Annotated in this window: 44 protein-coding genes, 14 tRNA genes and 1 rRNA gene (2 of these 59 cut by a window edge); 39 read left to right on the forward strand and 20 right to left on the reverse strand. The window is 51.5% G+C overall.

What is annotated here, in order from left to right; genetic code table 11:
- The 26 genes from ACR9FF_RS01080 to ACR9FF_RS01205 form a co-directional block, all read left to right on the forward strand.
- Positions 1–2,572, forward strand: a 23S ribosomal RNA gene (locus ACR9FF_RS01080); it begins 361 nt to the left of the window's first position.
- A 165-nt stretch (positions 2,573–2,737) separates the two neighbouring features.
- Positions 2,738–2,813: transfer RNA gene (locus tag ACR9FF_RS01085), tRNA-Asn, on the forward strand.
- A gap of 3 nt (positions 2,814–2,816) precedes the next feature.
- Positions 2,817–2,907: transfer RNA gene (locus tag ACR9FF_RS01090), tRNA-Ser, on the forward strand.
- Between the two features lie 20 nt (positions 2,908–2,927).
- A tRNA-Glu gene (locus ACR9FF_RS01095) sits at positions 2,928–3,002 on the forward strand.
- 76 nt (positions 3,003–3,078) lie between these two features.
- Positions 3,079–3,154 (forward strand) — tRNA-Val (locus tag ACR9FF_RS01100).
- A gap of 17 nt (positions 3,155–3,171) precedes the next feature.
- Positions 3,172–3,248, forward strand: a tRNA-Met gene (locus ACR9FF_RS01105).
- 36 nt (positions 3,249–3,284) lie between these two features.
- Positions 3,285–3,361, forward strand: a tRNA-Asp gene (locus tag ACR9FF_RS01110).
- Between the two features lie 15 nt (positions 3,362–3,376).
- Positions 3,377–3,452 (forward strand) — tRNA-Phe (locus ACR9FF_RS01115).
- 26 nt (positions 3,453–3,478) lie between these two features.
- Positions 3,479–3,554: transfer RNA gene (locus ACR9FF_RS01120), tRNA-Thr, on the forward strand.
- A 7-nt stretch (positions 3,555–3,561) separates the two neighbouring features.
- Positions 3,562–3,645, forward strand: a tRNA-Tyr gene (locus ACR9FF_RS01125).
- A gap of 12 nt (positions 3,646–3,657) precedes the next feature.
- Positions 3,658–3,730 (forward strand) — tRNA-Lys (locus ACR9FF_RS01130).
- A 16-nt stretch (positions 3,731–3,746) separates the two neighbouring features.
- Positions 3,747–3,831, forward strand: a tRNA-Leu gene (locus ACR9FF_RS01135).
- 316 nt (positions 3,832–4,147) lie between these two features.
- Entirely contained in the window at positions 4,148–5,950 is a 1,803-nt protein-coding gene (locus ACR9FF_RS01140; RefSeq protein WP_435168301.1) for a sensor histidine kinase, read from the forward strand.
- The gene (locus ACR9FF_RS01145) at positions 5,943–7,553 is read left to right on the forward strand and encodes a response regulator transcription factor (RefSeq protein ID WP_435168303.1); all 1,611 of its coding nucleotides are present in this window, start codon (positions 5,943–5,945) and stop codon (positions 7,551–7,553) included. The genes ACR9FF_RS01140 and ACR9FF_RS01145 overlap by 8 nt, the downstream gene beginning before the upstream one ends.
- A 113-nt stretch (positions 7,554–7,666) precedes the next feature.
- Positions 7,667–9,010 carry an ABC transporter substrate-binding protein gene (locus ACR9FF_RS01150; RefSeq protein ID WP_127498366.1) on the forward strand — a complete coding sequence of 448 codons (1,344 nt, stop codon included), beginning with the start codon at positions 7,667–7,669 and terminating at the stop codon, positions 9,008–9,010.
- Positions 9,011–9,078: 68 nt separating this feature from the next.
- Positions 9,079–9,957, forward strand: coding sequence for a carbohydrate ABC transporter permease (locus tag ACR9FF_RS01155; RefSeq protein ID WP_435168306.1), 879 nt, complete (start codon positions 9,079–9,081; stop codon positions 9,955–9,957).
- On the forward strand, positions 9,957–10,775 hold the full coding sequence (locus tag ACR9FF_RS01160; RefSeq protein WP_127498362.1) for a carbohydrate ABC transporter permease: 819 nt from the start codon (positions 9,957–9,959) through the stop codon (positions 10,773–10,775). The genes ACR9FF_RS01155 and ACR9FF_RS01160 overlap by 1 nt, the downstream gene beginning before the upstream one ends.
- 145 nt (positions 10,776–10,920) lie before the next feature.
- Positions 10,921–13,989, forward strand: a complete 3,069-nt coding sequence (locus tag ACR9FF_RS01165) for a discoidin domain-containing protein (protein ID WP_435168308.1) — start codon at positions 10,921–10,923, stop codon at positions 13,987–13,989.
- A 160-nt stretch (positions 13,990–14,149) separates the two neighbouring features.
- Positions 14,150–14,236 (forward strand) — tRNA-Leu (locus ACR9FF_RS01170).
- 3 nt (positions 14,237–14,239) lie between these two features.
- Positions 14,240–14,314, forward strand: a tRNA-Gly gene (locus ACR9FF_RS01175).
- Positions 14,315–14,391, forward strand: a tRNA-Pro gene (locus ACR9FF_RS01180).
- Between the two features lie 179 nt (positions 14,392–14,570).
- Positions 14,571–16,367 carry a sensor histidine kinase gene (locus tag ACR9FF_RS01185; protein WP_435168310.1) on the forward strand — a complete coding sequence of 599 codons (1,797 nt, stop codon included), beginning with the start codon at positions 14,571–14,573 and terminating at the stop codon, positions 16,365–16,367.
- The gene (locus ACR9FF_RS01190) at positions 16,364–17,455 is read left to right on the forward strand and encodes a response regulator transcription factor (protein WP_435168312.1); all 1,092 of its coding nucleotides are present in this window, start codon (positions 16,364–16,366) and stop codon (positions 17,453–17,455) included. The genes ACR9FF_RS01185 and ACR9FF_RS01190 overlap by 4 nt, the downstream gene beginning before the upstream one ends.
- A 132-nt stretch (positions 17,456–17,587) precedes the next feature.
- Positions 17,588–19,324 (forward strand): extracellular solute-binding protein, encoded by a 1,737-nt coding sequence (locus tag ACR9FF_RS01195; RefSeq protein WP_127498354.1) that lies wholly within the window; start codon positions 17,588–17,590, stop codon positions 19,322–19,324.
- Between the two features lie 87 nt (positions 19,325–19,411).
- Positions 19,412–20,302 carry an ABC transporter permease gene (locus tag ACR9FF_RS01200; RefSeq protein ID WP_127498352.1) on the forward strand — a complete coding sequence of 297 codons (891 nt, stop codon included), beginning with the start codon at positions 19,412–19,414 and terminating at the stop codon, positions 20,300–20,302.
- Positions 20,303–20,317: 15 nt separating this feature from the next.
- Positions 20,318–21,205 (forward strand): carbohydrate ABC transporter permease, encoded by an 888-nt coding sequence (locus ACR9FF_RS01205; protein WP_127498350.1) that lies wholly within the window; start codon positions 20,318–20,320, stop codon positions 21,203–21,205.
- A gap of 17 nt (positions 21,206–21,222) precedes the next feature.
- On the opposite strand, the gene ACR9FF_RS01210 is transcribed toward ACR9FF_RS01205, so the two are convergent.
- The 4 genes from ACR9FF_RS01210 to ACR9FF_RS01225 form a co-directional block, all read right to left on the reverse strand.
- A complete protein-coding gene (locus tag ACR9FF_RS01210) occupies positions 21,223–21,747 on the reverse strand; it encodes a hypothetical protein (RefSeq protein WP_435168316.1) in 525 nt (174 codons plus the stop codon).
- Positions 21,747–22,220, reverse strand: coding sequence for a hypothetical protein (locus tag ACR9FF_RS01215; RefSeq protein WP_435168318.1), 474 nt, complete (start codon positions 22,218–22,220; stop codon positions 21,747–21,749). Before ACR9FF_RS01215 ends, ACR9FF_RS01210 begins: the two co-directional genes overlap by 1 nt.
- Positions 22,221–22,367: 147 nt before the next feature.
- The gene (locus ACR9FF_RS01220) at positions 22,368–23,447 is read right to left on the reverse strand and encodes a permease (protein ID WP_435168320.1); all 1,080 of its coding nucleotides are present in this window, start codon (positions 23,445–23,447) and stop codon (positions 22,368–22,370) included.
- Between the two features lie 119 nt (positions 23,448–23,566).
- Positions 23,567–24,760: an MFS transporter gene (locus ACR9FF_RS01225; protein WP_435168322.1), complete on the reverse strand. Its 1,194-nt coding sequence runs from the start codon at positions 24,758–24,760 to the stop codon at positions 23,567–23,569.
- Between the two features lie 196 nt (positions 24,761–24,956).
- On the opposite strand from ACR9FF_RS01225, the gene ACR9FF_RS01230 reads away from it, so the two are divergent.
- Both ACR9FF_RS01230 and ACR9FF_RS01235 read left to right on the forward strand, forming a co-directional pair.
- Positions 24,957–25,544 (forward strand): TetR/AcrR family transcriptional regulator, encoded by a 588-nt coding sequence (locus ACR9FF_RS01230; RefSeq protein WP_435168324.1) that lies wholly within the window; start codon positions 24,957–24,959, stop codon positions 25,542–25,544.
- A gap of 67 nt (positions 25,545–25,611) precedes the next feature.
- Positions 25,612–25,848: a DNA-binding protein gene (locus ACR9FF_RS01235; protein WP_127498340.1), complete on the forward strand. Its 237-nt coding sequence runs from the start codon at positions 25,612–25,614 to the stop codon at positions 25,846–25,848.
- A 59-nt stretch (positions 25,849–25,907) separates the two neighbouring features.
- Here the strand turns inward: ACR9FF_RS01235 and aguB are convergent, their stop codons facing one another.
- The 4 genes from aguB to ACR9FF_RS01255 all read right to left on the reverse strand — a co-directional run bounded on the left by aguB (position 25,908) and on the right by ACR9FF_RS01255 (position 29,885).
- Positions 25,908–26,786, reverse strand: a complete 879-nt coding sequence (gene aguB, locus ACR9FF_RS01240; RefSeq protein WP_127498337.1) for an N-carbamoylputrescine amidase — start codon at positions 26,784–26,786, stop codon at positions 25,908–25,910.
- Positions 26,787–26,856: 70 nt separating this feature from the next.
- Positions 26,857–27,891 carry an agmatine deiminase family protein gene (locus ACR9FF_RS01245; protein ID WP_201007170.1) on the reverse strand — a complete coding sequence of 345 codons (1,035 nt, stop codon included), beginning with the start codon at positions 27,889–27,891 and terminating at the stop codon, positions 26,857–26,859.
- Positions 27,892–28,123: 232 nt separating this feature from the next.
- Positions 28,124–28,897 carry an HAD family hydrolase gene (locus ACR9FF_RS01250; protein WP_435168327.1) on the reverse strand — a complete coding sequence of 258 codons (774 nt, stop codon included), beginning with the start codon at positions 28,895–28,897 and terminating at the stop codon, positions 28,124–28,126.
- 592 nt (positions 28,898–29,489) lie between these two features.
- On the reverse strand, positions 29,490–29,885 hold the full coding sequence (locus tag ACR9FF_RS01255) for a VOC family protein (protein ID WP_127498329.1): 396 nt from the start codon (positions 29,883–29,885) through the stop codon (positions 29,490–29,492).
- Positions 29,886–30,012: 127 nt separating this feature from the next.
- Between ACR9FF_RS01255 and ACR9FF_RS01260 the strand changes: the two genes are divergently transcribed.
- The 3 genes from ACR9FF_RS01260 (at position 30,013) to ACR9FF_RS01270 (ending at position 38,635) form a co-directional block, all read left to right on the forward strand.
- On the forward strand, positions 30,013–30,648 hold the full coding sequence (locus ACR9FF_RS01260) for a peptide-methionine (S)-S-oxide reductase MsrA (protein WP_435168330.1): 636 nt from the start codon (positions 30,013–30,015) through the stop codon (positions 30,646–30,648).
- Between the two features lie 190 nt (positions 30,649–30,838).
- Positions 30,839–34,090 (forward strand): carbohydrate-binding protein, encoded by a 3,252-nt coding sequence (locus ACR9FF_RS01265; protein WP_435168332.1) that lies wholly within the window; start codon positions 30,839–30,841, stop codon positions 34,088–34,090.
- Between the two features lie 558 nt (positions 34,091–34,648).
- Positions 34,649–38,635: an endo-1,4-beta-xylanase gene (locus tag ACR9FF_RS01270; RefSeq protein WP_435168334.1), complete on the forward strand. Its 3,987-nt coding sequence runs from the start codon at positions 34,649–34,651 to the stop codon at positions 38,633–38,635.
- Between the two features lie 82 nt (positions 38,636–38,717).
- Here ACR9FF_RS01270 and ACR9FF_RS01275 read toward each other — a convergent pair whose 3' ends face one another.
- Entirely contained in the window at positions 38,718–39,956 is a 1,239-nt protein-coding gene (locus tag ACR9FF_RS01275; RefSeq protein ID WP_435168336.1) for an MFS transporter, read from the reverse strand.
- A 187-nt stretch (positions 39,957–40,143) separates the two neighbouring features.
- Between ACR9FF_RS01275 and ACR9FF_RS01280 the strand changes: the two genes are divergently transcribed.
- Positions 40,144–40,506 carry a DUF423 domain-containing protein gene (locus ACR9FF_RS01280; protein WP_435168338.1) on the forward strand — a complete coding sequence of 121 codons (363 nt, stop codon included), beginning with the start codon at positions 40,144–40,146 and terminating at the stop codon, positions 40,504–40,506.
- A 147-nt stretch (positions 40,507–40,653) separates the two neighbouring features.
- On the opposite strand, the gene ACR9FF_RS01285 is transcribed toward ACR9FF_RS01280, so the two are convergent.
- Both ACR9FF_RS01285 and ACR9FF_RS01290 read right to left on the reverse strand, forming a co-directional pair.
- Positions 40,654–40,932 (reverse strand): DUF2277 domain-containing protein, encoded by a 279-nt coding sequence (locus tag ACR9FF_RS01285; RefSeq protein ID WP_127498316.1) that lies wholly within the window; start codon positions 40,930–40,932, stop codon positions 40,654–40,656.
- A gap of 180 nt (positions 40,933–41,112) precedes the next feature.
- Positions 41,113–41,742: a YfbR-like 5'-deoxynucleotidase gene (locus ACR9FF_RS01290; RefSeq protein ID WP_127498314.1), complete on the reverse strand. Its 630-nt coding sequence runs from the start codon at positions 41,740–41,742 to the stop codon at positions 41,113–41,115.
- 224 nt (positions 41,743–41,966) lie between these two features.
- Here ACR9FF_RS01290 and ACR9FF_RS01295 point away from each other — a divergent pair, with 224 nt between their 5' ends.
- The 3 genes from ACR9FF_RS01295 to ACR9FF_RS01305 all read left to right on the forward strand — a co-directional run bounded on the left by ACR9FF_RS01295 (position 41,967) and on the right by ACR9FF_RS01305 (position 47,961).
- Complete coding sequence (locus ACR9FF_RS01295) at positions 41,967–44,744, forward strand: glycoside hydrolase family 3 C-terminal domain-containing protein (RefSeq protein WP_435168344.1); 2,778 nt, start codon at positions 41,967–41,969, stop codon at positions 44,742–44,744.
- Between the two features lie 147 nt (positions 44,745–44,891).
- Positions 44,892–46,049, forward strand: coding sequence for a YecA family protein (locus tag ACR9FF_RS01300; RefSeq protein ID WP_435168346.1), 1,158 nt, complete (start codon positions 44,892–44,894; stop codon positions 46,047–46,049).
- A 157-nt stretch (positions 46,050–46,206) separates the two neighbouring features.
- Positions 46,207–47,961 carry a methyl-accepting chemotaxis protein gene (locus tag ACR9FF_RS01305; RefSeq protein ID WP_435168348.1) on the forward strand — a complete coding sequence of 585 codons (1,755 nt, stop codon included), beginning with the start codon at positions 46,207–46,209 and terminating at the stop codon, positions 47,959–47,961.
- 34 nt (positions 47,962–47,995) lie between these two features.
- Here the strand turns inward: ACR9FF_RS01305 and ACR9FF_RS01310 are convergent, their stop codons facing one another.
- Together ACR9FF_RS01310 and ACR9FF_RS01315 are read right to left on the reverse strand one after the other, a co-directional pair.
- Positions 47,996–48,856 (reverse strand): chemotaxis protein, encoded by an 861-nt coding sequence (locus ACR9FF_RS01310; RefSeq protein WP_435168350.1) that lies wholly within the window; start codon positions 48,854–48,856, stop codon positions 47,996–47,998.
- 766 nt (positions 48,857–49,622) lie between these two features.
- Entirely contained in the window at positions 49,623–50,507 is an 885-nt protein-coding gene (locus tag ACR9FF_RS01315; RefSeq protein WP_435168352.1) for a LysR family transcriptional regulator, read from the reverse strand.
- A 133-nt stretch (positions 50,508–50,640) separates the two neighbouring features.
- Between ACR9FF_RS01315 and ACR9FF_RS01320 the strand changes: the two genes are divergently transcribed.
- Positions 50,641–51,891 (forward strand): MFS transporter, encoded by a 1,251-nt coding sequence (locus ACR9FF_RS01320; RefSeq protein ID WP_435168354.1) that lies wholly within the window; start codon positions 50,641–50,643, stop codon positions 51,889–51,891.
- 73 nt (positions 51,892–51,964) lie between these two features.
- Here ACR9FF_RS01320 and ACR9FF_RS01325 read toward each other — a convergent pair whose 3' ends face one another.
- Positions 51,965–52,324 carry a winged helix-turn-helix transcriptional regulator gene (locus ACR9FF_RS01325; RefSeq protein WP_127497306.1) on the reverse strand — a complete coding sequence of 120 codons (360 nt, stop codon included), beginning with the start codon at positions 52,322–52,324 and terminating at the stop codon, positions 51,965–51,967.
- Between the two features lie 138 nt (positions 52,325–52,462).
- Here ACR9FF_RS01325 and ACR9FF_RS01330 point away from each other — a divergent pair, with 138 nt between their 5' ends.
- The gene (locus tag ACR9FF_RS01330) at positions 52,463–53,101 is read left to right on the forward strand and encodes an NAD(P)H-dependent oxidoreductase (RefSeq protein WP_127497304.1); all 639 of its coding nucleotides are present in this window, start codon (positions 52,463–52,465) and stop codon (positions 53,099–53,101) included.
- A gap of 46 nt (positions 53,102–53,147) precedes the next feature.
- Here ACR9FF_RS01330 and ACR9FF_RS01335 read toward each other — a convergent pair whose 3' ends face one another.
- Entirely contained in the window at positions 53,148–53,513 is a 366-nt protein-coding gene (locus tag ACR9FF_RS01335; protein WP_435168357.1) for a winged helix-turn-helix transcriptional regulator, read from the reverse strand.
- A gap of 135 nt (positions 53,514–53,648) precedes the next feature.
- On the opposite strand from ACR9FF_RS01335, the gene ACR9FF_RS01340 reads away from it, so the two are divergent.
- On the forward strand, positions 53,649–54,002 hold the full coding sequence (locus ACR9FF_RS01340; protein ID WP_435168359.1) for a DoxX family protein: 354 nt from the start codon (positions 53,649–53,651) through the stop codon (positions 54,000–54,002).
- Between the two features lie 58 nt (positions 54,003–54,060).
- Here the strand turns inward: ACR9FF_RS01340 and ACR9FF_RS01345 are convergent, their stop codons facing one another.
- Positions 54,061–54,573 carry a DUF302 domain-containing protein gene (locus tag ACR9FF_RS01345; protein ID WP_127497298.1) on the reverse strand — a complete coding sequence of 171 codons (513 nt, stop codon included), beginning with the start codon at positions 54,571–54,573 and terminating at the stop codon, positions 54,061–54,063.
- 75 nt (positions 54,574–54,648) lie between these two features.
- Positions 54,649–55,503, reverse strand: a complete 855-nt coding sequence (locus ACR9FF_RS01350; RefSeq protein WP_435168361.1) for a LysR family transcriptional regulator — start codon at positions 55,501–55,503, stop codon at positions 54,649–54,651.
- A gap of 135 nt (positions 55,504–55,638) precedes the next feature.
- On the opposite strand from ACR9FF_RS01350, the gene ACR9FF_RS01355 reads away from it, so the two are divergent.
- Complete coding sequence (locus tag ACR9FF_RS01355) at positions 55,639–56,151, forward strand: GNAT family N-acetyltransferase (RefSeq protein ID WP_127497294.1); 513 nt, start codon at positions 55,639–55,641, stop codon at positions 56,149–56,151.
- A 26-nt stretch (positions 56,152–56,177) separates the two neighbouring features.
- On the opposite strand, the gene ACR9FF_RS01360 is transcribed toward ACR9FF_RS01355, so the two are convergent.
- The 3 genes in view from ACR9FF_RS01360 to ACR9FF_RS01370 are tightly spaced (at most 17 nt apart) and all read right to left on the reverse strand, a layout consistent with a single transcriptional unit that may run on beyond the window.
- Complete coding sequence (locus ACR9FF_RS01360; protein WP_435168364.1) at positions 56,178–56,657, reverse strand: hypothetical protein; 480 nt, start codon at positions 56,655–56,657, stop codon at positions 56,178–56,180.
- 17 nt (positions 56,658–56,674) lie between these two features.
- Positions 56,675–57,373: a response regulator transcription factor gene (locus tag ACR9FF_RS01365; RefSeq protein WP_127497290.1), complete on the reverse strand. Its 699-nt coding sequence runs from the start codon at positions 57,371–57,373 to the stop codon at positions 56,675–56,677.
- Positions 57,370–57,671, reverse strand: partial view of a sensor histidine kinase gene (locus ACR9FF_RS01370; RefSeq protein WP_435168366.1) — the 3' portion only. It continues 1,195 nt past the right edge of the window; the window shows 302 of its 1,497 coding nt (coding positions 1,196–1,497); the start codon falls outside the window, past its right edge; the stop codon is at positions 57,370–57,372. Before ACR9FF_RS01370 ends, ACR9FF_RS01365 begins: the two co-directional genes overlap by 4 nt.

The raw sequence follows: 57,671 nt of genomic DNA on the forward strand, positions 1-57,671 counted from the left end.
GCCAAAGAAGGTAAAAGCCCTGTACTTGAAAGTCTGCAGCCTCCGAGACGGATCCTGAGTACGGCGGGACACGAGAAACCCCGTCGGAATCCGGCAGGACCATCTGCCAAGGCTAAATACTCCCTAGTGACCGATAGTGAAGCAGTACCGTGAGGGAAAGGTGAAAAGCACCGCGGGAGCGGAGTGAAAAAGAACCTGAAACCGTGCGCTTACAAAAAGTCAGAGCCCGTTAAAAGGGTGATGGCGTGCCTTTTGTAGAATGAACCGGCGAGTTACGTTCACGTGCAAGGTTAAGTCGGGAAGACGGAGCCGCAGCGAAAGCGAGTCTGAATAGGGCGAAATAGTACGTGGTCGTAGACCCGAAACCGTGTGATCTACCCCTGTCCAGGGTGAAGGTGCGGTAACACGCACTGGAGGCCCGAACCCACGAATGTTGAAAAATTCGGGGATGAGGTGGGGGTAGCGGAGAAATTCCAATCGAACTCGGAGATAGCTGGTTCTCCCCGAAATAGCTTTAGGGCTAGCCTCGGTTAAGAGTGTCGTGGAGGTAGAGCACTGATTGGGTGCGGGGCCCGCCAAGGGTTACCAAGTCCAGTCAAACTCCGAATGCCATAGACATGTTTACCGGGAGTCAGACAGTGAGTGCTAAGATCCATTGTCAAGAGGGAAACAGCCCAGATCATCAGCTAAGGTCCCCAAGTGTGTGTTAAGTGGGAAAGGATGTGGAGTTGCAAAGACAACCAGGATGTTGGCTTAGAAGCAGCCACCATTTAAAGAGTGCGTAATAGCTCACTGGTCGAGTGACTCTGCGCCGAAAATGTAACGGGGCTAAACACACCACCGAAGCTATGGCATGACACGTTTGTGTCTTGGGTAGGGGAGCGTTGAATGCGGATTGAAGTCAGACCGGAAGGACTGGTGGACTGCATTCAAGTGAGAATGCCGGTATGAGTAACGAAAAGACAAGTGAGAATCTTGTCCGCCGAAAGCCTAAGGGTTCCTGAGGAAGGCTCGTCCACTCAGGGTAAGTCGGGACCTAACGCGAGGCCGAAAGGCGTAGTGGAAGGACAACAGGTTGAAATTCCTGTACCACCGTAAACCGTTATGAGCAATGGGGTGACACAGAAGGGCAGTGACGCAGGCTGATGGAATAGCCTGTCCAAGCAGTGAGGCAGAGTTGTAGGCAAATCCGCAACTCGCGTAAGCTAGGCTGTGATGGGGAGCGAAAATTGCAGTAGCGAAGGTCATGTACTCCGGCTGTCAAGAAAAGCCTCTAGCCAGGTGAAGGTGCCCGTACCGCAAACCGACACAGGTAGGCGAGCAGAGCATGCTAAGGCGCGCGGAAGAACTCTCGTTAAGGAACTCGGCAAAATGACCCCGTAACTTCGGGAGAAGGGGTGCCTCGGTAGGGTGAATAGCCCGAGGGGGCCGCAGTGAAAAGGCCCAAGCGACTGTTTAGCAAAAACACAGGTCTGTGCGAAGCCGTAAGGCGAAGTATACGGGCTGACGCCTGCCCGGTGCTGGAAGGTTAAGGGGAGCGGTTAGGAGCAATCCGAAGCTGTGAACCGAAGCCCCAGTAAACGGCGGCCGTAACTATAACGGTCCTAAGGTAGCGAAATTCCTTGTCAGGTAAATTCTGACCCGCACGAATGGCGTAACGACTTGGGCGCTGTCTCAACGAGAGATCCGGTGAAATTTTAATACCTGTGAAGATGCAGGTTACCCGCGACAAGACGGAAAGACCCCATGGAGCTTTACTGCAGCTTGATATTGGACTTTGGTACGATCTGTACAGGATAGGTGGGAGCCTGAGAAGCATGAGCGCCAGCTTGTGTGGAGGCGACGTTGGGATACCACCCTGATCGTATCGGAGTTCTAACCTGCTACCCTGAATCGGGTAGAGGGACCGTGTCAGGTGGGCAGTTTGACTGGGGCGGTCGCCTCCTAAAATGTAACGGAGGCGCCCAAAGGTTCCCTCAGAATGGTTGGAAATCATTCGTAGAGTGCAAAGGCATAAGGGAGCTTGACTGCGAGACCAACAAGTCGAGCAGGGACGAAAGTCGGGCTTAGTGATCCGGTGGTACCGAATGGAAGGGCCATCGCTCAACGGATAAAAGCTACCCTGGGGATAACAGGCTTATCTCCCCCAAGAGTCCACATCGACGGGGAGGTTTGGCACCTCGATGTCGGCTCATCGCATCCTGGGGCTGAAGTAGGTCCCAAGGGTTGGGCTGTTCGCCCATTAAAGCGGTACGCGAGCTGGGTTCAGAACGTCGTGAGACAGTTCGGTCCCTATCTGTCGCGGGCGCAGGAAATTTGAGAGGAGCTGTCCTTAGTACGAGAGGACCGGGATGGACGTACCGCTGGTGTACCAGTTGTTCCGCCAGGAGCACCGCTGGGTAGCCAAGTACGGACGGGATAAGCGCTGAAAGCATCTAAGCGTGAAGCCCCCCTCAAGATGAGATTTCCCAATTAGTAAGACCCCTTGAAGACGACGAGGTTGATAGGTTCGGGGTGGAAGCACAGCAATGTGTGGAGCTGACGAATACTAATCGGTCGAGGGCTTATCCTAAACAAACCCCACAGTACTTTGCGGGGACTCCGGTTTGAAACCGGAAACCAGCTAATGTTTTGTTTGAATCATATTCAGTTTGTTATGGTGTTTTATGTTTATAGCATAAATAAACACCCACCATGAAGTGGGTTTTTTATTGGGCTTTACCTTTTTTCTTAATGTTCCCTGATAGCTCAGTTGGTAGAGCACTCGACTGTTAATCGAGTTGTCACAGGTTCGAGTCCTGTTCGGGGAGCCATATAGAGAGGTGTCCGAGTGGTCGAAGGAGCACGATTGGAAATCGTGTAGGCTCTAACCGGGTCTCGAGGGTTCGAATCCCTTCCTCTCTGCCATATAACTTTTTATTTGATAAGGCCCGTTGGTCAAGGGGTTAAGACACCTCCCTTTCACGGAGGTAACAGGGGTTCGAATCCCCTACGGGTCACCAATTTTACCCAAAAAATGAAGTTCCATTTCGAAGGTTATTCCGATTACTTTTCGGGGACCCCGGAATTACACAATATGGAGGCTTAGCTCAGCTGGGAGAGCATCTGCCTTACAAGCAGAGGGTCGGGGGTTCGATCCCCTCAGCCTCCACCATATATGTTTTAAAATGACGCGGGGTGGAGCAGCTCGGTAGCTCGTCGGGCTCATAACCCGAAGGCCGCAGGTTCAAATCCTGCCCCCGCAACCAAAACTTTATCTTCGGTTTTTACCGAGAATTCGATGTGGAGCTGTGGTGTAGAGGCCTAACATGCCTGCCTGTCACGCAGGAGACCGCGGGTTCGAATCCCGTCAGCTCCGCCATTTAATCAAACATCAGGCTCGGTAGCTCAGTTGGTAGAGCAGAGGACTGAAAATCCTCGTGTCGGCGGTTCGATTCCGTCCCGAGCCACCATGTTAGATGGTTGGAAAAGTTAATATGCCGGTGTAGCTCAGTTGGTAGAGCAACTGACTTGTAATCAGTAGGTCGTGGGTTCGACTCCTATCGCCGGCACCATTTTTACGGAGGGTTAGCGAAGTGGCCAAACGCGGGAGACTGTAAATCTCTTCCTAACGGTTCGGTGGTTCGAATCCATCACCCTCCACCATTTTTTATTTGAGAGCCATTAGCTCAGTTGGTAGAGCACCTGACTTTTAATCAGGGTGTCGAAGGTTCGAGTCCTTCATGGCTCACTTTACCTTGCTTTTTGCGGTTGTGGTGGAACGGCAGACACGCTATCTTGAGGGGGTAGTGCCCACCGGGCGTATGGGTTCAAGTCCCATCAACCGCACCATATGATTTGAAATTACGGAGCCTTGCTTAGCAAGGCTCTTTTTTGTTTTTCCGAAACGATATGGAGCCTAGTTATATCAGTCAAAAAATTGAACATGGAATTAACGATAAATTGAATTGCAGGTATTCTGCCCAGACGGTATAATGCATCATCACCATTTGGCATCGATTTCATAAAAAGCGAGGGGTAGCATGATCGGTTGGACGAGCTCTACACAGGTTGGTCAAAAATTACGGACAGAGGATAAGGTCCGGATATTTGGAGTAATTGATGACTCCGTCTTTCCGGCGGATAAAAGTCAGGAAGGTCCGCTGCCATGAAGGTAATCAAGTGGCTTTTCGTCAACCGGAGTATTCGGACAAAGATTGTTTGGAGCAGCGTAATCACGTCTCTCGTCCCGATGCTTGTGCTGTCTTATCTTTTTTACGAATCAAGCACGAAATCGCTGGAACGTACGATGTACCGCAGCACCAGCCAGAATGCGCAATATGTAGCCGGCTATTTGAATCAATACTTTCGAGACCTGTCCTCTTCTGCGCTGCAGGTGTACGGTTTCCCCCGTGTTATGAATTTGATGGAGCACGGCCGTAACACGAACGACGAGGATTTCTTTGCTCTTGGAGAGTCGCTGAAGAGCTACTATGCGCTTGTCTCCAATAAGAACAAGGATACCGTCATTAAAGTCATGATCTTTGGCAAGGACAATAAGCTGAAGGACTTTTGGTCGAGAGCGGCCAGTTATGATTCTATCCCTTTTAACGAGAGCATCCCCCATTACGAGGACATGCTCGATTTGCCGTTCCAGAACTCACTCTCCTTTTCCTACAGGGATTCTTCGTTTAAGCAGGATTTTTTCGTATTTGCCATTACGATCTATGACCCGTTCTACCATAGTAAAATCGGCACGCTTGTTTTTTACATTCAGGTCAAAGAGCTCGCTAAAGTAATCGAGGCGAATAACCAGTCTCCGAATGTCATCGTGCTGCGCAACTCCAGGGGCGAAACCTTCTACCATACGAGCGACAAATACGATGGTATTGTACCTTCATTCGACATGCCGGATGCCAAGCTGAAAAAGAAGCCGAAGGAGATCCGCTTCGAGCAGCGCCAGGATCTGCTCGTCAGCACCTCTTATCTGGATAACGGGAACTCCACGCTAACCATCATTTATCCGAACGAAGAACTGGCCCGCCATCGCAACAATACGCTTCTGATCGCAATCGGGGCCTTGGTATTTGCGGTTGTGTGCATTTCGCTGCTGTCGCTTTTTGCCCAGCAGTATTTGACACGACCGATTAAACGGCTTGGCCAGGCGATGAAAAAGGTGCGCAACGGCAACTTCCACGTCACGCTGTCACAGCCGTACCGTTACCGGGATGACATATCCGAGCTGACCCGAAGCTTCAACTTCATGACGGAAAAAATACGGGAGCTGATCGAGCAGCGTTACCAGATGCAGCTTCGGAACAAAGAGGCTCAGCTGCTTGCTCTGCAGATGCAGATTAACCCGCACTTCTTGTACAATACGCTTCAAACGATTGGCGGCAAGGCGGTGTTGATCGGAGATTATGAAATTCCGGAGATGTGCCGTTCTCTTGGTGACTTGTTCCGCTACAGCTTCTATGAGGGGAATACGGAGTCTACAATCCGGCAGGAGCTGGCGCATGTCGGCAACTATTTGTATATTCAGCAGTTTCGGTTTGAGGAGTCGCTGCGCATGGAGTTTGACGTGCCCGAGTCGTTAATGGAAGTCTCCACGATTCGTTTCGTTATGCAGCCTATTATAGAAAACGCGGTCATACATGCGCTTGGCGGGCCGGATGACGGGCAGCTGCTCATTCGGGTCAGAGCTGAAACGGACGAAGGGACAATCGTATTGTCCGTCAGCGACAACGGTCCGGGTATAGCTCCAGCCAAGCTGGCGGAGCTGCGCAGCGATATGGAGAAGAAGTCGATGGAAGTATTCTCGGGGGTCTCGATTGGGTTGAAAAACGTTCACGAGCGCATACGGCTTGCATACGGCGATTCGTATGGCCTCGAATTGGACAGCAAGCTGGGCGAAGGAACGGTTATTCGTATCCGAATTCCATGCAGAAAGCGGGGAGAATCTCATGTTTAAGGTAATGGTCGTTGATGATGAGCCATGGGGGCGCAAATCGGTTGGCAAAATGATAGATGAGCTGCAGCTGGATGTCGAGGTTGTCGCGGAAGCCCGAAACGGCGCGGAAGCGCTGGAGCTCATTCCGGTCAGCAAGCCCCATATCATCGTAACGGACATGAATATGCCGGTCATGAACGGCCAGCAGTTCCTCGAGCAATTGTATCACCGGTACAACCATATTAAGGTTGTCGTAATCAGCGGTCATTCGCAATTCGAATATATGAAAGCGGCCGTTGCCTACCAGGCATGCGAATACGTGCTGAAGCCGGTGTCGCATGCAGACCTGAAGGATGCCATGTTCAAAGCTATACAGGCCAGCCGCAGTCATATGAGCGTCGAGCAGCGTCAGCAATTCGCAAGCGAGATGCGCAAGCTGCGTACCGAGACGTTTCTGCAAAACGTGACGGGACGGCGAATAGTGGGCAACGCCGACATCGTCTCCAAAGCAGCGGAGCTTCTCACGAGTCCGCCTATAGGCCGCTATCGGCTTGCCGTCTGCATGTTTCGAAGATTCCGCGAGCTCTCGGAAACCAAGTTCAACGGCAATGCGGACCTGCTTATGTTCAGCATCGAAAATATGATGAACGAATTGACGAGCGGCGCGCCGCTATACGTTTTCAAATCGGACGACCGTCAGCGTCTTTGCCTGCTGTTGTCAGAGCCGGTTATGGACGGCGGGACCGTGCGGGAGCTGCTGCTTCCCTTCCACGAGACAACGAGCCGTATGCTGCAGCTATATGCCGTCGTTGGATTAAGCGATCCGCGCGAACGGCTGGACCAATTGCCGGAGGCTTTCGAGGAAGCGAGCGAGCGTCTGTACGACAGCCCGCTGCGTGGAAGCGAGTTCGTGGTAAAAGCAGCCGATACGCCGCGGGAGCTGCGGGAGCGCGGCGAGATGCTCGGCGGCTTCGACGCGAAGCTGCTGCAGCAAGCGATCGTTGGCGGACAAACGCCTTCGGTTCGCAGAATGCTTGGCGAGTTTGCGCGCAAAGCGGAGATATCGGAATCATTGTCCATCCGGAGCGCGCAGAAGGAGCTGCGCAAGCTTGGCGCTGCCGCCGGAAACGAATGGCCGGCTATTGCCGCAGCCAGTCTGCTGTTGTCCGATCAACGCGCGATTGACAGCGTGATGACGCTCTCCGCGCTTCACGCCTACGTGGCGGAGCTGTCAGCGGCTATAGAGGCGCATATACACGCCAGGGCGGCTTCGAATGATGCGGCTAATCCCATGAGCGAGATTGTGGCGTATTTGGACGGGCATTATTTCGAAGATGTCGGACTGATCGATATGGCAACCCGCTATCATATGGATCCGAGTTACCTGAGCCGGCAATTCAAAGCGGCAACAGGGGAAAATTTCATTGAGTATGTAACGCGCAAGCGCATGGAAAAGGCCTGCGAGCTGCTTCGCGAATCCGATCATAAGGTAAGCGATATTGCCGAGCTGGTCGGTTACGAGAATCAACGGTATTTCAGCCAGGTATTCAAAAAATTTACCGGGCAAACCCCATCGGAATTCCGGGAGCCGCCGATGGCTGAATTTCAGCCTGCAAAAAATTGAACATCGCATCTCCAATTTATTTTATTCCTGCAGCAGCCGACAATCAGTAAACTGAGCATCAGGACGAACGAGAACGCTCGATCCGAGAACATCAGACAAAGGGGATATGGAAAATGAACAAGAAACTCGGCCTTGGTCTCAGCGTTGCCTTGATGACCGCGCTGCTGAGCGCTTGTGGCGGAAATAACGGCAACAATGCCGCAAGCCCGGCTAATACGGCTTCGGCGCCCGCCAACTCGGCAACGGAATCGGCGAGCGCGCCGGCAACGGAAGATACCGAACCGGTTACCATCTCGTTCATGCATTTCAAGAGTGACGCGACGGACGGCATCAACAAAATCGTCGAGCAGTTCGAAGCTGAAAATCCGAATATCAAGGTGGACGTACAGCCGGTCAAGTTCGACGACTACGCCACCCTGCTGAAGACAAAGCTCGCCAGCGGCGATATCGTTGACGTATTTACTTTAAACGCCGGCAGCACGACCAAGCTGTACAAAGACGGCGGTTACCTGGAAGACTTAACCGACCAGGCATTTATGAAGACCTTCGATCCGGGCGTGCTTGCCGAGCAAGCAACGGACGGCCGCAACTACATTATGCCGCTGAACGCAGGGCCAATCGCCGTATTTTATAACAAGAAAATTTTCGCCGATCTCGGTATCGAGATTCCTACGACATACGATGCGCTTATCGCGGCGGCGCAAAAAATCAAAGATTCGGGCAAAACGCCGTTCGCGCTTGGCTGGAAAGACGGCTGGCCGCTTGGCATGTGGCTGAGCCGCGACTTCCCGAGCAACACGGTGCTCGTAGACAAGCAGACCGATTTCTTCGACAAGCTGGAGAAGGGTGAAGCGAAGTTCGCGGACAATCCAGCCACGAAGACAACGATTCAGCATGCCCTCGACATGTTCAAATACGGCAACAAGGACCAGCTTGGCGTTGACTACAACGGAGCGGTCGACATGTTTGCCCGCGAAGAAGCTGCCATGATGTACATGGGCACCTGGCCGCTGCCGGACATCGAGAAGAAAAATCCGGAGCTGTTCGCAACCGGCATGGGTTACTTCCCGTATCCGTTCAGCAATGATCCGGCGCTTAACAAGCTGGAATTCAATCCGGACGCTTCAGTAGCGGTGAATAGCAAATCCGAGCATAAGGAAGCCGCGATGAAATTCCTTGCTTACTTGGCTAGCGTTCCCGCGGCAAACACGTGGGTAGAAAACGTGAAGACGCTGACTTACGTCAAAGGGGCTTCGGCTGACATCGCTCCGGCCGTATCGGATTTGAAGCCTTACTTCGATAACGGTCAGCTGTACAACTCGCAAGTGTATATTACGACAACGATCGACTGGACGACGCAGTTCTCGCAATACGTGCAAAAAGTATTTTTCAACAAGGCAACGGCAGACGATATCATTAAGGATCTCGACGATTGGGTTGCCAAAAACCATAAATAATAGAGCACTGGCGACGCGAACGGCATAGGTACAGCCTATGCCGTTCCTTTCGGAAAGGAGAGAAAGCGATGGAAGTCTTGAAAAAAACGATTCGACGCGAGATGTGGTATGTTCTGTTCCTCGTTCCGGGCGTTCTGTTGTTTACGTTCGCCGTTATCTTGCCTTTTGTAACGGGAATACGTTATTCGTTCACGAACTGGGATGGCATCTCCCGCAAGTTGACTTATATTGGCTGGGACAATTACGTGAATGCGCTCCAAGACGCCGATCTGTGGACGGTTCTTGGCAACACGTTCAAATATGCGATCATTCTAACGCTGCTTGTCAATCTTGTTGCGCTTCTGTTCGCGCTGCTGCTCGACAGTTATTTGCCGCTGCGGAATTTGTTCCGCACGATTTTCTTTTTGCCAAGCGTTATATCGGTCATACTCGCCGGCTTCATCTGGAGCTATAACTACAGCCAAGGGTTCCCGAGGCTGCTCGCCCATCTCGGGATGGACGTAACCAGCCCGCTGGGCAATCCCGATCGCGCCCTGTACGGTCTGATCATTATCGCCGTCTGGCAGGGCATTGGCTCGCCGATGATTATCTACATTGCCGGCCTGCAGGGCATTCCGGCCGAGCTGTCGGAAAGCGCGCGCATCGACGGAGCAGGGCCGCTCCGCGTGTTCCGCAACGTTACGCTGCCGCTGCTTGCGCCGTCGGTGACGATCAACATGCTGCTCGTCCTGACTGGCTCACTGAAGGTATTCGATCTCGTGCTTGTTACGACAAACGGCGGACCGGGCTTTGCTACCGAGGTGATCTCGACGTTTATTTATAAAAACGCGTTCTCCTCGTTTAAGGCAGGTTACGGCATGGCGTTATCGATGATCTTCTTTGTCATTCTGGTCATCGTAACGGTCGTGCAAGTGACGATATTCAGAAAGCGGGAGGTGGAGATGTAATGAGAAGCACGCGATTGCTTGTGTTTATTGCCGTTGCGGCGGTTGCCGCCGTGTTTCTGTTCCCGCTCTACGTCGCCGTGCTTATGGCGCTTAAATCGGCGAAGCAGACCTTTGATTCCTTTTACGCGCTGCCGCCGTCCCTGGATCTGGCCAACTTCGTTCATGCCTGGGATACGTCAAAGTACCCGACAGCATTCTTGAACAGCGTAATCATCACCGTCCTTTCCGTGCTGCTTATACTGATCATCTCCGCTTTAAGCGGTTACGCGATCGCGCGCGGCAACAAGCCGCTCTACAATTTCTTTTTCCTGTTGTTTCTTTCCGGCATGATGGTGCCTTTCCAGGTTACGATGTTGCCTCTCTACCAGCTAGGCAAATCGCTTGATATGCTGAACAATTATTGGGGAATCGTCGTGATCTACGGCGGATTCGGTGTCCAGTCCGGGGTTCTGTTCTTTACCGGCTTCGTGCGGGGGATTTCGCGGGAGATTGAAGAGGCGGCCCGCATTGACGGCTGCTCTACGCCGGGGATTTTCGTCCGTATCGTTATGCCGCTGCTGAAGCCCGTGACCGCGACGGTGCTTGTCCTTAACGCGCTCTATATATGGAACGACTTCTTGCTGCCGTTATTGTATCTGCAAAGCAAAGACTTCCGGACGATCCCGCTGCAGCAGTACTTCTTCTTCGGGCAGTACAGCAGCGACTTGAACCTTGCGTTTGCCTATGCGGTGATGGGGCTTATCCCGATTATCGTCTTCTTCCTGTTCATGCAGCGTTTCATTATCAAAGGGATTGCGGCCGGGGCGATCAAAGGCTGAGGCGAATCGTAACCGAATACCGGCTAAGCAAAAAAGCGGACATCGATCACACAAATAATTGGATTATTTTGGTCGGGCGACTGTCGTACAATGGGTGGCGAGAGCAGGGTTGTCTGCTCATCACCACTCATTAGGAGGGAAAATAATGAGAAAGAATGGCATGAAGGTTGTGCTGCTTCTCTCGCTGCTCCTGTCGGTATTGCTGCCCGTCGGCACCCGTACGACGTATGCGGCACCCGTGTCGATCTCTCAGACGGGCAATATTGTAACCGCTACCAACGGGGCCATTACCGTTGCGTACGACCTGTCGACGGGTAAAGGCACGTTTAAGGAAGGCAGCACAACACTCATCAGCGATTTTTACTCGGACTATGCGATCAGCGGAAGCCCGACCAGGTATAAGTCGACCGATTCGGCGACCCGGACCGCAAGCTGGACGACAACCGGTACCGACGGTTATGGCACAAGCGGCAAGCTGCTGACGATTACGAACGCGCTTGCGTCGGGATCCACGATAACGCTGCGCATCACCATGTACGAGAACCGTTCCTATATCCTCTCGGATATGACGGTCAGCAAAGGGACCTCGCAGACTATCGACTTCCTTGAGCCAATCGCGGCCAATAACCTCGACATCGGCTCCGGCAGCGACAAGCGCATTTATACAACACCTTATACGAACAACTACGATTTTGGCGTAGCGCCGGTCAACGATTTCGGCAACAGCCAGAACGGTGACGACCGTCCTTACGGTGCGGGCGAAACCTGGTCGGCGTTCAACGGCAAGAGCTACTGGGTTGCGGCCATGTTCGACAATGCCAGCAAGAAGGGCGTCGTCGCCGGAGCGGCTACGACAAAGACGTGGAAGAGCATGCAATACCTGGCCCCGGCCAGCGCGGCAAACGGTCCGCTCACCGGATTCTCGGTATATAACGCCGGCGGGAAAAAGAGCGGTACGTCCGTCGCGAGCGATAAGTTTTTCCTCGGTTATTTCACGGACTACCGCGACGGACTGGAGACGTTTGGCCAGGCTTATGCCGTTGGCGAGCCAAAGCTGAATTGGACCGGCGATGTGCCAATCGGATTCAACACGTGGTACGCGTATTACACCTACGGCACGGCGGACGCGATGCTTCCGACAACGGATTACTTTTACTCCCATCTGAAGTCGCTTGGCTATAATTACATGAATCTCGATTGCTGCTATAAGGGTGTGCCTGCCAAGACGCCGGTGCAGAATCTGAAGGACTTCGCCGATTACGTGCACAGCAAAGGGATGAAGGCCGGCACATACTCCGCTCCGTTCGCGATCTTTGATCCTCTGACCGACACGGTGCCAACAACTTCGTATACGTTCGGCGACATTGCGCTTAAGGATGCTTCCGGCAACCCGATCAAGTCGTACATCAATACGTATATCGTAGATGCGACGCATCCCGGCGGTCAGGCGTACTTGCGTTGGATCATGCAGACGCAGCATATCGACCCGGGCTTTGATTACGTGAAGCTCGATTTCATCGACCTCGGCATGTATGAAGGCAGCTTCTACGATTCCACGAAGAACGGGATGGAAGCCTACCGGATCGGCATGCAGGTCATGCGCGATACCTTGCTCGCGGCGCCGCAGGACATCTACATCAACGAATCGATTGCACCGCTGCTGCCATCGGGTTACGCGCATGGGCGCAGGACGGGCGTCGATACGACAATCGGACTGGAATCGTATCCCGGCATTGAGCGCCAGGCGCTTAACACGGCGGCTTCCTGGTGGACGAACGGTACGTTGTATTCGTACAATGACCCGGACATGCTGTTCCCGGAAAGCGTGATCGACGGCTTTAATAAAGTAACGTTGAACGAGGGAACGCTGCTGTCCACGGCCATTATAATGGGAGGCGGTCATCTCCTTATAGGCGACAACGTGCCGTTTATATCGGAGGATCGGATGAAGACGCTGTTCAACTCCGATCTGCTTAATCTGGTGAAGGCCGGCAAGGCGGCCCGGCCGGTGTCGATGACGAATTTCTATCATAAGCTCGAGCATCCTCCGACTGCGGTATACTTAACGGCGGCGAACGGCGACAAATACGTTGGGCTGTCCAACTGGGATATGAACAATTCGCAAGGCGCATCCGTAGCGTTCAGCGATCTGGGTCTGAGCTCAAGCATGGCCTATACGCTGACCGAGCTATACAGCAAAACGAAGCTTGGCACATACTCCGGCAGCTACAGCCGCACGCTGAAGCCGGGCGAGTCGATTATCGTGCGCGTCTCCCCGCAATCCAGCTCATGGCCGACGGCTGCTGCGAATCTTGCCTCCGGCAAGGCCGCGACTGCTTCGTCTACCTGGTCCGCCCAAGCCGGCTTTGAAGCTTCCAAGGTGACGGACGGCAGCCAAGCGACAAGGTGGAGCGGGGAGAACGGCACGGCTAACAATCAATGGATCGAAGTTGACTTCGGTACCGGCACAAGCGTTAATCGGGTCGTCGTGAACGAGTACGCTTACGGCAGCCAGAACTTTCAGATCGATACGTACGCCCTGCAATATTGGAACGGCTCAAGCTACGTGAACCTGACGAAGGGCTTTACGATTGGCGACAGGCGAGTATTCGACTTCCCGACCGTAAACACGTCCAAAATCCGGCTGTATATCAATAAAGCGAGGTTTATCCCGTCGATTAACGAGATCGAAGCTTATAATGTGAGCGGCAATACGGGCTTCATCATTGATCAGGACAACAGCAACGCCTCGTACTCCGCGTATTCGGATATTCGTGCGGGAATTCAAAGGATGCAGACGTTTACGTTAACCCAATCAAGCCTGCCAAGGCTGGATGTCTACTTGTACGAAAGCTATGTAAACAAGGTGCCGGAAGATAACTACTATCTGGATATCGTTCAGCTCGATGCGAGCAACAATCCGGTGCAAAAGCTGTTCAGCGCTTCGCTTAATCCGAACAATATACCGGGAGCAGCGACGCCTTACGCGGTATATCCGCGTTTGACGGGGCTGGACACCACGAAGAAGTACGGACTAATCTTACGCTCTCCGCAGACGCTTGACGACAACTCGACAAACAACAAGTACGGGTTCGCTTACAGCGACAGTAATCCGTATGCCGGCGGACTCGAGCGGCTGTCGACGAACGGAGGAGCTACCTGGACAACCGAGAACGGCGGCAATCGCGATTTGATCTTTACGATCTACAAGTAACAAAGGAAAAATAGCCGACTAAAGAGGTGCCCCGCAGACAGGCGATACGGCTGCAGCGGGGGCCTTTTTTGCCGCTTAAGAGAGCTGCGAAGTCTATGAAAAATAACTGTTGCATAACCCGGAATGATGGGATATAATCTTCATTACGCGTTAGAAAAATGCGGTCATGGCGGAATTGGCAGACGCGCTAGATTCAGGTTCTAGTGTCAGCAATGACGTGGAGGTTCGAGTCCTCTTGACCGCACCATACGCGGAAGTGGCTCAGCGGTAGAGCATCGCCTTGCCAAGGCGAGGGTCGCGGGTTCGATTCCCGTCTTCCGCTCCACGGGATGTAGCTCAGCTTGGTAGAGCACCTGGTTTGGGACCAGGGGGTCGCATGTTCAAATCGTGTCATCCCGACCATTTAGAGCATATTGCGGGCAGCAAGCCCACTGCATATAGGAAAGCCCTTTATCTATTCGGATAAAGGGCTTTTTTTGTTGGATACGATTCCCTATTGCGGCTTTCCTCCGCGTCAGGCAGGATAAACTCATAAAGCATCGAATATTGTCTTGTCCCATACTAGTTGTGAGGTGATGGAGTTGCAAGGCAAACGCTTGTTTAAGTCATCCGGAACGGCTCATGTTAGGAAAACGGGCATCCTGTCCATGCTTCGCAACCGGTTTTTATTCTCCTCTCTCCGCAAACGCATTATGGTATTACTGACCATCGGCTTTGTAGGCTGTGCCATTCTGATGGCTTCCGTGTCTTACAATGCGATCTACACGATGCAGCACGATAAAATCAAAACTTCTATGGCATTTGATCTGTATCAGCAAACGACAAAGCAGAACCAAATGTACAATAACCTGCTCCAGGTTACCCAACAGATGACGCCGGAAGGCACGGTAGGCCATCTGATGGAGACGTATGTGTACACCGCGGACATTTATAGTCAGCGTCTTCTCTCCCGCGATATTTCCTATAACATTGGCTTAATAACCTTCTCGAACCCGGCTATGCAGCTGGTCATGTACTACAATGAAGCAAGCGGGCAAGCAGCCTATTCGAATCTGCCGGTGCGCGCGGACTTTAAGCTTGGATCCTTGCCGGATGTAGCCGGCATGGGGGAGCTGAGATACCAGTCCCCGCATAAATCCTTATGCCGGTTCAGCGATGATCTCGTGGTGTCCGTCACCAGGGAAGTTACCTTTTCGGACGGCACCAAGCTTGTTGTCTACGTGGAAGCCAAGACCGATATTCCGACGGACATGAGCTCGGTTACCGAAAGCTTGAATATGCCCTACACGCTTGTATTCACGAATTCCGAAGGCAATGTAACCTACAGCAGCAACGGGAACGCGTTTGAAGCGGGCCAGCATCTTGAGCTGAAAGGCCAGTCGGGCATGACCGACGATTATGTCTGGAACCGGATGACCGGCGATTACGGCTATGACATCACGATGCTGCTCCCCGTCTCTTATTACAACCATGAGCTTTATACGTGGAAAAATCATATGTATTGGATTCTCGCCATCGCTCTTCTAATGATGTTTATGCTTACGCTTGTGCTGCGGCGGCTTATTAACCGGCCGTTCCGGTTGATCGAGAAGGAGATGCGGACGTTCGGCAAAGGGTACATGGGCACCACGCAGTACCATACGGGAATCGACGAGTTCGACCGGATTTTCGACCAGTTCAACATTATGAAGCGGCAGATTCAGCAGCTCATCATGGACGTGGAGCAGAAGGAGAAGCGCCGGCATCAGCTGGAGATCGAAAAGCTTGCCTACCAGATCAATCCGCATTTCTTGATGAATACGCTGAATTCGGTGCGCTGGCTGGCCGTTATGCACAAGCAGGAAGAAATTGAGAAGTTTATCTCCTCGCTTATTATTCTGCTGAACTACAATTTGGGCAAATCCGAGGAAAAAGCGACCTTCCGATCAGAAATTCAGGTCATGAGAACCTATCTTGAGCTGCAGCAGATGCGGCATGATTTTGAAGTGAAGCTGGATATTGCCGAAGGGACTTATCTGGACAGCCCGGTCGCAAGATTCATTCTGCAGCCGATCGTGGAAAACGCGGTCTGCCACGGCTTAGACGACAACGGTATGCTGGAAATCAACGTTGTGCCGGACGAGGCGGCGCAGATGGTGCGCATTACAATTCGCGACGATGGCAAGGGGCTTAGCCAGCAGACGTTGGCCCTGCTGCAGCGCGATACGCCGGACCAGCAGCAGACGGGCTGGGGGATTGGACTCCGGTACGTCCGCTCCATGCTGGAATCCTCTTACGGCCATAAAGCCCGCATGGGTATAGATAGCACGCCCAATCAGGGTACGACGGTTACGTTAACCCTTCCTTTTCTCGAACAACGAAAGGAGAGAGCCATGTGATTCGTGTATTAATCGTTGACGATGACAAGCTTGCGCGGAAAGGCTTTATTTCGATTATGCCTTGGTCCAATCATGACATGGTTGTCGTTGGAGAGGCGGCAAACGGCGCCAAGGCGCTGGAGTTTATGGAGCAGCATGAGGTGGATCTTATGTTTGTCGACCTATCCATGCCCGTCATGTCGGGAATGGAGCTGCTTCAGGTGACGCGCCAGCGATTCCCTGGGCTTCGTTCCGTTATCCTGTCGTTTCATGAGGAATTCGAAAATGTGCAGACCGCTTACCGCATGGGAGTGCTCGATTATATATCCAAGGTGCGTCTGGAATCAGAGGATGACGAGCAGATTCTGAAAAGAATTCAGCAGCAGATGACGGGCGTTACGGCGCAGGAAGCGTCCGGTAAGCCTTCGGCTGCATCGCAGCCCGCGTCTTCACCTGCCGCTGAGCAAACCAACCGTACGCAGGAGGAGGAGGGCTGGAGCGGGCTGGAGCAGGAATGGCGCGCTAACTACTGGCTTTATAATGAATCGGTCTTTCAGCGGCTATGCAAGCAGACCGCGCAAGCCAAGGTGTCCTTCCGTCGCCTGGAAGGGCTGTTTATGCGCGTGTTATCTCAGCTTGAGACCGACCTTGGGCTTCCTGCCGAACTAGGCGCCGATGCGGCCGATGTCCGCTCGGCGGTCGAATGGATGCGCGATTTCAGGAAACGCGTATATGCGCAGGTGGCGGCAACCACCGATTTTACGAATACGACAACAAGCATTCTGAAGGCGGTTCTGTTCATACGCGAGCAGGCTTCGGGTACGCTGCATGCCGAGGACGTGGCCGATCACGTGCACATGAGCCGAAGTTATTTCAGTCAATGCTTCAAGAAGCTGTCGGGCTCGACGTTTAACGATTATTTGAAGCAGGAGCGGATCAGATCCGCTGAGCGCCTGCTGTGCGAGACGAATCAATCCATCGCGTGGGTTGCGCATGCCGTAGGCTATAACGACTCTAAATATTTCTCCCAGCTTTTTTATGAGCAGACCCGTCTCTTGCCGTCCGAGTTCCGCGCGCAGTTCGTAGGGGGGAAGATTGATTACAATTAATCGAACAAATATCTACCCCCGTTTCTTGATTGAACACAAAACAGGGCACATCCGTCCGACTTTTTTTAAGCGCTTTCATTGTACAATGGGTAAGCAAGGAACGAACGAACGAAGAGTTCTAGGAGGGGTTAGATGAAAAGGAATATGGCACTAATGCTTTCTGCTGCATTGCTAGGTGTAAGCCTGACAGCATGTTCTTCTTCCAATGATTCATCAAACAACAATGTGAAAGCGTCTTCAAGCCCTGAAGCAAGTTCTAATGCAACAAGCTCCGAGAGTCCCGCATTGTCCGGGGATGACCTCGCCTTCTCCAAATTCCCTAAGCCCGTTGACGTTCACATCGGCATGGTGGTGGACCCGACGGACAAAACGCTGCCGGAAGGCGACAGCGTAAGCAACAACCAATATACGCGTTACTTGAAAGAAAAGTACAACATTAACGTCATTGTGGATTGGACGGCTGCTACAGGCAACGACTTCAAGCAGAAGGTCAGCCTGACGATTGCATCGGGCAAGCTGCCTGACGGCATGGTGGTCGACGACCGCTCCTTCATGACGAAAGCCGCAAGCTCCGGGCTGCTCTATGATATTGGCGATCTATTTGATCAATATGCCTCCAAACAGGTGAAAGATATTATGGCAAGTACCGAAGGCCGCGCCTTGGAGAACGCCAGCTACAAAGGCAAGATGGTCTCGCTTCCAAACATTACGGTGGATACCGACGGCGTTCACGTCATGTGGATCCGCAAGGACTGGCTCGATAAGCTCAGCCTGCCGGTACCGAAGACGCTGGCGGAGCTCGAGACGACGGCAAAAGCGTTTATGGATAACAAGCTGGGCGGGGACAAAACCATTGGTATTGCCGGCCCATCCAAAAACTCGTTCCCGTATTCCACATTCCTCGTCTCTTCCAACAATATGGCTGGATTTGACCCGATCTTCGGCGCGATGGATGCTTATCCGGGCTACTGGCTCGACAATGGCGACGGTACGGTATCGTACGGCACAACATCCGAAAATACGAAGAAAACATTGGCTTTGCTGGCCGATTGGTATAAAAAAGGTCTTATCGACCCTGAGGTGGGTACCCGCGATAACACGGGTGATCCGATCAACGCGAACCAGACGGGTATTTTCTTCGGACCATGGTGGGCCGGCGGTTACGGCAACGGGGACTCCTTCAAGAACGACCCGACGGCCAACTGGCAGGCTTATCCGGTCTACTCCGATGACGGCAAATGGAATACGCATATGAAAACAACGGGCAGCACTTACACCGTGATCAGCAAAAATGCCAAGCCGGACGTGGTTAAAGCAATTCTGATCATGAACAACGCTCTTGTGCGTGATGAAGCAACCTTCGACCTGTCCGTTGCGGTGGGCTGGTATCCGCTCCGTAACGTAATGGCTGCGGCGAACGAAACGGAATACGAGTATACCGAGCTGATGAAAGTTCTGAAAGGCGAGACGGAGCCTGAATCTTACAACGTACCGAACAGCTTGTACAAACTGATGTATGCCGATGCGAAAAAAGTAAGAGACGTCGTTAAACCGCCGTATGACGAACTAGGCGTGACTAATTACAGCACGGCTAACTTCGGCGACTTCCAACGGCTCTATTCTCTCTTAATCGGTGACCGTCCGTTTGCAACAACTCCTATCGACAAGAAGGTCTACAGCGTGACTTACAACCAGACGCCAACGATGGAAACCAAATGGGCGAACCTGAAGAAGATGGAGGATGAGACGGTTCTGAAGATCATCCTTGGGCAAGCGTCGCTCGACTCCTTCGATAAGTTCGTGAAGGACTGGAAAGCGCAAGGCGGAGATGAGATTACGGCGGAAGTTGCAGAGCTCTTGAAGAAATAAGGATAAGCAAAGCTTGCGGAAGGCACCTTGCGTTTCGGTGCTTTTCGCAAGCTTTCTCATCCATTAGAGTGACAGGAGGTTAGCCGCATGAGGAAATTAGGCCATCAGAAGCACTATTATTTGATGCTGCTGCCGGGTATGGTCTGGCTTGTCATGTTCAGTATTGTGCCTATGTTCGGGATTCTGATGGCATTTCAGAATTATAATCCGGGAAGCGGGCTGTTCAAATCCGAGTGGGTTGGACTTGAGAACTTCAAGTATATGTTTCAGCTGAATGACAGTAAAACCGTAATCAGGAACACCTTAATTATCGCCGTAGGCAAAATCGTGCTTAATCTGATCGTCCCGCTTGTCTTTGCTATATTGCTGAACGAGCTTCGCAACCTGCGATACAAGAAGCTGGTGCAGACGGTTGTTTATCTGCCGCACTTTCTGTCTTGGGTTATCATGTCCACCATTGTTATCGGAATCTTCGGCTATTATGGCGTTGTAAATACAGTCTTCGGTTATTTCGGAGCGGATCCCAAGCTGTTTATGGCGGATGCGGGAATCTTCCGGCAGCTGATCGTAGGCACGGACGTCTGGAAGGAATTCGGCTATAACGCGATTATCTACCTGGCGGCGCTGACGGGCGTCAATCCTAATCTGTACGAAGCGGCCGCTATCGACGGGGCCAATCGTTGGCAGTTAATCCGGCATGTCACGCTTCCGGCTCTGATCACTACGGTCGTCCTGTTAGGCGTCTTAAGTCTTGGTAACGTGCTTAACGCCGGCTTTGATCAGGTCTATAACTTGTATAACCCGCTTGTGTATTCGACGGGAGATATTTTGGATACATGGGTCTACAGGCTAGGCTTGCAAAATCTTCAATTCTCGCTGGCGACGGCGGCTGGATTATTCAAGTCGGTCATTAGCTTTGTGCTGATATATGTCTCTTATCGTCTGGCCTATCGTTATGCCGATTACACGATATTCTAAGAGGAGGGCGCTGCTGTGGTCAGGAATACAACATTAGGTTCACGGGCGTTTGATATTGCGAATATCATCCTCCTCGGGCTGCTCGTTATAAGCTGCGTTTATCCGCTGTGGTACACCTTCTGTGTATCCATCTCCGAGAAATCCGCCGCTAACGCGGGTCTGGTAACGATTTACCCGATCGGCTTCTCTTTGACGCCGTATAAGGAAATTATTAACGACAGCATGTTCTTTAACGCTTTCTGGATTTCGATCCAGCGTACCGTGCTTGGCACAAGCTTCGCCTTGCTGATGACGGTATTAATGGCTTATCCGCTGGCACGACCGAAGAAGGATTTCAAAACGCGCAATATATTCATGTGGATCCTGGTCTTCTGCATGTTGTTTAGCGGCGGCCTGATTCCATGGTATCTTACCATTCAGAATTATCACCTGATCGATTCGATCTGGGCGTTAGTGCTAGGCGGCGGGGTACCGGTATTCGACGTGATCCTGATCATGAACTTCTTCCGCAATCTGCCGAAGGAGCTGAATGAAGCGGCGGTTGTCGACGGAGCGGGTCCGTGGTCGGTTCTGTTCCGGGTTTATGTCCCATGCTCGATCCCCGTGCTGGCCGCGGTAGCGTTGTTCATCAGCGTCTACCACTGGAACGAGTTCTTCAACGGGCTTGTACTGAGCAATACCCAGTCCAGTTATCCGCTTCAGACCTATATCCAGCAGCTTGTCGTCAACATTCCGGTGGGCACCAACCTGACGCCGGAGCAATACAAGAAGCTCTCGGAGCTGTCCAATCGGACGCTCAACTCGGCAAAGGTATTTATCGCCATGGTGCCGATGCTGGTCGTTTATCCATTCCTGCAAAAATACTTCGTATCCGGCATCATGCTAGGCGCCGTGAAGGAGTAACAACAAGAACCACATCCTCAATCAGGATGTGGTTCTTTAATTTTTTGCCAGCGGTGACTGGAAAAAGCAGCCCGGTACGCCCCTAGCTGAATACTGAGCACGACCAGGTAGATGGGGATGGAGTAGAGGATGTAGTATCCGTGTTTGTAGTGGAATACGCCAGACTTGACTCCAAGCCATTCGAACAGGAGGGCGATGGCGGCCCATACAACCATATATCCGATGGTTACAATCCCGGAGATCCGGAAACGCTCAAACCCATAGATATACAAGTATCCGTAAGGGGCATACATCAGATAGGAGATAAAGTCAAACACCTCATAATTAGAATTGTCCCCAGTGTCGTATAAATCGAATGGCGGTATAGCGATCGTATGGTCAAAAATGAGCCCTGACGTGACGCTTAAAAGCATGGTAAAGGCGGTCTGCAAGGGGGATAGTGTTCGCGGCAGCAGCCGATAGATTGTGAAGCCTACTGTCATCATAACGATGACATACAACTCATTACTATTGAAATGCTGGTCATAAATGACTACTCCCATTATCGAATCCATCCTTCTCTTGAAGCCATCCACTGAAAGAGCTTTCCGAATAGCAAAGTATATAGCATGACCAGGATAATCATCAGGGACTCATTGAGGTAGTTCCATTCTTTATAAATAAGAACCTGATTCCGACGCAGTTCCATACCAAGCAGCAGTTGTATGCCAAACGCGTAGACGGCTATACCGGTCCGTACGCTAGTTTTTGACGATAAGAGAAAAACGTTAGCGAAAGCAATCAGGATAAACGTTATGGTGAAGTCATTATGCAGAATCAAAGCGATAAAATGCGGGATATTCGGATTGATTTGGAATAGCTTAAGGTTGTGGCCGCTAATGGTCAGCTTGTTCGTAAGCACGACTTCAATGGCCATAAATAAAAGGAGGTTGACCGCAAGCGGCAGCTTAAGGCGCAGATTCATCAGTACTTGAATACAAAACCATGCGTATAAAATAAAAATAACGATGACCACCGGGGACCCTCCTCTCGTATCCAATCCAGTCTGAGGATAGATTTCCCTTTGTATGTTAAAGATATCCTTTGTTCTGATTAATACAGGCAAAAGAAAAACCACATCCATAAGGGTGTGGTTTATTTATTGCAGCCATATAGGATGCTTTTATAGGAGAAGTACTCCTGCAATGCCGCTTAAAGTCCCCAGAACGACAACCGATACAACTACAAATAGCAGCACCCTATAAGGGAACGACTTCCTAATCATAAGAATCGAAGGAAGACTGATCGAAGGAAGCGTCAGCAGCAGCGCCGCAGCGGGTCCGGTGCCTAATCCGAAGGATAGCATCGTCTGAATGATCGGAATTTCGGCTGCCGTAGGAATAACGAACAGCATGCCGGCTATGGCGAACAACAGAATAAGCAAAATGTTGTTGGATGCGGTCTCGCCTATGGTTGGGAACAGCCATGCCCGGCAGGCGCCGAGCAAAAGCACCGCAAGGATATAAGCAGGAACGACGTGAAGCAGCATGCTGCCGATTGCTTTCAGCCATCTTACGAGAAGCGGGGCGGAATGCTCTTCCTGCTCCATTTTCTCCGGGGCGGAAGCAACCTGTTCAGGGAGGGCCTCATTCGAAGCGAACCGGTTAGCGAAATAGCTGACGCCAAACGTTAGCAGCAGTCCGAATACCAGACGGATCAACGTGAACTTCCACGACAGGACGAAGGTCATAAAGACAAGCGTTGCCGGATTAATGGTTGGATTGCCCAGCCAGAAGGCTAGCGTTGCCCCGACGGAGGCGTTCTTTTTCCTCAGGCCTATCGCTATAGGAGCTGCGCAGCACGTACACATCATGCCCGGAATGGAAGCCGCACCGCCAACCAGCGTGCTGCCGAAGGACGTTTTGCCAAGTGCTTTAAGCAGCCATCGGGATGGAATAAGCACTTGAAGCAGCGAGCCTAGCAAAATGCCCAGGATTGCCGCCTTCCATACCGAGTTGTAATAGGCCTTCGCGTAATCCCAAGCCGATTGCCAAGAGGGATCGGGAGCAGCTTGATTCTTACCCGAGACAATCGAAGAGCCTATGGTATGCTCGGTTGCCGCGTTTATGGCTTTGAGATAATAGGGCCACCATTTGACATAGGTGAGTCCGGCGATTGCGATGATGAGGAAAATCGCAGCCGATATAATGATTTTCTTGTTAACAGATTCCGTGCGAGGCAACGATTGGTTGATTTGTCCCATATAATCCTCCGGAAATAATAATCGTTTAAAATAGCCGGTATTCATTATAGCACAATTAAATGAACAAGAACCCTCAGGCTTTAAAGCCCGAGGGTGTCTATCGTTTAATTGCTTAATTCTTACTTCCGCTCCGTTGCGAAGTACAGCAGAGCAAGGATTGGAAATGCGATTCCGAGCCATAACGCCGCACTCCATCCGCCCGCTGCGTAAGCCCATCCTCCTGCAGCCGATCCGATCGCACCGCCAAAGAAGAAGATCGCCATAAACAACCCGTTTAGCCTGCTGCGGATATCTGCTCCAAGCGAGAAGATCGAGCGTTGGCTGAGTACGAGATTGGCCGATACTCCAGCGTCGAGAAGAATAGCGGCGATAACGAGAACAACAACGCCGACTGGCGAGCTGGTTTGAATCAGAAGAGGCAGAAGCACCGAGACGATAACGGTTATAAGGGCAATTGCGGTAGCGGGTCTGGTCCAGCCGCGGTCTGCCAGACGGCCGGCGAGCGGCGCAGCAACGGCGCCTGCTACCCCAACGAGTGCATAAAGGGCAATAGCCGTTTGCGAGAAATGGAACTTAGGGCCGGCCAAGAGCTGCGGCACGGTGGTCCAGAACAAGCTGAACGCCGCAAACAGCGTTGCGTGATACAGGGCGCGGCGGCGCAAAATCGGGGTGGTCCGCAGCAGCCTCCACATGGAACCAAGCAGCGCCGTATAGTTCGTGGCTGCCGTTGGTTTTCTCACCGGCAGCACCTTGGCCAGTACAATGGCCAGAATAACAATCGCTGCGGCGGAAATCGCAAAGATGGCATGCCAGCCGAGGAAATCAGCTACTAGGCTGGATAATGGCCTTGCGAGCATAATGCCGAGCAGAAGACCGCTCATCACATTTCCAACGACGCGTCCGCGCGAGGCATCGGATGCAAGGTAGGAGGCGAAGGGTACGAGTACTTGTGCGGCAACCGAACCTAATCCAACAACAAGGGTAGCGGTTAAGAAAAGAAACGGTTGTTTCGCCAGCGCTGCAGTGATCAGCGCAGCAGCGGTAAGGAGCAAGGCGGTAACAACCAGCTTGCGGTTTTCCACAATATCGCCCAAAGGTACGATAAACAAAAGTCCCGCAACGTACCCGATCTGGGTCAGCGTTACAATCAGTCCGGCGCTGCCGGCAGACAGACCGAGGGAGGAGCTGATTAATCCGACCAGGGGTTGTGCATAGTACAGATTGGCAGCAATCATGCCGCATGCGGTTGCGAGCAGTATCGTTAACCACGCCGGAATATTTTTCTCGAGCGTTTGCTGATTTGAAGCAGCCATAAGTATCACTCCGTTCTCTGGGGTTTCACTTCCGAGCGAATCAATTACTATACGTAACGTTCACTAATTAATGATTAAATAATATACTGAACGTATCGTTTTGTAAATAGGCTATTTTCTTTTTCTTTGACTCTTTTTTTAGTATACTGAACGTATCGTTTTTGTTTTCCGGTTTATGTACAAACAGAAGAAAGGGATGGTTCAGGTGGAAGCTAAAAGAGGGCGGCCGCGTAATATGGAAACGCAAAAGGCGATCCTTACCGCTTCTTATGATCTATTATTGGAAAGCGGCTTTGAAACGGTCACCGTAGAGAAAATCGCTGAGCGAGCGAAAGTAAGCAAAGCTACGATTTATAAATGGTGGCCTAACAAGGCGGCCGTAGTCATGGACGGGTTCCTGTTTGCTGCCGCAGCCAGACTTCCCGTACCTGACACGGGCGTCGCATTTGATGATATAGTTATCCATGCTTCGAATTTGGTACGTTTTCTAACAAGTCCGGAGGGAAGAATTATAAAGGACTTAATCGGCGGAGGGCAATTTGATGCAGGACTGTCAGAGGCCATTCGAACCCGGTATATTGAGCCCCGCCGTCAAGAGGCAGGAAGCCTGTTCGAGAGGGGAGTTCAACGCGGGGAATTAAATAAAGAACTGGATATCGCCTTAAGCGTCGACATGATTTACGGGCCGATCTTTTATCGCTTGCTGATGACGGGCGGCACGTTGGACGATAATTATGTGAAGCAGTTGGTGACGAATGCTTTTGAAGGAATCCGTTCGAACTGAGGTCTTTGTCCGAAGACATGTTATAATGAAGTATCCGATCGATTAGGAACGAGAGAGGAAACGACATATGAATGGATTTGAAGACTGGAACCAGAAATTAAAAAGAGATTTTAACGCAACGAGCAACCTCGTTGTATTTACTGTCACTGAAGCGGGCAAGTTACTGGGTCTCTCCAAAGACCAAATGAAAGTATTCGTGGATAAAAACCAGTTAACCAAAGTTCCTATCATGAGAAATGTTCATAGATACCTGTTGTTGAAGAGCGAGATCGATCAAATATTAGCGAATCGGGCTGTTGAATAGCAGCAGAAGGACCCTCAGGCTAACTTAGTTTAGCCCGAGGGTCCTTCTGTTATTACGGGTTATTTAATCCGGATTTCTCCGTCATACGAAGCGATTACGCCATACAGATCCGGACGGCGGTCGCGGAAGATGCCCCATTCGATGCGCTGCGATTCCAGCTGGTCGAGATCGAATTCGGCAACAAGCACGCCATGCTCGTCACGGCCGGCTTCGGCAATCAGATTGCCTTGAGGGCCGGCAATAAACGACGAACCATAAAAGTTGATCGACGAGTCTTCGTCAACTTCTTCGCCGATACGGTTGGAAGCGATAACCGGCATCAGGTTGCATGCGGCATGGCCTCTCATGCACATTTGCCAATGATCCTTCGAGTCGATGCTGCCGTCCTGCGGCTCCGAGCCGATAGCCGTAGGGTAGAACAGGAGCTCTGCACCCATAAGAGCCATGCTGCGCGCCGCTTCCGGATACCATTGATCCCAGCATACGCCAACGCCGATTTTCGCATATTTCGTTTTCCATACTTTAAAGCCCGTATCTCCCGGATTGAAGTAGAACTTTTCTTCATAACCCGGACCGTCGGGAATATGGCTCTTGCGGTATTTGCCAAGCACCTCGCCGTCAGCGTCAATAACGGCAAGCGAGTTGTAGCGTGCCCAGTTCTTCTTCTCGTAGAAGCTGATCGGAAGCACCACGTTAAGCTCTTTGGCAATGGCGCGGAAGTGATTAACCGCTTTGTTTTCCTCCAGCTCGGTTGCGTAAACGTAGTAGTCCGCTTTTTCCTTCTGGCAGAAGTAAGGCGTCTCGAACAGTTCCTGAAGCAGGATAATTTGCGCGCCTTGTGCCGCCGCTTCGCGCACCAGCGCCTCCGCTTTGCGAATGTTCTCTTCTATATTCGATGTGCAGCTCATCTGTGTAGCTGCTACTTTGACCGTTCTCATGGATTTGCATGCCTCCTAAAAAAGTTTTGCGAAGCAAAGCCTGCTTCGTAAGCTTTAGTTGTAGCTTATATTAAGCCCGGCGAGCAGGCATCTGCTGCGTTGTGCAGTGTACGTTGCCGCCTTCGCGGATAACCGCCATGCCGTCGATCGGACGGATACGGCGATCTGGGAATGCCGCCTGCAGGGTTTCGATAGCTTTGCGGTCGGCTTCCTCAGCCGCGCCGCCGAACACCGGCAGGATAATGCCGCCGTTAACAAAATAGAAGTTCAGGTAGCTCAGCGTCAAACGAGTGTCCTCGTATTCCGCGTAAGGCGGCTGATCGATCTCGATAATCTCGAGCTTGCGGCCTTTGGCATCCACCGCTTCGCTCAGGATGCGGCGGTTCTCTTCGGTGATCGCGTAGTTCTCGTCGGAAGGATCGTTGCACACCTGCAGAATAACTTTGCCCGGCGCCGCGAAGCAAGCGATGTTATCGACATGGCCGTCGGTCTCGTCGCCGCTCAGGCCGCGCTTCAGCCATACGATCGTGTCCACGTTAACGAACTCTTTGACATAACCTTCGATTTGCTCGCGGCTGAGCTCCGGATTGCGGTTCGTATTAAGCAGGCATTCCTCGGTGGTCAGAAGCGTGCCTTCGCCATCCGTATGGATGGATCCGCCTTCCATGACGAGAGGAGCGTCGAATTGCTTCACGTCAACATGCTTCAAAATTTGCGGTGCAACGGCATCATCCAGATCCCATGGCGAATATTTGCCGCCCCAAGCGTTGAACTTCCAGTTCACGCCCGCCAGCTCGCCTTCTTGATTCACGACAAACGTTGGGCCGTTGTCGCGCAGCCAGGCATCGTTATGCTCGATTGGCAGACATTCCACGGCATCGTTGCCTGCGAACAGAGCGCTGACCTTCTCCAGATCCGCCGGGTTCACAACAACCGTGATCGGTTCGAATTCCGCGATTGCCGTAACAAGCTCGGCATAACCCGCGCTTACCTGCTCGTAATGCTCCGGATAGACCATCGAAGCTTGTACAGGCCAGGAGATGAAGGTACGCTCATGCGCCGTCCATTCGGCCGGCATTGTATAGTTCAATTGTTTAGGATTCATATTAGTTAATATTCCTCTCTTATCGCAATGAAAATGTGTCTTTAGCGGGCTTAAGCTCGCTTAAACCCTTCTTATCATATAACAAAAAGGTTGACAGCTCAATTACGGGGTTTATCCAGTTTTTTAGCGGGATTTACCGTTTGGCCGCCGGATAAAAATTTGCTGAATCAGCTGCTCGTTACAAGAAGACCCCCGAGCCAACGTCTCGGGGGCCTTCTTATTGTTCCCAGCGCTATTCTTGGCGGGTTACCTGCCATGCTAATTGGTCCTGCTCATCAATTAGTTCGCCAACGGATGGAAGGATCAGACCGGCATAAGGAGCAAGCTCTTCCCGCTGGCTTGTGCCGGATAGAACGCCAATGGCAAGTCCGGCCTCCGAGTTTTGGGCGAACCTCATATCGGTTAACGTATCGCCAACAATGGCGACTTCGCTTGGCTGCAGTCCGGTCAACCCGCAAAATTCGTTCATCATGACGGGACTTGGTTTTTTCTCGTAACGGTCCGAGGTGCCAATGAAATCAAAGTAGTGCGCAATTCCGTATTTGTTCAGGAAGAAGAGGGTTGATTCATAATCGTCGGCCGTAGCGATTCCAAGCTTCAATCCTTTATCTCTTAGCCGCGTCAGCACGCTCTCCAAATCTGCCGTAGGCAGCAACTGGTCGCGATGGGCTTGGGTGAGCCGGTAAATCTCTTCCGTCATCCATTCATGCAGTCCTGCCGTTTGTTCCGGCCCATAACCATATTCGGAAAGCACCTTTAAGTATGCCCCTGCAATATCCGCGGTTGTCCCCCCAGCCAGATAACCTTTCGAATCTACCTTCCCGTCCGGGAAGAGTCCAATGGATTCGAGCAGCGTTTCTTTTAAACCGGAAGCTGTCTCATTCGCACCCATACTGGATAACAAGTGATCCGTAAATTCCTCCGCGATCGGCACCCAGAACGAATGGAACTGAATCAAGGTGCCGTCTTTATCAAACAGAATTCCTTTAACCGGAAAACCGGACATCGTCATCCCTCATTTTGTTTTGTTGTTGTTTTATTCGTTCTAATTCTATAACTCCAATGTTAATGGGGTGCTAAGTATTTGTATATTGAATGAAATACAGAGTAAGCCAAAGTATTCTGACTAAAAACCACATAAAACAACATTATTTTTAAGCGGTATATCCATAACTATAAGCGTAGAGGGGACATTTGTACATGATACGGCGGCACGGTTAAGCTCGAAACCGAGATTGAACCGGCCTATAGCGAACGGGAGATCATTCATGCGGAAGAGAAGCGGGCGATTGGAGTCCTTGCTGCCAGACTAGTCGAAGACAATGGCGTGCTGGTTATCGACGAGGGCAGTACGGCCATGCAGATCGACGGGAGAGCGATATTTATCGGGGGAGAAGTGAATCCGAAGCATCTGAGGGTGTCGGGGCTAATGCGAGAATCGCCGATCTGTCCGATGTGGATTACGTCGTTTCCAATAGCGAGCCTCCTAGGAGATGGAACGAGATTCTTCGGAATAAGGGCGTAACCTGGCTCTCTTAAGTTATTTTTATGCTTAAAAGCCCAACCTTGCAAGGTTGGGCTTTTTGCGAGACGTCAGCTTATTTCGCATTCTCATCCGGCTGATGAATGCCGATGACATTGCCTTCGGTATCGATATAATAGCCTTGCCAAGCCATGCCCGGCAGCGCGTATTTCGGCAGAGCTACCTGGCCGCCGAGACTCAGGATTTTCGCTTCCGTCGCATCGTAATCTTCCACGCCCATCGTGCATGCAAAGCCGCTAACCGGTTGCCCCGGCTGCGGAGGAGGACCCATGCGCTTCATCAGCGCGCCGTTAATGCCCATCGCATTGGCATCGCCCGTAGTAGCTCCGAAATAGGGTACTCCCGCATATTCGCTCCAATCCTCGAACGTCCAGCCGAATACCTCGCCGTAAAACTTTTTTGCGCGCTCCATGTCATCGACATGAACTTCAAAATGAACGACTCTTCCCATGATAACCCTCCCGATTTTGGACTTCCTACTTTTTTCTTCTAATAGCGTTGCCGTTCCTGCTTGAGATAAACCGTTTACGGAAATTATAATGTATCGATACAATTCCTTAGACAATGGAGGGGACAAGGTGAACGAGAATAAGGCTGAGAAAACGATAACGCTTGGCATGGGCTGCTACTGGAGCCCGGAAGCTTTGTTCGGCGCGGTTCCCGGCGTGATCAGGACACGCGTAGGCTTTGCCGGAGGGACAACGGCCGAGCCTTCTTACCGCAGCATGGGCGATCATACCGAGACGGTTGAGCTGCAGTTCGACGCTGCCCTTGTTTCCTATGACGAGTTGCTGGAGCTTTTCTGGAACAACCATAATCCTTATAACATCAACGGTTATAAGGACCGGCAATATCAGTCCCTGCTGCTCTATCGGGATGATGAACAGGCAGAGGCTTTCCGGCGGATAAAGAGCCGTATGGAGGAAACGAAGGGCATTTTGGATACGGAGCTGTCGCCTTTTAACGCTTTTTATCCGGCAGAATCCAGACATCAGAAATATTATTTGAAGAGGTTCCCGGATGCAGTGGAGAAGCTGATGTCGTTGTATTTATCAGAGGAGGAGCTGGAGAGATCCACCTTGGCTGCGAGGCTGAACGGAGTGGCGAAGGGATTTCTCAATCTGGAGCGTCTGCAAAATGAGATGAAGGGGTGGCCGGTAGCCGAAGACGAGCTGAAAGAGATACTCTCCTTGATTCGACAAATTCGGTGGTAAGTAGTACTTCCTTCATAAATGTTATAACATGATATATTATTAATAAGTAGTCTAAAGGATTTAATTAAATATGATATATTGACATAATATTAACCTGACTTTATATTATTAGGTGACTGAAGCCGATCGTATACCCGCATGCGAATCGGCTTTTCCTTTGCCAATTCATATTTTTTCAGGAGGGATGTTTGTGACCGGTAAGACAAGAAGAAGGTCAAAGCTTATCGTATTGCCTATTGCTCTTGCACTCTCTGTTAGTCCCTTGATTCCAAACGGAACACCTCGTGCCCATGCTTTTGAGGCAGCGGACGCGAAGACCGCGATTGAAGCCTACAATAACGCGTTCTGGGATGCGAGTGCGAAGTACTTCTGGAAAACCTCCAAGCATGACGGCTATCAGGACTTTTGGGTGGAGGCCGAGCTATGGGAGCTGGTGATGGATGCTTATCAGGAGGCAACGGACCCGGAGCTGAAGGCGAAGCTGCGCACCCAGATTGACGACGTGTTCGACGGGGCGATCGCGAAGTATGGCCAGGATTGGACCAACAACACGTTTAACGACGATATTATGTGGTGGGCGATGGCAAGCACACGAGCTTATCAGATTACGAATGATCCGAAGTATCTCGAGAGAGCGGAATATTACTTTAATTATGTGTACGATACCCAGTGGGATGACGAGTTTGCGGGCGGCGGCATTTGGTGGAAGAGCGATGACCGCACGACGAAAAATGCCTGCATCAACTTCCCCGCCGCGGAAGCCGCGGTATTCCTGTATAACGCGACTGGCAATGCTCACTACCTGGATGCCGCTTCAAAGATTTACCGTTGGGGCAAAACAATGCTGACGGACGGCAACGGCAAAGTATTCGACCGGATTGAAACGCAAAACGGCCCGATACCGGATGCGACCCACTATAATCAGGGCACGTTTATCGGTGCAGCCGTAGGTCTCTATCAGATTGCGGGAGACAAGATTTATTTGGACGATGCGCTCAAGGGGGCAACCTTTACAAAGGAGAGACTGGTCGATGCCAACGGTCTGCTGCGTTACGAAGGACCTAACGGGGATCTGAAGGGCGGCAAAACCATTCTCATGCGCAACCTCGGCTATCTGCAGAAGGTTGTTAATGCCAGCAGCGAGAGCAAGTACAAAACCTTCGCGGACAGCTATAACGAGTGGCTGGCGTTTAATACGGATATGGCATGGAGCAACCGCAATGCGGCCAATCTGGTCGACAGCAACTGGGCTGGCCAGCAGCTGTCCGGTACCTTCGAGTCGTGGAGCTCGGCGGCGGCCGTGCAAGCGCTGACCTCTCTGGAGCCGCAGGATGCGGAACACCTGGAGTATGCCGTTAAAAATCCGTATAACAAGATCGAGGCGGAAAGCTTTAATATCGTAAACGGCCCGGGCATGGAGGGCAGCATCGAAGGCTCGCAGCAACTAGGCGGTATTCAAGACGGCTTCTATGCGGCTTACAAAAACGTGGATTTTGGCTCGGGACAAGGTGCAAGCGGTTTCATTGCGCGGGCATCAAGCGGCACGGGCGGCGGTAAGATCGAGGTTAGGCTGGACGCTTTGGACGGTCCGAAGGTAGGGACCTTGAACGTCGAGGGCACCGGAGGCTGGAATAACTTTATTGACGCCGTTACGCTGCTGAAGGATGACCAGGGGAATACGAGCAACGTGACCGGCAAGCACGATGTGTATCTGGTATTCAAAAAGACAAATGACTCATATCTGTTTAACCTGAACTGGTTCAAATTTACGAAGACCGATCCAACTCGGACGGATGCTTACGCGAAGCTGCAGGCAGAGAACTTTGCGAGCAGCGATGGACTCAGCGTGAATTCCTCCGGACAATTTGCGGACGGCATTCACAATAATGCGTATGCGTCTTATAAGGATATTGATTTCGGCTCGGGAGCTGCCGGCGTTACGCTGCATCTCGCAAGCGGCAATAAAGGCGGGTCCATTGAAGTGAAGCTGGACAGCCTTGACGGTCCGACAGCCGGCGTGATCGAGGTTCCCGCCATGGGCAGCTGGAATAATTGGTTGGACGTAACCTCCATCATGGATGATTCGCTGGCTGTTGGCGTTCATGATGTATATCTCATTTTCCATGGGGCGGATGGGAGCGACTATCCTTGCAATCTCGACTGGTTCACCTTCTCGCAGATCAAAGGCAAGGCAAGGGATGCCTACGGCAAGCTGGAGGCTGAGAATTTCACGAACAGCGTAAACGTGGGTACGGAGAACGGCGGCAACCAGACCTATCTGGCTGGCGTATACGGTCCGAATAACCCGTATGCGATGTACAATTACGTTGATTTTGGCGATGCTGGTCCAACACAGTTCCACGTTCAGGCGGCAAGCGCTACAAGCGGCGGAACTATTGAGGCAAGAATTGACGGCATTAACGGACCCGTCATTGCTACAGCTAAGGTAAGCGGTACTGGCGGCTGGCAGACGTTCCAGGTCTTTGACGGTTCGATTACGGCTGCCGCTCCGGTTACGGGCAAGCATCTGGTGTACCTGTTGTTCAAGGGGAATGACTGGCTGTACAACTTCGATAAGTTCACCTTTGGCGATGCATCCGTCTTTACCGCACCAACCCTGCCGCCAGACCCGGTTGATGACGGGGTTCCGCCTGGAGAGGTCGAGAATGTACAGTTCACGCGCGACAATAGCAAGCTGACCGTGCATTGGGACGGACCTTATGCGCTGGACGGAGATGTCGTGCGGCTTAAGCTGCTTCAGAGTGGCCAGCAAGTAGGTGAAGTTACCGAGGTGAAACGAGGCGTTCAGTCGGCGGTGTTGAGCGGAATCGAAGCGGACCAAAGCTATACGCTGGTGATCAGCGCCGCAGATAAGTCCGGTAACGTGTCGGCTGGTATTAGAGTGGAAATCCCGGCAGTGCCCGTCTATACTTTGACGGCTAACGGATCGAAGCTTGAGGATGGCGCCGTGCTTGAGGATGATGCGTACTTAAGCTTCCAGGCCGGAGACGGCAAGACGGCGATCCGTTCGGCAAGCTTGGCTTTTGACGGTAAAACATATAACGGAAATAAGCTTAGCATTGAGCTCGCCGGTCATTTGGGAGCGCAAACCGTTGTTATAGCCGTAGAGGATGCGGCAGGGAACAAGCTGCAGAAGACGGTTCATATCCAGGTGAAGACAAGTACCGGTAGCATGAGTAAGCTGGTTGACCGATATCAGGTTTCGGGCGAGGTCGGCAAGTCTCTGGCTTCCCAGCTTTCGGCGAGTCTGAAGCAGGCGCAGCATCATCTGGACAAAGGACATCGCGATCAGGCGATCAAGCAGATGCAGGACTTTATCAATCAGTTGAATAAGGCGGAAAGCAGCGACTTAAAAGCGCAAGCCAAAGCCGTTTTAAATGCCGATGCGGAAGCGTTGATCGAAAGCTGGAAGAAGAAATAGATCTAATACCTAAATCGAATCGATAAAGAAGGAGGAGGAGAAACTCTCTTCCTTCTTTTTATATCGACTTCCACTTGCTAAACTCCACAGCCAAGCTTAGTCACACCGGAAGATGAACTATAAAATATAGTAGTTTCTTCTTTAATTTGTATACTGTAAAGCGCTTTCATGTGTATTATCATTGAATTTGACCTATCACGAAAGGAGGACATGTTCGTGATACTATGTAAAGATTCGAAAGGAGGCCTCCTTTTTTATCATGTAAGTGTAAGCGCTTTACCGTGAGATGACTCTTATTTAAGGGGCATAGACAGTGGCAGCGGCTGACAGTTCCGGCAGTACGGTTCTTTGGCAGCTGGACACTAACACGTTGGGCGTTCCGGGCACGACTAGCCAAAAAAGATTGTGAGTCTCGCTGTCATGAAAGGAGCTACAGGATGTATGTAAAATGTGCTCTTTTCTCTCGTAACAGGTTTGGTTGTAAAAGAAAACCTTAGTTTCGCAAGTCTCGGCGAATGCCGGGAGGCTTTATAATCGTTTTGGAGGGGAAGTAACGCGATGAATAAACGGTTAAAGCAGATTTTGATGATAGTGTTTGTCGTTGCATTGTTGTTGCCGCAGTTTGGGATCAACCAGAAGGCGAGTGCGGCGGAAAGTTCCGGCAGTACGAATGGAAATTATGCTTTAAAAGTTCAAACCACAGGCGGGCACCAGTGGGATGGCGCGCAAATAGACACAGGGGCAAGCGGCTTAAACCTCGTTGCCGGCACAACTTACACCTTCTCATTCGACTTATACACCCCTGACCAAGATGTGGCGGGTATTGTTCTGCAGACCAACGGAAACTACAACTGGATTAAAAATACGGAAGCTTTAAGTGCGGCAAGCCCCGGTTGGACTTCATACACTGCGAATTATACTTACTTAGCCGCAAGCGGTGCACAGATTCAGTTTGTTAAAATCGGTGATAGCGGAGTTACGGATGCAAAGAATATAACTTACTACATCGACAACTTTGTTGTTAAAGACGCAAGCGATAATGTCGTTTATAAGGCTGACTTTGACGACCAAACGGCTGGCGGATTTATAAAAAGTGGCGATGCTACATTAACTACGGTAGTAACCGATTATTTCTTAAAGGTTCAAACCACAGGCGGGCACCAGTGGGATGGCGCGCAAATAGCGACAGGGGCAAGCGGCTTGAACCTAGAGGATGGCAAAACCTACACCTTCTCATATGACTTGTACACACCTGACCAAGATGTGGCAGGCATTCTTCTACAAACTAGCGGCTACAACTGGATTAAAAACTCAGGAGCTTTAAGCGCGGCAAGCCCAGCTTGGAATTCCTATTCAGCGACGTATACTTATACGGCGGCCACAAGCGGGTCCTATATTCAGTTTGTTAAAACCGGTGATAGCGGAGCTACGGATGCAAAGAATATAACTTACTACATCGACAACTTTGTTGTTAAAGACGCAAGCGACAATGTCGTTTACAGGGCTGACTTTAACGACCAAACGGCTGACGGATTTATATCAAGTGCGGATGCTACATTAACTACTGTTAATAGTATGAGTGCTGCAACAACACCAACGATTAACCCGGATGTACTCAACTTGCCCAGCATTAAGGATACGTACCCGGATTATTTGATGGGCAACATCATCGGCCCGTATTACATGCAAGACCCAATCATGCCCGTCCTGAAAGCCCAGTTCGGCGTTGTGACGCCTGAAAATGCGACGAAGCCGGCTTCGTTGATCGGCACCAGCGCCTCTACGCATAATGTCGCGGATCTGAACTTTACCGAAGCGGACACGGAGCTTCAGAGCGCGATCGACAATGGCCTGAAAATACATGGGCATACGCTCGTCTGGGAAGGGCAGTCGATTCCGTGGCTAAACAACGCTAAGATCTCCGACTCCGACCCGACTCCGTCCAACCCTGGTCTGACCGCGGATGGGGCGTATGCGAACATGAACGCGTACATTAACGCGGTGCTCAAGCATTTTGACGGCAAGTTCAACGCGAGCACGCAGAACATCATCTCGTGGGACGTTGTCAACGAAGCGATGGGCGGCACCGTCCGTGACAGCTCTCTTAGTCCGACAGACTGGCACAGCTACCTGAAATCCACCCCGTGGCTGAAGGCAACGGACGTGAACTACGTCGAACAAGCGTTCAAGTACGCCCGTGCGGCGGAGCCGGATTACAACGTTCTGTTGTACTACAACGACTATAGCATGGACGACCAGAATAAGGCCGCCGCAGTACGCGACATGGTGAAAGACATTAATGACCGTTGGGCCTTGGATCACCCTGGCAAGCAGCTCATACAGGGCGTAGGCTTGCAGGAGCATAACGGACTCGGCACCAACCCTAACAATACGCGCAAGACGATCCAGATGTTCAAGGATATTGGCGTCAAAGTTTCGATCAGCGAGCTGGACATCTCCGCTGGCACGGGTGGAACGCAGACTGCAGATCAGAAAACAGCCCAAGCGGCACAGTACGCACGGTTGATGCAAGTTTATACCGATCCCGCCTTCAAGGACACGGTGCAGCGCATCACACTCTGGGGGCTGACAGACACCAACAGCTGGTTGGCTTCCGGCAGCCCGTTGCTGTTCGACGGCAACCTGTACCCGAAAGACGCGTTTAACGCCGTGATTGACCCGGCCGGATACCTTGCGAATTACCACGCTCCGACAAAGCCTGCTGGGGGCAAAACCTCAACAGCCGCAAAGGGAACGCCGACTATCGACGGCAATATGGACGGTATTTGGAATACGGCAACGCCTATCGATATCAATGTAACGCAGGCAGGCAACACGAAGGCGGATACGCACATGCCGGCCGCTACCGCTCGCGTATTGTGGGACAACGCGAACCTGTACGTAATCGCGCAGGTGACCAAAGATCCGTCTGAACCGTTGGACAAAGGGAACGCAAACCCTTGGGAGCAGGATTCAGTCGAAGTGGTTGTTGACCTGACGAACGGCTCCAGCGCAATGTACTCGAACGCTTCCGGGCATTACCGCGTTCGGTATGACGGCTTTGCGTCGGTGGACGCAGCCATGACGGATAATCAGGGCATTGCAACGAAGATGACCTCCGCGACGACGTACGACGAGACGACGAACTCCTACACCGTCGAGATGAAGATTCCGTTTATCCAGATTACGCCTGAGATTGGCACTCAGATCGGCTTTGACGTTCAGGTGAATGACGCGAAGGCCGGTGCGCGCATTGGCGCGTTCGCTTGGAACGACGCTACCGGAACGGCTTATCAGGATCTATTCAAGATTGGCACGTTGCAATTTGCTGCAGCAGGGTCGATCACTTCACCACCTAGCGGCGGTACGCCATCGCAGGGATCTAACATCACAGTCGATAAAAATCATATCACTGCAAAGGCTCAACCGGACAGCAATGGCACAGCTTCTGTAACCATCAGTGCGAGTGATCTCCATCAAGGAGTCAGTCAATCAACAGACAAATCCGTGACGATTCAAGTGCAACACGCTGCCGGCGTTAAAGAAGTTCAAGTAAACTTGCCGACAGATCAAGTTCTAGCGCTGTCGGATCAGATCCAATCGATCGCTATCGACACCGGTTTGGCCACTGTTTCAATCGATCCGAATTTGCTGAAGCACAGCGGTGCGAGCGGAACCGGTAACGTTCAATTGTCCGTAGCCGTCGTAGACCCGGCTTCGCTGCCCGACGCGGCAAGGAGCCAAGTAGGCGGAAATACCGTCTATAATTTCAACTTAAGCGTCAACGGCACGAAAATTACGAAATTTACCGGTAATGACGTTAAAGTCAGCATGGATTACACCTTGAAGCCGGGTGAAAATCCAAACAATGTTGTCATCTATTACATCGATGATAACGGCAAGCTGGAAATCGTCAAAAACGGGAAGTACAACACGGCGACGGGCAAAATCCAATTTACTCCGAAGCACTTCAGCAAATACGTCGCTAAGGTCAATGGATCTACATTCAAAGACGTGAACGATGTACCTTGGGCGGTGGAAAGCATCCAAGCTCTCGAAGCGCGGGGTATTGTTGCCGGAGTCAAAACTGGAACTTTCGCGCCAAACAATCAGGTGACCAGAGCAGAGTTCATCCAAATGCTGATGAATGCAATTGATCTGAACAGCGACAAGGCAACCAGCACCTTTACAGATGTGAAGGAAGGCGCCTGGTATTATCAAGCAATTGCTTCGGCCCAACAGCTCGGTATCGTTAACGGGAAAGCGGATGGATCTTACGGCATCAACGATGCAATCAGTAGACAGGAAATGGCCGCTATGCTGTATCGTGCCGCAGCGAAGGCAAATGTTAAACTTCCAAATACGGTTAATGAACTCAAGTTTGCCGATAATTCAAGCATTTCGGACTATGCAGCACAAGCAATTAAAGCATTGCAGCAAGCAGGAATCGTGAACGGCATGGAGGACGGGAAGTTTGCCCCTGCCAGCAACGCAACGCGCGCTCAAGCAGCAGTTATTATTTACGGATTGTTTAAATTATTGTAAGTTCAGACATCGCAACAAAAAAGCCTTCCTCCTCATTACCGCGGGGGGAAGGCTTCTTTTTTAAAGTGATATTTTCGCCTTCTTATACTCGAACCTTCTTTTTCTCCCGAAACAATAGGAAGAACAGCATTGAAGCCGTTACATACAAAAACCCAGTGATGCTAAACGTAATGGCATATCCCCAGTAGTAGCCATTAGCCGTAATGAGATGGGAGTGGAGAGGACCCATCGTGGCCCATCCTATCATGAAGGCGGTCTGCATACAGGAATTGGCTAAGCTTTGTTTCTTGGCGGAGACCCGGTCCATAAGCGTAGCGGATAGGAGCGGATTAGCCGCGTTCATTAGGGCCTGCCGGAATAAGAAGCTGATTGAAGCTACAATAAGCATATTGGTGAAGCCGGTAATCAGCAGGAACGGAAGTGATAAGGTCTGGAAAATCACGATTGCTTTCACCTGTCCGACCCGGTTAACCAGCTTTGGACCAATCAGCATGGAGAAGATGGTCATGACTTGTCCAAGCGCCAGCAGGAAGCTCATCCCGCTTAGCGAAGTTGAGAACCGATTCGTAAAATACAAATTTAAGTAAGGAATGACAAGTCCGGAACCAATTCCGATTAGCAGTTCCACAGCCGCAAACACTGCGATAAAGCTAAATTCCCCTTTTGTCGGAGTAGATTGGTTGATCGCCGCTTCGGCAGGTTTCTCAGGCTGCTTCGTTTCCTTCATAGCCTGCAAGGGCAGGAAGGCTGCTATTGTTGCTATACTGCCCGCAAACAAAACAAGCTTGAACGAAAGCCTTTCACTTAATCCTGCTGCTTGCAATACATCGGAGATAACACCTCCGCCAAGGCTTCCAGCCACTTGGGCAGCAAGGACAAAGGCAGAGTAGATGCTGAATATGCGCAGCCTGTGTGTCTTAGCCACATTGGCGGCAAGGAAGGGAATCGCAAGTACTTGAAAGATGGTAGCAAATAAGCCAGTTAGGACTGCGGTGATCAGGAGGCTGCTCTCTGATTCGAAAAAAGAGCGTCCAACGAGTACGATCCCGCTGCATAAGGCGCCAATGACGAGTAATCTCTTGCGGCTGCCGCGATCACCAAATAAGCCAATCGGGATAAAACATAAAGCCGTCGCAAGAGACTGCATGCTGACTACGGTTCCGCTCATGGCATCTGGATAGCCAAGCTCATGGATATATAAGTTGTATAATACCGAGAAAAGCCCCGTTCCGAATTGATATAACATGTTCGACAGGAAGAAGAGACGGATGTTGCGGGACCAGCCGTTCCACTCTGCGGTGGTGGATTGAATGAATTTCATGATGTAAGTGCCTCCTGGTGCTATTCCAACCACCTACATTACTACCACGGCAGCTATAAAGCAATCGGAAATTATAGTGGATCATGGTATGCTAAAATGAATAATCACATATAGTCCTGTTTGATCTATATGTGATTATTCGTACTTCGTAAGCATTATAGTAGATAATTGAGAAGAGGGAAAAGGGATGCAGACGTTTGTTGTACTGGGAAGTATTCTGATGGCTGTCGCAGTTGCGATTGGTGCGTTTGGCGCACATGCGCTGAAGAGCAAGATCGAACCTGATAAGCTCAAGGTGTATGAGACGGGTGTGCAGTACCACATTATCCACGCATTGGGATTAATCGGCGTTGGCCTCTTGACGGACCGTTATCCGGATGCAGGCATCATCGTAACGGGAGGCTGGCTCTTGGCGGTGGGGATTGTATTGTTCTCGGGAAGCCTGTACGTGCTCAGCCTAAAAAGAGTGCGTCTGCTTGGTCCGGTTACGCCGCTTGGCGGCTTGTCCTTTATTGTAGGCTGGGTGCTCATTGCGATTGGCGTGCTGTAAAAAATGGGACAGCCTCCTGTATTCGACACTTTGGCTTCTCGCATTCTGCCTCCGGCTTCCTCGTTGAAGCTATCTCGTTCTTACCGGTGCAGAAGAGGCAGCCTAAGCTTCTCGGGAACATGGCTGCTGCTGTCCCTTCAAACGCATTTACTCGGAACCGTTGCCAAAGCGCTTCGCGTTTCGAATCCGCGCGCGTTCGATTTCGACCTCGCGGTTGCGCGGCTCGGCATTCGTGACCAGCGAGCCGAGCAGCTTGCGCGCCGCCTCTGCGACCTCCTCAATCGCTAGATGGAACACTTCCTCATTCGCCTTAGACGGCGTGTTGAATCCGGATAATTTGCGGACGAACTGGAGCGCTGCCGCCTGAATTTCCTCATCGGATGCCGGTGGATCGAAATTATACAGCGTCTTAATATTTCGGCACATAAAGCTTCTCCTTTCGGTTGTCCAACGTTGCCTTTATGATACTATATCGACTGCGGCCGGGCCAGCCGGGTTCTAGCCGCCCCATGTTCATCACGCCGGCCATGAAGGATGTTGGAACAAAATATAAAAAGCCAGCCGCAAGAGGCTGGCTTTTGTGCGTTTGGATAAAGAGAGAGGAGATTACTCGGCTAAAGCCTCTTTCGTAATCCGTTCGATATCTATCGGGGATTTCACGCCTTGCGCGACAAGGTCGGGGAGAATATGCGTGAGGAAGTAATCGACGCAATGGAGCTTGATTTCTTTGATTTTGATCAGGGCTGACCGATACATGACGATAAATTCTTTTTCCGTGTTGCCCAGCTGCAGCTCGATAAAAGCTTCGTAGATCTGATCCAGCTTATCCGCCACTTCGAGGATCTGGCCCTCCACGGACTGGTCCTTCCCTTCGCGCAGCTGTCTGCGAAAAGTTGGTTTGAACTCCTCCGGAATATGATCGTCGATAAAATGCGCGACCATGCCTTCCTCCACCTGCAGCAGCATGGAGCGCAGCTCCATGGAGTAATGCTTAACGGGGGTCTTAATGTCACCGATGAAAATTTCGCCATAGTCATGGCTGCTCGTAATTTCATAGAGCTTCTTCCAATCCACGGCGACTCCGTTCATTTCTTCAATATCCGCCAAAGTCTTCGCGTATTGAACGACCTTCCAGGAATGCTCGGCCACGCTATGCGCCTGAAATTTAAATTTCCCCGGGCAGCGAATAATCCTCTCGAGGTCGGTTAACGAGTGAAAGTACGTATGAATTCCCATAAGCTGAATTCCTTTCTTGGAATAAGGTAGTTTATATTCTGCTGCATGGCTCCAGTATATATCCCAATTGTTATTGGACCGTTAACGATATTTGGGAATTAATGTTTAAATTGCATTTGTACAATTAATATAGGAAAAAAGTTGAATGTTTATTATGTTTTCACGATATAGAATTTGTTATGATAATAGTTAGTGCATGTAGAAACTGATTAGGAGATAACATTATGAATACACATGGCATTCCATTAGAAGGTTTTGCGGCGTTCAGCAGGAAGGTTGCGGCGGAAGGCGCCGTTTTGCTTAAGAACGACGGACAAGTGCTCCCGGTTCGAAGCGGGGAAAGCGTTGCAATCTTTGGCCGGACGCAAGTGAATTACTACCGCAGCGGGACCGGGTCGGGCGGCAGCGTAAACGTAACCCATACGACAAATCTGCTGGACGGCATGCGAAGCAAGAAGAACGTTAAGGTTAACGAAGAGCTGGCAGCCGTTTATGAGAAATGGATTGAGCAAAATCCTTTCGATAACGGCGGAGGCGGCTGGGCGGCGGAGCCTTGGCATCAGAAGGAAATGCCGCTATCGGCAGAGCTTGTATCGCAGGCTAGAACCCAATCGGACAAGGCGATTGTTGTTATTGGACGCACGGCAGGCGAGGATCAGGACAATGCGGCAAAGCCGGGCAGCTATCTGCTGACGGATGAAGAGATCGCTATGCTGCAAGCCGTTACGGCGCAGTTCGAGCAAACGGCCGTTGTGCTGAACGTATCCAATATTATCGATATGAGCTGGTTAAACAGAGAGGAAATGAAATCGATTCCATCCGTTATCTACGCATGGCAAGGCGGCATGGAGGGCGGCAACGCGATTGCCGACGTTCTGGTTGGAGACGTAACGCCTAGCGGCAAATTAACGGATACCATTGCTTATTCGATTGAAGATTATCCGTCGACCCGCAACTATGGCAATGAGCTCAACAACTTGTACGAGGAAGATATTTATGTCGGCTACCGCTACTTCGAGACGTTTGCGCCGGAGAAGGTTCAGTTCGAATTTGGTTATGGCTTGTCTTACGCAACCTTCGCCAGCGTGACGGAGCAGGCAAAGCTTGCGGTCAAAGACGGAAAGGAATATATCGAGCTTGGCGTTACGGTGACCAATACCGGTTCGGTCTACTCGGGTAAAGAAACGGTGCAGGTCTACTACGAAGCGCCGCAAGGCCAGCTGGGCAAGCCTGCAAAAGCACTGGCGGCATTCGCCAAGACCAAGGAGCTTCAACCTGGCGAATCGCAGCGGCTTACGTTAAGTTTCCCGGTTGATGCGATGGCCTCTTACGATGATGCAGGCGTGACGGGTCATCCTTCCGCATACGTGCTGGAAGCGGGGACGTACCGCATTTATGCAGGAAATAGCGTCCGGAATGTCTCGGCGGCAGCCGTAGACGGGCAAGAAGGTTATATCGTAGAAGCCCTTCGAGTGGTTGAGCAGCTTGCGGAAGCAATGGCTCCAACGGTCAGCTTCTCGCGATTGAAGCCGGGCGCCCGCAAGGAAGACGGCACGTACGAGCTGACTTCCGCGGTAGTGCCGGTTCGCAAGATTTCGCTAGCGGAGCGAATCGAGAACAACCTGCCGGCCAGCCTCGCGCAAACGGGCGATCAAGGCTACAAGCTGCAGGATGTAGCGAGCGGTAAAGCAAGCATGGAGTCCTTCATCGCACAGCTGAACGATGAAGATCTGGCTGCTATTGTCCGGGGTGAAGGAATGTCCAGCCCGAAGGTGACGTCGGGTACGGCGTCGGCTTTTGGCGGGGTGAGCGAAAATCTGCTTGGCTTCGGCATTCCGGTTGCCTGTACGGCGGACGGTCCATCGGGTATCCGTATGGACAGCGGCCATAAAGCTACGCAGGTTGCCATCGGTACCCTGCTTGCAGCGACTTGGAATACGGATCTTGTGGAGGAGCTGTATGTGCTGGAAGGACGGGAGCTGCTCAGCAACGATATTGATGCCCTCCTTGGACCTGGCCTTAATATCCGCCGCAGCCCGCTCAACGGCCGCAACTTCGAATATTTCTCTGAGGACCCGCTGGTATCCGGGGCTTTTGCGGCAGCTTGCACGCGCGGTATTATGAAGGGCGGCTCGAATGCGACGCTGAAGCATTTTGCCTGCAACAATCAGGAGCAATACCGTCACCGCGTGAACGCGGTTGTATCGGAGCGCGCGCTTCGCGAGATTTACCTGAAAGGGTTCGAGATTGCGGTCAAAGAGGGCGGAGCCAATTCGATCATGACCTCCTACAATCCGATTAACGGCCATTGGGCGGCATCGAACTATGATTTGAACACAACGATTCTTCGCGGCGAATGGGGCTTTAAAGGGATCGTTATGACCGACTGGTGGGCGGTTATGAATGATGTCACAGAGGGCGGCCAGGCTGACCGAAAGTTCACGAACTGGATGGTTCGTTCCCAGAACGATCTGTACATGGTGGTGTCTAACTACGGCGCGGAATCCAATGTATGGGGAGACAATACGCTGGAATCGCTGGAGAACGGAACGTTAACCCGCGGCGAGCTGCAGCGCAGCGCCATGAACATTTGCGATTTTATTATGAAAGCGCCGGTATTCGGGAGAGAGCTGGTGACGGAAGAGAAGGCAGAGCGGTTTGAGCCGGACGCGGAGCTGTCCGCGCCGCAAGCGCAGTCGCTGACCGACCGTGCCCAGGTGGCGTTTACGGCGGGAGAGCCGGCTGTGATGAAGGTCGAACAAAGCGGCGTATACCGGATTACGGTCCATTTGATGTCGACCGAGTTCGCATGGGCGCAAAGCGTATGCAACGTGTTGATCAACGGCAAGCTGATGACCACCGTTCAGACGAACGGCACGGAAAGCGCCTGGATCCGCCAGAAGCTGGTGAAGGTGGAGCTTCCGGCAGGCTTGTATGAGCTTAAGCTGGATTTCGTGAAGCCGGGTATGCAAATTGACTGGATAGAGTTCGTACAGGAATAACGACCCTGCGTATGCGAGTGGGATGCCTTTGGGCATCCCCTTTTTATAGCCTCATTTGATATTATTCCGCTGTCCGTGTATGGTAGAGGCAGCGAAATTTTTGGATTGTTTTCTGAAATCATACAATTAAAGGAATGGTGTAACGTTTTGGATGAATTAATAAAAGAATTGCAGCAGATGAACATCCAGTATGCGATTAAAGGCGAGGTTAAGACCAGGCTTGCGGAGATTTTGCAGCTTCTGACAAAGGACAAGCTGAATCTGCTGGCCGGAAATTACGAGATTAAAGGACGCTCCAAGCTGAAGAAGCAAGAGCTTGCGGATGCGGTTCAAGCATCGATCATGACTTCGGAAGAATTGAGCATGGCGCTCCTCATGGCTACCTCCCAGGAGTGGGAGCTGCTGCAGAAGCTTCTGGTTGTTCCATCGCTGCAAGATGATACTGTGGTTCCCGGAGCTTATATATTTCTGATGAACGCAGGACTTGTCTACTCGTTCTACGAGGAGGACAAGCTGTATTACGTACTGCCCGAAGAAGTGAAGGAGACATACGCGAAGGTTGTGAATCCGGCCCTGCTGAAGGAGCGCGAGCGCTGCCAGCAGGTATTCGACTATATTCTTGCGGCCACAAATTTATATGGCGTTTGCTCGTTTGATCAATTGATCGAGATCTACAATGCACAGAACGAGGATCAGCTGAATGAGGCAGAGTTTGAACGCATCAGCCAATTGCTGACCCGACGGGAGCAGAGCTGGCATGTGGCGGATAACAGACTGCTTGCGGACTATTATGACGAGGACAATGAGGAGGAGCTGGAAGAACTGCTGGCGAGCGTTGCCGGCAAGCCTTACTATATCCCGGACAAACAAGAGTTTCTCCGCTATGCGGACTATGGCTACTATGAGGTAACGCCTCAATTGGCCGGACTCGAGAAGTATGTTCTTCAATATTTGTGCCCGGAAACAGACGTTGTCGAGGATCTTATCTCAGAAATTCAATTTGACTGCTCCATGGCAAAGCCGCTTGAAGAGATCATGATGGGCTTCGAAGCCAGGGGAATCGAGATTCCGTCAAGAGAGCAGCTGGAGATGGTTGTTCATCTGGTTATCAACGTATACAACAATACCCGGATGTGGTCGAATGGCGGCTTCAAGCCTAACGAACTGGATTCGTCCGGCGCGGGAGTGGCTCCTGTAAACAACGTCGTGCCGATGCAGCAGCGTGCCGGATCGGCCAAGGTTGGCCGGAATGAGCCTTGTCCATGCGGAAGCGGGAAAAAATACAAGAAATGCTGCGGCGCTTAGTATAGCACTGGCGAGAACACCTTTAACCTTCACGGTTGAAGGTGTTTTTGTTTTTGCCTAATGGAGGAAAATGCCAGGGTTATGTCGAAAGCTAAGGAAAAATAGGGAAATTTGTAGGATGGTAATTGGAATAACTAGTCGAAGGGGTAAAGACAGCATGTATATGTTTCGGAGCCGGTTGATACTGAAGTTAGCAGTGATGATATTGGCGATTCTCGTTCTTCTATCATCTGCCTTGATCTACATTCAGGTTCAGAATACGAAAAAGGCAAGCGAGGAAGCGATCGGCAATTTCAATATTCATATGGCGGAGGCTTATGCCGGGCAGTTTGATGTAAGCGCTTATGCGGATTTTTTGAAGGACCAGAAGGAGAATGATCTGTACTGGTCGATCCGGGAGCAGATGAATGAGTACCGGGAACGTATTGGGGCGATGTACGTCTATACGGTGCAGATTAACGATAAGGGTGAACCGATTCTGCTAATCGATGGGCAGCCGAAGGATTCGGACTCCGCTTCACCGATTGGCGAGGTAACGGATATTCCATCGGACGCTATCGGGAAGCTGAATAACGGGGAAACGGCCAAATCCGGCATCATCCGCAATGAGGAGTACGGAGATTATATTTCCTCGTACGCACCTTTGCGCGATGCGGGCGGTAAGATGATCGGCGTGCTTGGCATCGATACCGACGTATCGGTATCGAAAACGATCTATAAAGACGTTATCGGGGACAGCGTGCCGCTTTTTATTATTATGGGAGTGCTCACTCTACTCGTGTTCCTGTTTATTGCCTTCTTCCTGGCACGTACGCTTAGACCGCTTGGGGTTATCGTAAAAGGAGCCGAGGCGATTGCTCACGGCAATCTGGCGGAGGCAAGGCAGCAGCTTCAGGTAACGAAAGTGAAGTCGAAGGACGAGATTGGACAAGTCTATTCGGCCATGACGCAGATGATCGCGCGGCTTGGTGTTACGCTTGAGGATGTCGTCCGCGATATGGCTTTGACTACTCAAAGCATTGTGCATTCCACGGAGCAGTTCGGCACCGAAGCAGCTCAGATGGTAGCGATGAACGAAAAGCTCGAGCATTCAGTAACGACGATGGCCGATGGCGCGCGTCATCAACGGATTGGAGCGGAAGAAAGCGCCAGCTCGATGGAGGATATTACGCAGGCGATCCAGCGCGTATCCGAGGCTTCCATGCAGGTATCAAGCGTATCGCATGAAGCGCTGGAATCGGCCGAGTACGGAAGGGAATCCATTCACGGGTTGCGGCAACAGGTCGAGCTGATGGCCTCGGTAGCCAAGCAGACGGCAGATTCAGTAGAATTGCTGCAAACCTATATGCAGCAGATTGAGCCGGTGCTTCAGTCGATTACGAGCATCTCGGACCAGACGAAGCTGCTTGCGCTGAACGCTTCCATAGAGGCAGCCCGCGCAGGGGAGCATGGTTCGGGCTTCGCCATTGTAGCCGGAGAAGTGCGCAAGCTGGCCGAAGCGTCGGCTATCTCGGCATCTCAGGTAACATCTTTACTCGAACAGATTGGACAGGAGTCCGTTCACATCGGCGCGAGAATGCAGGCGGGCAGTGTCGAGATGGTAAAGGGCACGGAGCTGTCGGGCCAAGTAGAAGCGTTGTTTGACCGGACGATGGATCAGTTTATTCATGTAAACAGTCAGATTCAGGAGATCTCGGCAGCGGCTGAAGAGGTGCTGGCAGGCTCCGAGGAAGTAGCGGCTTCGGTTGAGCAGATCGCTCAGATTTCCCGCACAACCGCAGACAGCTCGGCCACCCTGGAGCAAATGTCGAAGCATCAATTGGAAGCAGCCAAGCGGATTGCCGACACAACCGAACAGTTGAAGAGCCGCAGCGCAGGCTTGGAAGCGGCGGTAGGCAAGTTTAAGCTCTAGTTATGTGTTATGTAAAGGAAAGAAGCCCTGCCTCTCATGGCAGGGCTTCTTCTTCGTAATACACCTGCAGAGTGCTCAGAGAATGAACAATGCGGTCGATGACGGCTTGCGTCTGAAAGTATTTGCGGTGGGATAAAGGCGTCCAGCTTAGCAGACCCGGGCACTCTACCTCGATATCCGCGGTGACCACTTTTTTATAGCGTTCGTTTAATGGCTTGATAGGATAGGCGATGACATCATCGGTGTCGTAGAAGTTGACCCACTCGCCAATCCCAAGTCCTTGAAGCGGTGGGGCGGGAACCGCAATCGGCACGCCAAAGTCCTTAAAGCGCAAGGCCCATACCGCAAGCGGGCTGCCAAGCGTATAGAAGTGAGTCAAAGTCTCGCCCTGCACCAGCCTGGACTCGCTTGCTCCGATAACCTCCGAGACTTTGGGTGTCAGTTTGTTATTTTGCAAGTCGTGGAAAAAGTTGCTCGATATGATAGACCCCAGGCTGTGAGAGATAATGCAGAGCGGAGCATCTTGTCCCGCGAGATCGGACAGGCGCTGCAGACATACGGCAAAACGCCGGTGAATCTCGTCATAAATATAATCATCGGGTGAAGGATCATTGTCGCGGGGGACAGCCTGATAGGCAATGGCTTCACCCAGCTGGTTAACGAAGAAGGGTCTTAACCGCATCCATTTGGCCCAGCGCAGCGGCTTGCTCCGAATACGGCTCCATAATCTTTCCTCCAGCCGGTTCACGATATCTCCCCAATAGATGCCTTCCACATACAGCTTTACGCTCGGATTCACAATAGCCATCTGGGCACACAGATTGTTGGCCAGCTCGGCATGGAAATTCTCCCTGCTCTGTCCGATCCCATGTATGACAGCAACGGCAATTTTCACGGGGACAACCCCTTCCTATGCGTAGATCATACATTAATGTATTCGCATACATTCGCTTTCGTTAAAGCAGGAGCCCTGCTAGATAAGGGAAGATGATGCCGTCCTGCGGGCTGCTAAAGGGAGTTGAGATTGTTGAAGAGAGAGGGAATTGGACTGCGGCGGACTGCAATGGAACGGACAATGTCCTATGCCGAATGGTCATTCCACGCTACGCTGGATTTCATCCAACGTAGCGTGGGTAAAACGTATCGCTGCCTCGTCTACAGTGGATTCCGTACAGTAAAATTCGCTTATATCGCCTAGTAACCTCGCTTTTGGATGATTACGCTGGAATGAATCTAGCATAGAAGCTACGTGGCAGCGGAATAGCCCAATATTACTGGAGAGATTCAAACGTACGCTCCGGCGTGGTGCCGCTGGTAGCTAGGTTAAGGTCCTTGGGGGACCTTAACCTAGTGAAATAGCTGGCTAGATAGGAGGATAAGGTCCCTAAGGGATCTTAACCATACCACTTCAAACGATAAGACCCTGCCAGGGTCTTATCCAACTCAAAAAAGCCAACAGATAGCTGGGTAGAGGATCCGCAGGGTCTTATTCCAAGTGAACCGTTGTAAAGGGAGTGAATTCGGCGGGGTTACCAAACGATAAGACCCTGCGAGGGTCTTATCCAACTCAGAAAAGCCTGCAGACAGCTAGATAGAGGACTTACAGGGTCTTATTTCATATTTCATTTGAATTTAGTACAAGCGGCGTAACCTGAACCAGCTTACATTTTCCCGAAGAAGCTGATCACGAACTCGCGGAAACGGACGGCTGCTTGGGAAAGGTAATGCTTCCGGTTCCAGGCGATGCCGAAGGTACGGCGGCAGACCGGATCCGAGATCTTGAGCTGTACGGTGCCCGGGCTCGACGCCCGGTTGCCCAGCGACAGCGGAAGGGTAAAGGTGATGCCAAGACCCATCTCGACAAGCGTCTGAATGGAGCTGACCTCTTCAAGCTCGAAGGCGATCCGCGGCTCGAAGCCGGCTTTCCGGCAGAAGCTGTCCGTAATTTCACGGAAGTTGGAGCGGGAGGAGAGCGAGATAAACGGCTCGTTCGCCGCTTCAATCAAGGAGATGCTCTCCCGCGATGCGAAAGGATGCCCCTTCGGTACTGTCAGGCAAAGCTCCTCTTCCGCAAGGGTAAGCCACTCAATATCAGGTCCGTTCATTTGGGTGGTCGAAATGCAGAAATCGATGTCGGCATTCTCGAGCTCGCTTTGCATCTCCGAAATGGAACCAAGCTGCCGCTGGATAATCCGGACATGCGGATGCTGCGTCAGAAATTCCTTCAGCATCATGGGCAGCACATAAGGCAGCGTAACGGAGATGGACACGGTACCATGCTCAAGACCCGCCATATCCGTAATTTCGCGTTCGCCTTCTTCAAGCTCGAGAAAGGCCCGTTCAACGCGGTTGAGATAAGTCTTGCCGAAAGCATTCAGCTTCACGTGCCTGCCTTGCCGTTCGAAAAGAGGCACGCCAAGCCGTTTTTCCAGTCGGTTGATGGAGTTGCTGAGCGACGGCTGGGAGACGTTCAGCTCCTTCGCGGCTTTCGTAATATGCTCATGCCGGGCAACGGCTTGAAAATATTTCAACTGGAGAAACTCCAAGCGGATCACTCTCCCTTATAACTTTCATGTGATGATTTCATTATAAAATAAGTATTATACTTTATAAATTTGAGATTTTATAATGGTTCAGCATATATAGAAAGTTTCAAACAGGGATTGGAGAGCGTTGACCTTGCTAAAAGAGAAAATCTGGACGAGAAACTTCGTTACTATTTGCGTGAGCAGTTTTTTCATGTTCCTGACCTTTTACGTTCTGACGACGGCGTTTCCGCTGTATGTCCGGGATAACCTGCACGGCGGCCAGCAGCAGATGGGTCTTGTCATTACGATTTACGTCATTGGCGGCGTACTGATCCGGCCATTCTCCGGCCAATGGGTCGACCGCTTCGGCAAACGTAAAATGGCGATTATCGGGATGATTATTTTCCTGCTCGCCTGCCTCAGTTATTTCGGAACGAAAGGCATTATTCTGTTCCTTATTGTCCGCTTCATTCACGGCATGAGCTACGCGGTTGCTTCAACGGCGATGAGCACGGTTGCGGCAACGATCGTTCCCGTGTCCCGGCAGGGTGAAGGAATGGGCTATTATACGATGTTTATGAGTATCGCGATGGTCGTGGGTCCGGCGTTGGGGTTGTTCCTGTGGAAGGACCAGAATATTAACGTGCTGCTGCTTGCGATATGTATCATTGCGGCATTGTCCCTTGGCTTTGCCTTTGTGCTGAAAATGCCGGGCGAAAAAGGCCGGAAGACAGCGGCCGTTCAAGCCGCTGCTGCAACCGCCGATCCAATTGCCCAGGAGCAGCCGGCAAAAAAAGGCTGGCGCTTGAGCAGCTTCCTGGAACCGGCGGCACTGCCGATCTCGCTTGTTGGCTTTATTCTTTCGTTTGCCTATAGCTCTTTATCCAGCTTTATGGCCTCGTTTACCGATGAGATTCACCAGTCGCAGGTGACCGGCACCTTCTTTATGGTGTTTGCCGTGATGATCGTCGTTTTCCGGCCGGTTATCGGCAAAGTGTTCGACCGTTACAAGGAGCATTATTTGTATTATCCGGGCATTGGCCTGTTTGCGGTGGGCATGTTCCTGCTGAGCCAAGCGCATTCCGCGGCTATGGTATTGTTCGCCGGCGTTAATATGGGGATCGGCTATGGCGCCTTGCTTCCGTGCTTCCAGACCCTTGCGATCAAGCTGTCGCCGGAGCATCGGCGGGGCAGCGCCAACGGTACGTTTTTCCTCATGTTCGACCTTGGCTACGGGCTAGGCTCGTATTTCATGGGGATGATCGCATCCCTGACGGATTACCGGATGATGTACCTGGTGGCAGGTATTGTCGCGGTGATCTGCGCCGGCGGCTATTATATCCTGCATCATCGCCCTCGGGCAAAAAAAGCTGTTCGCGCGCAGCAAGCAAATGTTGCGTAAGGCAGGGGATAGACAAAAAAAGAGGCCATCACAGGCCCGATGCAAAAGGAAACGGACTGGCGTAATGAGAGCGCTAGTCCGTTTCCTTTTGTTCATTTTTCGCTTGTTTAAGCAGATTCCGCTCCATATGGGCTTTTCCCCACTGATGCAGGGATTCCAAAATCGGAGACAGGCTTTTGCCGTATTCCGTGATGGAGTATTCCACCTTCGGCGGGATTTGCGGATAAATGACTCGCTTGACGATCTCTTCCTCTTCCAATTCGCGCAGATGGAGCGTAAGCATCCTTTGCGTGATATCGGGCAGCAATCTCCGTAGCTCATTGAACCGCAAAGGTTCGCCTTGAAGCAAATGATAAAGGATAATCGGCTTCCATTTGCCTACGATCGAATCCAGCGCCGTAACGAATTGACATTGGACGGTATTCTTTTGCATACGTTCGCCTCCTTCGTTTACAGTACCTTTTTTAATACTATACCACATTATTGTGCCTACTTAAAATAAGTGAGTATATATATTATTATCTACCTAGCAAATGAATTTCATTTCATAACAGAAGGGAAGTATCGAATTATGGCAACCGTATTGTACATTACCGCACATCCCCTTGATCCAGAGCAATCCTTTAGCCTCGCGGTAGGCAAGGAATTTATTGAAGCGTATCGTCAAGCAAATCCAACGGATGAAGTTATTCATTTGGATTTGTATAAAGAACATGTTCCGCAATTTGATGCTGATGTTTTGAGAGGCTGGGAAAAGCTTCGGTCGGGTTCATCTTTCGATCAGCTGACGGATGGTGAGAAAACAAAGACAGCCCGTCTTGAGGAGGTTGTTGATCAGTTCGTGGCTGCCGATAAGTACGTCTACGTGTCCCCGATGTGGAATTTCACGGTCCCGCCGGTATTGAAGGCATACACGGATGCGACTTCGATTCCGGGCAAGACTTTCAGATATACCTCGAGTGGTCCCGAAGGCTTGTTAACCGGTAAAAAAGCGTTACACATTCAAGCTAGCGGTTCCGTATATTCGGAGGGTCCTTTAGCTCCGCTTGAAATGGGCTACAGCTACCTGAATAAGATTTTACAGTTCTATGGAATTGAATCCATGGAAGCCATTTTTGTCGAAGGAACGGCCTTGCAATCCCAGGAGCAAGCACCCGCGATCAAAGAAAAAGCAATCGCGCATGCGAAAGAGCTCGCCAAACGCTTCTAATAGATTTGATATCCTAATAAAAAATCCCCACTTAGGTGGGGGTTTTTTATTTCGTTTCGGCGTCCTCGAGCTTGTGATCCTCACTGTACAGCTCGTTCAGATGCTGGATATGCATGGTTCCCCAAGCATTAATCGCTTCCAGGAGAGGGGTCATTTTCATCCCGTATTCGGTGATTGAGTATTCGACCTTTGGGGGGATCTGCATATAGATTTTCCGGTGCACGATGTCATGGTATTCCAATTCTCTGAGCTGAGAGGTCAGCATCTTTTTCGTAATGTCCGGCAGCGCCCGTTGGAGCTCGCTAAAGCGCATTGTGCCGTTGGTAAACAGCTGATATAAAATAACAGGCTTCCATTTGCCGACTAAAATTTCTAATGCGGTCTCCACCCGGCTGCAGTTCTCGTCTGCCATAATTCCTCCAATCCCAAGCGGGGCTTAAGGTTTCTTTTTGGATACTAGGTTTATTTGATGTGCCTACTTCCGCGCCTTGACCCTTGGGTTTATTATATCGCTATAAACAACACGTTATCAAGGAGGACCTATCTTATGAATATTGCATTGTGGATCGCGCAAGCATTGTTAGCTTTAATGTTTATTCCGGCAGGTGTCATGAAAACCTTCCAGCCTAATAAAGTAAAAAGCACGATGCCTTGGGCAAAGGATGCTTCTACGGGCTATGTTGCTTTTATCGGCTTGTCCGAGCTGCTCGGCGGATTGGGATTAATTCTTCCGTGGGCAACCGATATCGCGCCGGTACTGACGCCAATCGCGGCAATCGGAATCGCGGTCATTATGCTGTTTGCCGCCGTATTCCATGCCAGACGCTCGGAATACAGCAGCATCGGCATGAACGTTATTATGCTTGCCTTGGCTTTGTTTGTGGCAATTGGCCGGTTCTAAACGGGCCGGATAAAAGAAGGAGGGTACTGCAAGGGCAGTACCCTCCTTCTATTTTTCGCTACATCATAATGGCTCGCACAACGCTGTAGATCTTCGCATCCAGCAGCTTGCCGTATGGCGCAAGAGCCGGCTGATGGAGCGCGCCGAGGAACGAGGATGGCCGGTCGAACGAGATGATTGCCCCGCGCGGGCTGCCATTATCGTACAAGGTGACGCGGAACGGAACGTACAGGCTGGCTCTTCGGTCAATAGTAAGAATAGGCTCCGCGATAAGCGGATTGCCAACCAGATAAAGACGGCTTTGCTTGATGCCCCCCTGAAGCGACAGGATCTCTCCCTGATTCACCTCAGAGAAAATCATCAGTCCATGCGGGCCTTCCATCTGTTTAACAGCTGATTCTACCTGTTGCCAGGAAGCCTGCTGCTGGACTAGCAGGTTCCCGATGTACGGATCCCATCTTCCCATCTGCCGCTCAAATGCGGCGACAAGCGCTTCATAAGAAAGTCCTGTTGGAATATCGTCTCTTACGATCATCGCATAACCAGCTGTTATTGGCTCTCCGTGTCTCATCCGCGATCCTCCTTTTTGCCGGGATAAGCAGTCAGCAAATTGTATGAGAAGAAGAGGAAGCATATGACAGAAAAATTACGACAGGCCAAGCATTCGGAGGGCAAGCATAACGCTGCTGCTCTGCCGCTGGTCGGTTAAATAGGTGGCATATGCCCGAATTGACGGCGCCTTGACCGTACAAGACAGCTCAAACAAAGCCTGCGAATCGAGATAGGGCTGCGCAATGGAGCGGGGCAGGAAGCCGAATCGATCCCCTTGCAGCAGAATGGTCAGCATAATGGAGGAATGATCGATCTCCAAGGCTGGGACATAACCCGTGCCCGCAAGCTCGGCGAACCACTCCGGAAAAGGAGCACCCCACGCAAGGTGACAATAATCCGGGGACCGGAAATCCTCTTGTTGCATAACCCCGGCTTTTGGCTGCTTGGACACGAGCAGGAGCTCATCCTCGAACAGCAGCTGACGGGTTACCTTGGGATGCTCGGGCGGATCAAACCGGATCGCGAGATGCACCATACCATCAAGGAGCAGGTCGCGGACCATATAGCTGGGGTCGATATGGCTGAAGAACTTCACGGCAACCTGCGGATTGTCGCTCTTGAAGGCGAGAATCCGGGACAGGTACCGGTAGTGCCAGACCGAACCGGGACCGCTCATCACAACGGAATGCTCGAACGTGTCGGACAGCGTCAGCTTGCTTTCCGCGAACAGCCGGAGCATTCTTTCTGCGTAAGGGTAGAAGGCGATGCCTCCTTGAGTCAGGCTCACATTCCGGTTATCCCGCTGGAACAGCTCCTTGCCGACCGCCGCTTCCAATGCCTTGATCCTTGCGGTTATGGCCGATTGGGAGATGTGAAGATGCTCAGCCGCCTTCGTAAAATTAAGGAGATGAGCGATTGCGATAAACGCTTCGAGCTGGGAAGAATCCATAGGAATGATTAACGCCCTTTCATTATCGAAAATATGAATCACAGCAACCTATATTATTCGTTATACAAATGATAATCATGCCATTATGATGAGGGTATAGGCAAGCCTTGAAGAAAGATGGAGGGAGAGAACAGCATGAGCAAAGATATCGTTATTGAACGTTTAACGTCGTTAGAGACTTCGCTTGAGAAGCTGGCGGACTTGCTGGTTCAAGTTGTGGAGGACGGTGCATCCGTCGGGTTCCTGCCGCCGCTCAGCCAAGAGGAGGCGATAGAATATTGGAAGAGCGTATTGGATCCGGAGGTGATGCTGTTTGCTGCCAAAGTTGGCGGACATCTTGCAGCCACGGTACAGCTGCAGTTATGCGGCAAAGCGAACGGCTCTCACCGCGCGGAGATTGCGAAGCTGATGACCCATCCGGAATACCGCCGCAGAGGAATTGCCCGGAAGCTGATGCTTGCGGCGGAGGAGGCGGCGCTTGAGGAGAATCGGTCGCTGCTTGTACTGGACACGAGAGAAGGGGATCCTTCCAATCTGCTGTACCTGTCTTTGGGTTATCAGCTGGCGGGCCGTATTCCGGATTTCGCGAGATCGGCTGACGGGAGCCTGGATGCCACGATGATTTATTACAAGAATATCGGCCGCTGACGGTGGATAAAACGAAACCCCGAGCCTTACAAGGCCGGGGTTTTCCGTTTGCCGCCCGGCTTCCACACGGACAGAATATACATGATGATAATCGATATGGTCTGTAATGCAATGCCGATCATAAGCCAGGTATGGTGAACGGTCAAGCTTCCATTGTCGTCCAGCCCCCGCAAGGTCCATTCGTATAAACCGATAAAGCCGATACCGATTGCAAGCAGGGTAAGCACCTCTTTGGCGATCACCCAATAGTACCGGAACAGTCCCCAAGAGGTCAGTACCGACAGCGCAATGCCCGTTAACGCAGTGCCAATCGTAGAGGCGCGTACGCTGGAATCGGCCAGCAGATGCATAATGGTATAGCAGGATCTCAGCATGGCGGCGTCATCCGTAACGGATGCGGTTAAAGCCAGAATAATAAACGCAACCTGCACGCCAAACATAATCGCCGCAAAAAGAATATGAAGCAGGAGTAAGATTCGCCGCTGCTGCAAGGTGATTTTTTTCAAGCGTTCCATTCCCTCCCTTAAATATTAAACCGATAACCGACTCCCCAGATCGTCTCGACATATTGAGGCTTTGACGGATCGCGTTCAATCTTCTCCCGCAGCTTGCTGATGTGCACGGTAACCGTTGCGTGATCGCTGCCGATCGCATCCATCCCCCAAATCTGCTCGAACAGATCCTCTTTCCGGAAGACACGGTTCGGGTGGGTGACGAGATAGAGGAGCAAATCATATTCCTTGGCGGTAAAAGACACCTCGCGCTCGTTCACGAACACCCGGCGGGACTGCTTCTCGATCCGGATGCCGTTCAGCCGCAGCTCATCCCGGTGCTGACCGTTCTGACCCTGCCCAACCAGCCGTTCATAGCGCGACAGATGGGCCTTCACCCGGGCTACCAGCTCGCCAAGGCCAAACGGCTTCAGGATATAATCATCCGCTCCAAGGCCAAAGCCGCGGATCTTATCGATCTCTTCCTTCTTAGCCGACACGATTAGGATAGGAACGTTGCTTGCTTCGCGAATCCGGCGGCATACCTCGTAACCGTCCATGGACGGCAGCATCAGATCCAGCAGGATGAGATCATACCCGCCTTGAAGTGCCATCTCCAGGCCCGAATCGCCGCGTTCGGCCATATCGACCTCAAAGCCGTGGGCGAGCAGATAATCCTTCTGCACCTCGGCAATAACCGGATCATCTTCGATAATCAAAATCCGTTTCATTGTATACCTCCATTCTCCGGCTTCTTCGCTGCAGGGAACCGGAGCTGTATCGATGTTCCTTCACCCGGCTGGCTGACAGCCGTTGTGGTTCCGCCGTGCGCTTCTATAATTTGCTTCACAATGGCGAGGCCAAGTCCGCTGTTGCCTTTGCCCGGGCTCCGCGAGGACTGCGCCCGGAAGAACCGGTCGAATACGCGGGGCAGAGCATCGGCCGGAATGCCTTCGCCGTTATCCCGTATTTGCAGGAGACAGATACCGCCGGGCTCTTCATCAAGCGAGAATTGCAGCCTTTTCGTCT

It is taken from the genome of Paenibacillus glycanilyticus, from assembly GCF_051200795.1.
In the GTDB taxonomy this organism is placed as follows: Bacteria; Bacillota; Bacilli; order Paenibacillales; family Paenibacillaceae; genus Pristimantibacillus; species Pristimantibacillus glycanilyticus.

Coding starts and splice junctions, on each gene's coding strand:
- ACR9FF_RS01140 (WP_435168301.1), top strand. CDS start 4,148: ATGAAGGTAATCAAGTGGCTTTTCGTCAACCGGAGTATTCGGACAAAG.
- ACR9FF_RS01145 (WP_435168303.1), top strand. CDS start 5,943: ATGTTTAAGGTAATGGTCGTTGATGATGAGCCATGGGGGCGCAAATCG.
- ACR9FF_RS01150 (WP_127498366.1), top strand. CDS start 7,667: ATGAACAAGAAACTCGGCCTTGGTCTCAGCGTTGCCTTGATGACCGCG.
- ACR9FF_RS01155 (WP_435168306.1), top strand. CDS start 9,079: ATGGAAGTCTTGAAAAAAACGATTCGACGCGAGATGTGGTATGTTCTG.
- ACR9FF_RS01160 (WP_127498362.1), top strand. CDS start 9,957: ATGAGAAGCACGCGATTGCTTGTGTTTATTGCCGTTGCGGCGGTTGCC.
- ACR9FF_RS01165 (WP_435168308.1), top strand. CDS start 10,921: ATGAGAAAGAATGGCATGAAGGTTGTGCTGCTTCTCTCGCTGCTCCTG.
- ACR9FF_RS01195 (WP_127498354.1), top strand. CDS start 17,588: ATGAAAAGGAATATGGCACTAATGCTTTCTGCTGCATTGCTAGGTGTA.
- ACR9FF_RS01200 (WP_127498352.1), top strand. CDS start 19,412: ATGAGGAAATTAGGCCATCAGAAGCACTATTATTTGATGCTGCTGCCG.
- ACR9FF_RS01210 (WP_435168316.1), bottom strand. CDS start 21,747: ATGGGAGTAGTCATTTATGACCAGCATTTCAATAGTAATGAGTTGTAT.
- ACR9FF_RS01220 (WP_435168320.1), bottom strand. CDS start 23,447: ATGGGACAAATCAACCAATCGTTGCCTCGCACGGAATCTGTTAACAAG.
- ACR9FF_RS01225 (WP_435168322.1), bottom strand. CDS start 24,760: ATGGCTGCTTCAAATCAGCAAACGCTCGAGAAAAATATTCCGGCGTGG.
- ACR9FF_RS01230 (WP_435168324.1), top strand. CDS start 24,957: ATGGTTCAGGTGGAAGCTAAAAGAGGGCGGCCGCGTAATATGGAAACG.
- ACR9FF_RS01235 (WP_127498340.1), top strand. CDS start 25,612: ATGAATGGATTTGAAGACTGGAACCAGAAATTAAAAAGAGATTTTAAC.
- aguB (WP_127498337.1), bottom strand. CDS start 26,786: ATGAGAACGGTCAAAGTAGCAGCTACACAGATGAGCTGCACATCGAAT.
- ACR9FF_RS01245 (WP_201007170.1), bottom strand. CDS start 27,891: ATGAATCCTAAACAATTGAACTATACAATGCCGGCCGAATGGACGGCG.
- ACR9FF_RS01250 (WP_435168327.1), bottom strand. CDS start 28,897: ATGTCCGGTTTTCCGGTTAAAGGAATTCTGTTTGATAAAGACGGCACC.
- ACR9FF_RS01255 (WP_127498329.1), bottom strand. CDS start 29,885: ATGGGAAGAGTCGTTCATTTTGAAGTTCATGTCGATGACATGGAGCGC.
- ACR9FF_RS01270 (WP_435168334.1), top strand. CDS start 34,649: ATGAATAAACGGTTAAAGCAGATTTTGATGATAGTGTTTGTCGTTGCA.
- ACR9FF_RS01275 (WP_435168336.1), bottom strand. CDS start 39,956: ATGAAATTCATTCAATCCACCACCGCAGAGTGGAACGGCTGGTCCCGC.
- ACR9FF_RS01280 (WP_435168338.1), top strand. CDS start 40,144: ATGCAGACGTTTGTTGTACTGGGAAGTATTCTGATGGCTGTCGCAGTT.
- ACR9FF_RS01285 (WP_127498316.1), bottom strand. CDS start 40,932: ATGTGCCGAAATATTAAGACGCTGTATAATTTCGATCCACCGGCATCC.
- ACR9FF_RS01290 (WP_127498314.1), bottom strand. CDS start 41,742: ATGGGAATTCATACGTACTTTCACTCGTTAACCGACCTCGAGAGGATT.
- ACR9FF_RS01295 (WP_435168344.1), top strand. CDS start 41,967: ATGAATACACATGGCATTCCATTAGAAGGTTTTGCGGCGTTCAGCAGG.
- ACR9FF_RS01305 (WP_435168348.1), top strand. CDS start 46,207: ATGTATATGTTTCGGAGCCGGTTGATACTGAAGTTAGCAGTGATGATA.
- ACR9FF_RS01325 (WP_127497306.1), bottom strand. CDS start 52,324: ATGCAAAAGAATACCGTCCAATGTCAATTCGTTACGGCGCTGGATTCG.
- ACR9FF_RS01330 (WP_127497304.1), top strand. CDS start 52,463: ATGGCAACCGTATTGTACATTACCGCACATCCCCTTGATCCAGAGCAA.
- ACR9FF_RS01335 (WP_435168357.1), bottom strand. CDS start 53,513: ATGGCAGACGAGAACTGCAGCCGGGTGGAGACCGCATTAGAAATTTTA.
- ACR9FF_RS01340 (WP_435168359.1), top strand. CDS start 53,649: ATGAATATTGCATTGTGGATCGCGCAAGCATTGTTAGCTTTAATGTTT.
- ACR9FF_RS01345 (WP_127497298.1), bottom strand. CDS start 54,573: ATGAGACACGGAGAGCCAATAACAGCTGGTTATGCGATGATCGTAAGA.
- ACR9FF_RS01350 (WP_435168361.1), bottom strand. CDS start 55,503: ATGGATTCTTCCCAGCTCGAAGCGTTTATCGCAATCGCTCATCTCCTT.
- ACR9FF_RS01355 (WP_127497294.1), top strand. CDS start 55,639: ATGAGCAAAGATATCGTTATTGAACGTTTAACGTCGTTAGAGACTTCG.
- ACR9FF_RS01365 (WP_127497290.1), bottom strand. CDS start 57,373: ATGAAACGGATTTTGATTATCGAAGATGATCCGGTTATTGCCGAGGTG.